Raw genomic sequence first — 57,671 nt, forward strand, 5'->3', positions numbered from 1 at the left:
CAATTGGAGTCTGTGGCTTTAATGTTAGTCCTGCTTTTTTTCCTTGTTCGTGGATATGCTTCGCAAGTGCTTTGATTTCTTCTTTATCGTAAATTGTTTCAACGTGGAAGGTAATCTGGTCTGCACCAGCATTCATAAATACATCGGCGAACATCTTAGGGTCAGTTACCATCAAATGAACATCTTTAAATAAAGGTGATAGTTTTACAAAACCTTTTAGGATGTCTGGTCCAAATGTTAAGTTCTTTACAAAGTGTCCATCCATGACATCAAAGTGCATCCACTCTGCCTTGGAGGAATTTAGTAATTCGCATTGTTCAGTCATATGACTGTAATCTAAAGATAATACGGATGGAGCAACAATCATAAGTATTTCTCCCTTCTCTCTTGAATGATCTGTAAAACGCCAAGATAGTTCTCATAGCGTTCTCTAGATATTTTACCTGCTTCTACCGCTTCTTTAATTTTACATCCTGGTTCATTTTGATGAACACAGTCATTGAAGCGGCAATCATGTAAATATGGCACGAAGTCTGGTACATATTCAGCTAGTTCATGTGCTTGAATATGCGAAAAGTCCAAAGAACTAAAGCCAGGTGTATCTGCCACAAGTCCCCCTGCAACCTCATGTAATTCATTATGTCTTGTGGTATGTTTACCTCTTCCAAGTGCCTTTGAAATCTCTTGAGTCGCAAGATGGAATGATGGCTCTAACTGGTTTAATAACGTACTCTTACCAGCACCACTTTGACCAGTTAATACAGAAATCTTATCTGTTAAAATACCAGCAATCGATGGATCTAAACTACCTTTTGCGGTACGGATGACCTTCATCGCACCTTTTTCATAGGCTTGAATCTGTTCTTCCACTTCTTGGCTAAAGCCTAAATCACATTTTGTTATAATCAAAACTGGTTCAACCCCTGCATGCATGATAAGCATACTTAAACGGTCAATTAACGCAGTTGAAAAATCAGGATCTTTTACGCTCATTACAATGAGTGCTTGGTCGACATTCGCTACCGCTGGACGTATTAAGCGATTTGTACGAGGCATGATTTTCTGAATGACAAAGCGACCATCAATTTCTTCACACTCCACCAAATCTCCAGCTACAGGCGCATCTTGACGACGCACTTTACCCATTACAATCGCATCAAAATACTTCTTATCAGAAGTTAAGATACGATAATTCTTTGATACGATTTTTGTAATTCGTGCAATCATAAGCACTCCTTAGTAAAAGTATAATGTGACATAACTATCCTTTTTTTGTGTATATTCACTACCTGCAGCTGGCATTGTCTCAATGACTGTACCAACTTTGATTTTATCAATTTCACTTTGAGGTAAAGAAGAAGTATCACGGTGTGCACGCACGACGTTAACACCCATCGCTTCTAATTGTGCTGTCGCTTCCTCAATCGGTTTTCCAATGATATCTGCTGGAATTGTAACCTTTACATATGGCACATAGTATAGCGTCACATCCGTTACACCAGCTATATCATAGAGTTCTCCAGGTGCTACACCTTCTTGACGGATGATAGTACCAGGCTTTTTATTTCCCTGCTCTTCTTTTTCGATTAAGTGAATCGTAGATGGTAGAGATGCCTTAACATCATCGATGTTTCTACCAACATAGTTTGGCATTTCTTCACCGACACCACTGGATACGATAAGCTTCACTTTTGAATGACGCTCTACTTCACTAGAACTAGCAGGTTCTGTACTAATTACAACACCTTCAATACTATCTTTCGATAGTTGATAGATAATATTCTCCTGATCCACTTCAAGTTCTTGTTCTTCTAGGACTGCAGTTGCTTGTGCCACATCCATATCAGAAACATTTGGTACAGTAACCGTCTTGGATTTAGGTGGTAAAATACCTGCTAAAAATAGTCCTACAATTAACGCAAACAATGCGAATAACACTACGATAGCAGTGATATAAATCTTGGTACGTTTATTTGCAACACGTGAAAGAGATGTACTTCTTGTCATTGCGACCTTAGCATCATCTTTTTCTTGTTTTGTTGGTGTTTTATCGATTGGATCTTTCAGACTTAATGGCTTGTCATTTTGATGTTCTGGCAACATGCACTTCTCTAAATCCTTTAACATCTCATCACAGCTTTGATAACGCAACTTTGGATTTTTTGCAGTTGCACGGATGATGATATTCTCTACAGATTGTGGAACATTTGGATTGGCTTTGCGTACACTTGGCATAGGCTCTCTCATGTGTTGTAATGCAATCTGTACAGCTTGGTCTGCCTTAAAAGGAACATCCCCTGTCAACATCTCATAGAACACAATACCCAAGGCATAAATGTCTGATTGTGGGGAAGCTGGCTCACCCTTTGCAAGTTCAGGTGCTAAGTAATGAACTGAACCCATAACATTATTTGCTTGTGTTAATTGCGCACTACCCTTGGCAGTTGCGATACCAAAGTCCAAAATCTTTAAAGAACCATCAGACTTAACAATCACGTTCTGTGGTTTGATATCTCGGTGAATAATGCCACGCTTATGTGCTTCCGCAACTGCAGAAGTTAGTTGTTTCATTGTATCAACCGCTTCTAGATTCAATAAAGGTGCACGGTCACGGATCACTTTCTTTAAAGTCTTACCAGCCACGTATTCCATTACAATATAGTGATGATTCTTATATTCACCTACATCATAGATTTCTACAATATTTGGATGCGCTAATGTTGTGGCAGCTTGTGCTTCACGCTCAAAACGCAAGATACTAATCGCATCTGTACTTTGATCAGAGCGTAGAATCTTGATAGCGACATGACGATTTAAAATTGTATCGATAGCCAAGAATACATCAGCCATGCCACCTTGACCAATATGCTGAACAACTTCATAACGGTTAGCGACTACATTCTTTTTGTTCATAGTGTGTAGCCCCCAGCAAAGTCTAATAAGATGACTGTTGTATTATCAAAACCACCAGCTTCTAAAGCTAGTTTAATTAACTTACGTGCACGTAATGAAGGATCTTTATGCGGATCAATTACAACGCGTAGTACTGTTTTTTCTGGCACATAGCCATGCAGACCATCACTACATAAAAGAATTCCATCCATCTTCTCAATATGATGTGTAATATCACACTTTACATCTTCCCAAACACCTAACGCATTGGTTAATACGTTACGACGTGGGAATGTTTTGGCTTCCTCAGGTGTAATCTCATGATGCATTAACATGTCATTCACTAAAGTATGATCGACAGTTAACTGCTTCATCTTACCTACATGCCACCAAGCATACGCACGGGAATCCCCAATGTTTACAATAAATATACCAATATGCGTAATCAGAGCAGCACATAACGTTGTGCCCATACCCTTGAGGTCTGCATGTTGCTTACCATAATCGAAGATTGCGGAATTACAGATTTTCACTTCACGATTGAGCCATAGTTTCACTTCATCCGCATCTCGAAACTGCTCTGTCTCAGAGAATACACGCGAAAAATGGGCTACCGCCATTCTACTGGCAATATCCCCACCTAAATTTCCGCCAATACCATCTGCGACAATCGCGAATACTTCACCTGCTACATTTGTCGCAATGACATAACTATCTTGGTTACTTTTACGTACCAATCCTTTGTCTGTTATTCCATAGTATTTCATGTTTAAAGTTTACCCTTTTCATGTTTTGCGCGAAGCTGACCACAAGCCGCATCAATATCATCGCCATGTTTAGAACGTAAGGTAGCTTTTACACCATGTTTCATAAGCACATCATAGAAATGTAATGCAACTTTCTCGTTTGTTGAAACATAGCCATTCTCATCGACTTGGTTATATGGAATCAGATTCACATACGCATTCATACCACGAATTAAATTCGCCAGTTCAATCGCATGTGCATCCGTATCATTGACACCATGTAATAAGATATATTCAAACGTTATACGACGATTATTACCTTCACTATATTCATGTAATGCGTCCATCAATACATCTAAAGGATACGCTTGATCGATAGGCATTAATTTTCTACGTAAGGCATCATTAGGCGCATGTAAAGAGATTGCTAGGTTATATTGATAATGACCCTTCGCAAAATCCTTAATACGCGGAACGATACCACAGGTACTAATTGTGATATGTCTTGCACCAATTGCTAGACCTAAGTCACTATTGATAATCTCGCAGAAACGCATCACGTTATCATAGTTATCAAATGGCTCACCTGTTCCCATGATAACGACATTATCAACACGCTTACCAATTTTATCTAATTCCTTTTGGACAAACATAACCTGTCCAACAATTTCACCAGCAGTTAAATCACGCTGCTTCTTTAATAAACCAGATGCGCAAAAAGTACAGCCCATATTACATCCAAGCTGACTTGTTACACATAAACTTTCCCCAAAATGGAAATGCATCAAAACTGTCTCAACTGAAGAACCATCTGCTAACTGGAAAAGATATTTGGTAGTTCCATCCCGAGCAACCTGACGTGTAATTTCCTTCACAGGTTCAATCGAATATTCCTGTGCAAGCTCTTCCAATAGACTCGCAGGCATATCAGTCATCTCTTGGAATGAACTTACACGCTTACGATAAAGCCATTGGAATAATTGCTTTGCACGATAAGATTTTTGTCCCTTTTCGGCGAGCATTTCTGTCGCCATCTTCATATTTAAATCATATATACTTTGCATAGTTAATATATTACCACAATCACACTAATTTCTCGATATGTTATCCAATGTTTCAAACACAAATAACCTATTGGTTACGCTTTAATTTTGCGTAATAGAAGCCATCTGAATCATCTACCATTGGAAATAAAGTCTCTTCTTCTAGCAAGACATAGTTCGTATGTTTCACCAAGAATTTTTTAATTTGTTGTTCGTTTTCCTTACGATTTAACGTACAGGTACTATACACAAGAATTCCTCCAACGCGTAAATACTCTGCGCTAGCATCTAGAATTGCTTCTTGTGTTTGTACAAGTTCATCGATTGATGATGGCTCAAGATGCCAACGAATCTCTGGCTTATGAGATAAATCACCTAGACCAGAACAAGGCGCATCAATCAATATACGATCAAAACTTTCTTTAGGAAATTTCCCCGTGATTGTTGCGTCATTCTGTTTTGCACAAACAATAGATACTCCTGTACGATTCATTAATTCGTCAATCAAATTACAACGTGCTTCATACAAATCCGTAGCGATAATCTTACCTTGATTCTTCATCAAGCAAGCAATCTGCTGCGTTTTAGTGCCTGGTGCTGCACAGGCATCTAACACCTGCATACCAGGTAAAACATCTAGCTTACACACAACTTTTTGTGAGTGGCGATCTTGTATCAATACCATTCCTTTAGAGAATAGTTCTGTTCTCTGCAAAACACCTGCATAGAAGAAACAATCATCCTCTAGCATACGTACATCCGGCATTTGAGCAACTTCAGTTTTTTTACACTTTAAGGTATTTACTCTACCGTATACAAGTGAAGGTTCCTGATTATGCAACGCAATCTCCTTCATTGTTTCAAAGCCATAGTGAGCTTTCCATAACTGCAAGATCCATAGTGGATGGGAAGTTAATACCGCAAGTTCTTCAATCGTATTCCCTTCAGGCTTTTTTAGACCCTGCGCTTGTACCTTACGAAGAACAGCATTTACAAACTCTTTCTCCGATTTACCGGCAAGCTCTACTGCCTCAAAGATGACGGCATAGGAAGGTATACTATCCAAAAAGAGTAACTGGTACACACTCATATTGAGAAGTGCAGCCACTCTTGGCTTTACGTGCTTGGTAAATGGACGCCATTGTTCTTCTAATAGTGTTTTATTCCGTATCGTACCATACACAATTTCACTTGCTAGGCCCATCTCTTCTTTCGAGATATTTGCCTTTCTTAATAGTAAAGACGCAAAACCATGTTGGCGAAATACACGCTCTAATATATTTAATACTTCCGCTCTTACACTCATAGAAACTCCTTAATTCACATAGACTTTATCAAACGACTTCTGATATAGCAATAGAAAAAGATGCTATAAAGCATCTTCATTTCCAACCTTATTTGGATTCTGTTGTTTCCTTAACGTAAGAACCTTCATGGTGTGGGCGAACGTATTCACCTGCAGCATTCTTTACGAGTGTAGGTACATTTAACTTGTAATGTGTTCTTCTCTTGTTCTTTCTCGTCTTGGAATTTCTTCTCTGTTGTACAGCCATTGTCTAGCACCTCCTACTATTCATTTTTGAATTGCTTCAGTCCTGCCAGACGCGGATCCAATTGATCTTTCCGGCTTTCCTGATACTCAGCTTCTGTAAATATCTGCCAGCCATCGCCATGCGGATATTCACCCTCTACTGCTTCAGTCACTTGAAGTGGTACCTCCAACAGGATAGCATCTATCACTGCAGGCATCAGATCAACGACTTCACTGGTAACGAGGCGTACGCCATCTTCATCAGTTTCTTCAAAGACATATGTTTCTTGACTTTCGACATCGAGAGGAACTTCAATCGGTTCATTTGTGATAGCATCAGGACAAATCATTGTTCCTGTAATATGCATATCTACATAGAAGCGATCATCCTCATCGTCGATATAACCGTGACCTTCTACATGAACATCTTCAACAGATAAGATACCGGTGTCATTTTTCAGTTCATCGTTCTCAATTACTACATCTTCGTCAAAATCTACATTCTGCAAATCACGCAGCAACTCTGTTTTTGTCCACTTCACGGCAGTCTCCTCGCTCGTTAACGCTTATAAATTATAACAAACCGCACTTCAAAGTCAATCAAATATCCCCCGAAAAACGCTTGTAAAAGCGAAAATTTGATGGAAGATACTCTCTTAACCTTTTCTTTCTGAAAATATTTGTTTCAAATTTTATTGATGCTGGTTAATAAATTTAATCATCTCTTTGATTACTAGATGATTCTCCTTTTCATTGAGAATCTCATGACGCATTTTCGGGAATGTGATATTTTCGATATTTGCATATCCATTCTTCTGTAATGTCGAAATACTATCCACTAATCCCAACGTTCCACCAGTACATGGATCATCTTCACCACTGATAAATAGAATTGGTAAAGATGGATTCTTCGCGGTAAATGGATGATGTAAGTGAGCAACCATTGAAAATAAGTCACGGTTACCCGCATCTGTAAATGGTACACCACATAATTCATCATTCAAGAATTGTTTTACGTTTTCTTCGTTATAGGACAACCAATCAACTGGTGTCTTTGCGTTCTTGACAGCCTTACTAAAGGATCCAACACTCAGTGCTGTTAACAGTTTTGTCTTTGCCTTAGGTCCCTTCATCTTGACTAGTAACTGGGCAAGTTTCTTACCAAATCCAGCTGCTGGTTGATAATTTGGTGCACCACAAAGAATCATACCAGCAAAGTTATCATTACTTTCTAAATACAAACGAACAATGATAGAGCCCATCGAATGTCCAAATAAGAAGTGTGGTACATCTGGGTATTCTGTATGTAGCTTCGTCACCATCGTATCTACGGATTGAATTAATACTTCATCACCATTTCGATCCGCAAAGTATCCTAGTTCATCTTTGAAAGCTTCCCCATGTCCTGGTAAGTCATAAATTAGTACTGCAATTCCCTGCTTTGATAACTCTCTTGCAAAGGAGATATAACGGGCGTGATGTTCTTGCATACCGTGTACACAGACTAGTGTTGCCCTCACTTCTGTTTCAGGTTTAATGATTTTATAAATTAACTCTGTCATAAAGAAATATCCTTTCTTGTTTGATTGATTTCATTGTATCATATCAACTGTAAAGGAATTTTAAGAAATGAAAGTATGTGGAATCATAGCGGAGTATAATCCATTCCATAATGGACATCGCTATCAAATCGAACAAGCAAGAAAGCTAAGTGGTTGTGATATGGTTATCGCTGTTATGTCTGGTAATTTTGTACAGCGTGGAGAGCCTGCAATTATCGACAAATGGAAACGTGCCAAGGCAGCCATTGAAAATGGCGTAGATCTAGTGATTGAACTGCCTTATTTTTACGCAACCCAAAGTGCTTCCAAGTTTGCGTATGGTGCGGTGGAACTTTTAAAGATTGCGAAAGTTGACTATATCTCCTTTGGTAGTGAGTGTGCGAATTTAGAAAACCTACAAGAAATTGCGGATACTTCTCTTAACCCCGATAACTTAAGAGAAAGCATGCAGACAGGGATGTCTTTCCCTCGTGCATATAGTCTTTTAACAGGTTCTATGGAACCAAATGATATCTTAGCTGTTTCTTATTTAAAACACTTAAAAGGATCTAATATTCAACCAGTGATTGTACAACGTACAAGTGGTTATCTTAGTCCAGAGATATCTGAAAATGCAAGTGCCATAGCAATTCGCAAAGCACTCAAAAATAACGATAGTCTAGCAAACTCTACACCAATGGAAGAAATACTCAAAGAAAGTACACTGGTATATCCTGGACAGTTCTATCCTTACTTGCGAACATACTTATTAACTTCTTCTCGCAAGCAATTAGAAGATATGTTCTTATTTAACGAAGGAATCGAAAATCATCTACGTAAATGTGCTGCAGATAACGATACATATGAAGGTTTCTTAAGGGATGCCACAACCTATCGTTACACCAGCAATCGTATTCGTCGTAGCATCTTACAAGCGATGGTACAGTTGACAAAATACGAAGCACAACGTCTACCAGCACTTGACCACTTACGTATTCTTGCCTTCAACGATACTGGCAAGAAATGGCTCCATGACATGCGTAAGGAAGATATGCGTATCTGTAGTAAATTTGCGGATGTTCCATTTCCATGGAGAACACTGGAATATCGTAGTACCCTACTCTATACCAGTGTATTACCAAGTAAAGAAAGAAAACGTCTATTAAAATTAGAAATCAGTGGTGCTCACTATATCTCCTCAGAACATTAGAAATGTCTAATGTTCTTTTGATTTAAAAAGAAGGTACCAAAGTACCTTCTAGATATTTCACTAAATATTTTCGATGCGTAATTCTTCAATTACATTATTTCTTCGTATCTTTCTTGTTGTATACAACATGGTGATAAACACAACCACAAATACCATAGCGATTGCTAGTAGCACACTGATATAAGGAATAAAGTAATCAACTTGTACCATCTGATTAATCACATGATAGATAAAGAATGAAAAGATAAACGATATTGGAAGACCAATGGCTAAGCTTCGACCTCCATAGATTAAACACTCATAATTTAGCATTTTTCGGAAGCCCTTTTCAGACATACCAACCGATCGTAACATCGCAAACTCTTTCCGACGAAGAATGATATTCGTTGAAATCGTATTAAATACATTCGCAATCGATATAACACCAATTAGAAGAATGAATCCATAGGAAAATACATTTATCACTAAGATAAACATGCGATTATTTTGACGTTCACGATCAAAGTCATAGATTCTATCTGCACTCCAACCATTGTCTTTTTGAATCTTTTCAAGTTGTTGGGCAACACTTGCATGGTTATCTGTCTGTATACCAATCTCTGGATTCGATAATCGTTGAATATAGCTCGTATCTGTATTTTCAAATAGTGTCGTCGCCATACTTCTTGGATAGATTAGCTGCATTGTATTACGACTTAATGTAAATAGATTCTCTTCAATTTGTGCTCCTGCCACAAGTGGAATATAAATATCAATTTCTTCAACTGGATAGAGTTTGGCTTTACGCATGTCTAAGTTTTCATAGCCTCCCATTTCTTCAATATACTCTATCGGATAGAAGAGATAATACTGCTTACCATCTTTAATATATGGCTCATGTAAACTTGCATACCCTTCTATTTGTTTGTATTCACGAACAAACATTGGTACATTATTTGCGTTAGTATCTATCACGGATACATCACGCGTAATAGCCTTACCTTCTCTTACCAATTGTTGGATAACGTGATTGTACAGTAAACCCTTTGGACTATTTTTATCAAAATAACTGGACGAATCTACCTTGTTTTGTTTACACAAATTCTTAAATGCATCATCATCCACAAAAACTAGTTCAACATTCACACCAACCGCATCCTTGATACGGCGAAGATACTGTTGGTTCTCTGCTGTCCAGTATTCAGACGCAATATAATTACGTTGAATATAGGATTCATCGAAAATTTTCTGCGTGATAGCGATATTTTGAATTTCTGGTATTGCCTTAATGACATTAAAGCGCTGGGTAACATCTTCTTGTTCATCAGTGTATGCATTGTACATGACATTCATCTTGTGATCATTACTACTCTGTATTAGCAACATCTTATTTACATATTGTGTTAAAGATGCGGCAGAAATAAATAGTATGACACTTAACGCTAGTGAAAGAATTGTAGAACGATACTTACGTTTATTACGTTTGAAATTCTTAGTAGCCATTACACCTGCAAATCCAAATAATTTCTGGGTAAGCTTTGTCGTTTTTACTTCATTAGGTTTAATGATAATTTCATCACTTTGACGAATAGCCTCAATCGCAGATTTATGAATTGCTTTATATGCTGGAATATATGCTGCAACAATCGTCGTCACTAGGCATATCATAACTGCAATAAGAATTGGTAACGGACTAATCACCAAACGTAAACCCAAACCAACTTTATTTGCAATATTCACAATAAAGTTATTTTGAACCCAAGCAAGTGTGACACCAATTCCAACGCATCCAACAATCACGCCCAAAATAATACCAATGATTGCAAGTAGAAATGCTTCAAATAGAACCATACGACGAATCTGTCGATTGGAAGCACCAATGGACCTCATAATTCCAAACTGACGAATACGTTCACTGATAGAAATCGAAAATGAATTATAAATCAGTGAAATAGAACCATAGGCAATGAGTAGTACGAGTATTGTTGTTAAACCAATCAACACTGAACGTTCCCCACTTGCTTTAAATGCACCATAAAAACGCAACAAATCTGAATGTGGAACATAGGAATCTGAAATTGTTTGACGCATTAAGAATTCCTGCATTTTACTTGGCGACTGAATTGTTAAGAATAGTTTCTGACTATCTGTATGAAAACCATTTGTAATGCATGTATAGCCAGGACAAGAAAACTCTTCAATCTCAAATGGTAGACGTTCCATAATACCAACAATCGTAAAAGTATGTTTGGTTGTATTCTTTAAACTCTCATTTTCCTGGTATGGTGTATTTTCAGAAAGTTGTTCTTTCTCTATAAAACGTTGTCCTGTTTCTAGAGTAATCGTATCTCCTACTTGGTATTTCTCTTTTGCATTTGCGATAAAGTTTTCTGGCAATAGAATTTCATCTTGCTTTTCAGGCATACGACCTGAAACTAAATTGATTGGGAATAATGCATGTTCCATATCCCCTAATGATTGTACGAGAAGATAGGGTTTTCCATCATTTTCATTAGCAACTTCTGCCCAACCAAGCGTATATACATTTTCGTATTGTTCTATCTGCTTGTTTGTCTTAGCTTCTTCTAAGCCTTCTTTATTTACATTATTCATGATGACTTGCCACTGACCCGTTACAGCAATCTCACGATTTTTCAAGAATTGATATCCACTATATGCACCTTCAATAACAGCAGTAAACAAAGCCATAGATACAATAATACCTATCAAAGTTACAATCGTTCTTGTCTTATTCTTGGAAAGATAACGCTGTGTAAGTTTTGTAAATATACTCATGATTACACCTCACGGATTCTTTCGTCTCTTGTTATCTTTCCATCTTCGATTGAGATAATACGGTCTGCCTGTAAGGCAATACTTTCATCGTGGGTAATGATGATCATTGTCTGTTGGTATTTTTTATTTGATAACTTTAATAGTTCTACAATTTCTTGGCTATTTTTACTATCAAGGTTTCCAGTCGGTTCATCCGCAAGTACAATTGCTGGAGCGTTCATAAGCGCTCTACCAATGGATACACGTTGTTGTTGACCACCAGAAAGTTGGTTTGGTAGATTTTTTCGTCTTTCTTGTAGACCTAACACATTCATTAACTCTTCAAGACGTTCTTTGTTAACTTCTTTTCCATCCATTAGCACAGGTAATGTGATATTCTCCTCTGCACTTAATACAGGAATCAAATTATAAAATTGGTAAATTAAACCGACTTTTCTACGACGGAATACAGCTAGTTGTTCTTCATTTTGTGCATAGACATCTTGTCCACCTACAAATACTTTCCCACGTGTTGGTTTATCAACTCCTCCTAACATATGTAATAGAGTTGATTTACCTGATCCTGATGGACCAATAATCGCCACAAACTCACCTTGTTCAATCGTAAACGAAACATTATCTAGGGCTTTTACTTCATTTTCCCCTTTTCCATAGATTTTTGTTAAGTGTTCAACGCGTAAGACTTCCATATCAAAGTCCTCCTTATACTTACAGTATAAAAAGTGAATGTGACACAATGATGACATTTTGTAAGAAAAATCCTGTTTTCACAGGATCAAATAATTTGTTTATAGAAACGTACAGTAAAGCAAGCGCCACCATCTGGATGATTCTTAACACTGATGGTTCCATTTTGTGCAGTAATAATCATGCGGGCAAATGCTAGACCAATCCCTACACTTTCCGGTTTTGCGTTTTTGCCCTTATAGAAACGCTCAAACATGTATGGAATATCTTCTTCCGGAATCCCTTCTCCATTATCTTGTACAATCACTTCTGTATATAATGGATTTTCACTGACATTCAGTTGAATTATGCCACCATCTGGAGTATGTTCCATCGCGTTCTTGATCAGATTACTAAACGCTTCCATCGTCCATTGCTCATCGACGAACATCTTCTCATTTGTGCAGTTGAGAATACACTTCTGTTCTTTTAGTTCCATCGGAATTGCGAACGGTTCTATTGCCTTCGTCAGGATGTCTTTTGCAGGTAATTCTTGTCGATGGAAAATAGCAGTCTTCGCATCGATTTTAGACATCTTCAACAACGTTTCAATTAGCCACTGTAATTTCTCTAGTTGTTTTTTGATATCTCGACGATAATAGAGTGCTTTATCATTCGAAAGATGCTCATCATTTAAAACAGTTAACGATAAGTTGATTGATGTCAGTGGTGTTCGCATTTGATGAAAGATATCCGCGATTGCATTGGTTAATCGGACTTTATCTTTCTGTAGTAGTTCGGTCTGTTCGTTCAGTTTAATGATCATCTTAGAAATTTCATCACTGAGGATGGATAATTCCCCTTCGTATTGATCATCAATCTGAATTGCATTACCATGTAACACTTTATCTAACGATAAGCTTAACTGAGCGATTTGTTGATAACGCTTGATTGAGAAATAATAATGTACAGCTACAAGTACAAGCGCCAATAATAGGAATAGGATTGCATATCCACCTATCAGTGGATATGTGACAAACGAGCATATAACTCCAATCACGAAAGATAAGAGTATCTCGCGAAGAACATCTTGATTACGTAAATACTTCATACTAGTCCATCCTATATCCCAATCCACGAACCGTTTTAATAATTTTAGGATTTGTAGGATCATCTTCAATCTTCTCTCGCAAGCGTTTGATATATACCGTTATCGTATTATCATTCACAAAATCTCCTGCGATATTCCAAATCTCATCGAGGAGTTGATCTCTTGTAAGTAGCTTGCCACGATGATCAATAAAGAGTGTGAGTAACTTGTACTCAAGTGCTGACAAATTGATGGCTATATCCTTCTTTTTTACGATAGCCTTTTCAGTATCCACCTGTATGTCATCCAAAAGAATGATGGTCTGATGTCCTGCATGACGTCGTATGACGTTTTTGATACGAGAGAGTAATTCTTTTGGTCGAAATGGCTTCGTAATATAGTCATCTGCACCGATATTTAATCCTCTTACAACTGTTTCTTCATCTGAAGACGCACTTAAAAAGATGACTGGTAATTGTATCTTTTGGGCGATATTACACACCACAAAGCCATCACCGTCTTTTAAAGAAACATCCAACAACAATAATTGGTATTGTTTTGTCTTTAATAGTTCTTCCGCTTCCTTTTGTCCACTTGCATGATCTGAAGTAAAACCTTCTAGATTCAGATATTCCTGTAAGGAATGAACAATTGCGAAATCATCTTCCACAAGTAGTATTCTCGTCATAACGCTTCCTCTTTATCCATAGTAGCACAAGCCTATCAAAAGAAAAACTCTTCCATACTAGGAAGAGTATTCATGCATGTTATTCGTTGATGATAGCGTTATGGTACACCTTATTTACATCATCTGCTTCATTGAGCATATCCATTAACTTATGGAACGCTTCAATTTCTTCAGGATCTGTTAGTGTCACATATTCATTTGGTAACATTGTTGTTTCACATGTTTCAAATTCAATGTTTGGTAATAGCTTTTCAATCGCATCCTGTGCCTTACCGAAATCAGTAAATGCTGTCTTAACAGTCATGATACCATCTTCGATTGTAAGATCAGTAACATCAACCTCAGCTTCTAATAATGCCTCAAGCATTGCGTCTTCATCCGCATAGTTAAATACGAATAGACCAACTGATTCATAGTTGTAAGAAACACCACCAGCGTTAACCATCTTAGCACCCTTTGACTTATTGAATGCTGTCTTAACTTCTGTCATAGAACGATTTGTATTATCTGTTAAGCAATCTACAATGACAGTAGAGTTACCAGGACCAAATCCTTCATAGCGTGCTTCTGTATAGTTTTCGTCTGTTCCACCCTTTGCTTTGTCGATTGCTCTCTTAATAACATCGGCAGGTACTTGGTTGGATTTTGCTTCAGCAATCTTTCTCTTTAAAGAAAGATTCATATCTGGATCAGGAACACCACTCTTAGCGGCGATATATAATTCCTTTCCAAAACGTGAATATAACTTTGATTTAATTGCAGCAGTCTTTGCCATTGAGGCTGCACGGACTTCATGCGCTCTTCCCATATTCAATACCTTCTTTCATAAAAATAGCCGTTAGTATTATATCAAAAATACACTCCATTGTGAAGAAAAAACCGCTGAGCTGTAACCATATCACTCATCCCTATACGCTGTTTGTGATATGATATTTACATTGGGAGTTAATATAGATGTCGATATATGTAATGAGTGATATACATGGTTGTTATGATGAATTTATGCAAATGCTAGATCTTGTATCTTTTAGTGACTACGATGAACTATGGATTATTGGTGATGTATGTGACCGTGGTCCTAAGAATATGAAGGTACTACAAAAGATTATCTCCAGCAAGAATATGCACATCATCATGGGTAATCATGATGCATGGTTATTAAAGTATTCTCAATACATGATAGATTGTAAACGCGACTTCCGCGCACAGCGTGCAGATGATGATTATCTACGATGGACATTGCGTAATGGAGGGCTCATCACTTCTGACCAATTTATGGACTTAGATTACCATGAATGTTATGACATTAAACTTTATCTCGAAAACTGTCCGTATTACAAAGAAATAACTGTTCATGGCAAAAAATTCCTATTAGTTCATGCTGGCCTTAGCGAAGAATATATGAAACCTACTACTGTCATTGCCTCTGTACCACATCACACCCTTATATGGGAAAAGATAGGTTTAGATGCAAATCCCTTCAACGATACGACAATGATTGTAGGCCATACACCTACCTTCCGTTATGGTGATGAATATCGTGGAAAGATTGCCATTGGTAAGAATAAACATATCTATCATATCGACTGTGGATGTGTATTTGGTAAGTCTTTAGGTTGTCTTCGTCTAGATGACTTACAAGAATTCTATGTACCTAGTTTACAACCGGATCGAACATAATACCTCTTCATAATAGAAAAAAATGCTGCATAGGTCATTTCACTTATACAGCATTTTCATTACATTACTTTGAAATTGTATTCTTAATTAACTCTACAACTTCTGCTTCTGTAGAGGAAGCGACTGCCTTTTCAGCTAGTTCCTTCATCTCTGCATAGCTTAAGGAGTTGATAATCTTACGTGCTGGTAAGATAGATGTTGCGCTCATTGAGAACTCATCTAATCCTAAACCAAGTAAGATTGGTGCAGCTAACTCATCACCAGCCATTTCACCACACATACCACACCACTTACCTTCTTTATGTGCACCATCGATTGCCATCTTAATTAAACGTAATACAGATGGGTTTAATGGCTGATAGAGGTAAGATACTGGTTGACTCATACGGTCAGCAGCCATGGAGTATTGAATTAGGTCATTTGTACCGATAGAGAAGAAGTCTGCTTCCTTCGCTAACTGATCTGCAAGTACTGCAGCTGCAGGAATTTCAATCATGATACCTACTTGTACATCACCAACAGTTACACCTTCAGCAATTAACTTCGCACGTTCTTCATCATAAACAGCTTTCGCTTCACGGAATTCTGCAACAGTCGCAATCATTGGGAACATGATGCACAACTTACCAAATGCAGAAGCACGTAATAATGCACGCAATTGAACACGGAAGATATCCTTACGTGATAAGCAGAAACGTACAGCACGTACACCTAGGAATGGGTTCATCTCTTCTTCAAATTGGTAGTAACTTAACTTTTTATCACCACCGATATCAAGTGTACGAATCACAACTTGCTTGCCATTCATACCTTCAAGAACTGATTTATATGCTGCAAACTGCATGTCTTCGTTAGGGAAATCATTTTCGCTCTTCATGTAGAGGAATTCTGTACGGAATAGACCTACACCTTCACCACCATTTGCGTTTACCGCATCAACGTCAGCTGGAGAACCAATGTTACCAACAAGTTCAACCTTATGACCATCAACAGATACGGATGGCTTATCCTTTAATGCCTTGAGAGCTTCCTTATTTGCAAGGAACTCTTCAGCACGCTTTGTATATTCCGCAATCTGTTCTTCTGTTGGTTCTGTAATAACTTCACCATTAATTGCATCTAAGATAACTAAGTCACCTGATTTTAATGTATTTAGAATTTCATTTACACCAACGATAGCTGGAATCTCTAAGGAACGGGCCATGATTGCACTGTGGCTTGTACGTCCACCAATTTCAGTCGCAAAACCCTTTGCGAATTCCTTATTTAAGGAACCTGTATCAGATGGTGTTAAGTCCTTAGCAACCACAACTACCGGTTCATTTAATGTACTTAGGTTAGGAATTTCATTTCCTGTAATATTGCAGAGTAAGCGGAATGATACGTCTTTGATATCTGCCGCTCTTGCACGCATGTATTCATCGTCCATGCTTTCAAACATAGAAATCATCATCTTAGATACACAATCTGCTGCGTATTCAGCGTTTACTGAATTTGATGTAATTTCGTTTTCAATGGAAGCACGGAACTCTGGGTCACCTATCATCATAAGATGTGCATCGAAAATAGCCAATTCTTCTTCTGCTAATGTCTTTGATGCGACGCCTTTAATCTGTTCAATATCAGAGATTGTCTTTGTAAATGCACTATCCAACTTCTTTAATTCTTCCTCTGGATTTGCACTTGTCTGTACAATCTTAAGAACTGGTTGTTCCAACTTATAAACTTTCGCAATTGCAATTCCCTGTGATGCTGCTATACCTTTCAACATGTCTTAGAACCTCCTGGTTGTATAGGATATATCTGTTTTCAACAATGGAAACGGTTACAATTTATCCTAAAATAATAAGTAAGAATTTCCGCATGAATACAGTCTTTTTAACATCTATATCTGTAGTTCATTTTAACATTTTTCAAATATCTAGGCAACGAACGAATTCTTCAACTGCTTCTTTTTTTAATCGATAATACGATGATTTTGCATAGTAGTTACAGTACCAATTTCTTGGTGATTGGTCTAGAAAATCATGCTTAATAATGCATACGGTATCTGAAGAACAATTCTCCATTACATGTTCAATCATGTGTCCTATCCCTTTTTGAACATAGACAGCTGTTCTTTCATGAACTTCATGACTATCACCAATTAACTCTCGCGTTTTTTCCCGGCGATAGATTCTTCCTAAACTCTCTAATAGTTTAACTTTCTCATCGTATGGTAAACGTTGTAATTTCATGTAACATAGATCCCCTTAAATCTATATACACAGTATGAATGACTTTCCTACTACAGTGTTTAAAATTCCAGTATTACTATCCTTTTTATATCTTTATTCCAGTTTCTCTGTACTTTGTTTTCCTATAAAAAAGATCGGGATTTCTCCCGACCAATCAATCATATTATTTACTTACCTCTAGCAAGCCATATCCACCGCTAGAACGACGATATACAACAGATATCGTTTCTGTTTCATCATCTGTATAGATGTAGAAGTTATGTCCACTTAATTCCATCTTCATGATAGCTGTATCAAGGTCCATTTCTTCAGCGTTTACCGTCTTTGTCTTTACTGGAATAGAATTTTCTTCTTCCACAAGTTGTGAGTCAATAAACGCATTTGCAAGATGCTCACGATGCTTCTTATTTAGTCTAGTCTTCTGACGACGAATTTGGTCTTCTAACTTATCAATTGCTAAATCTACTGCTGCGTAGAAGTCATCATTTACAACTTCTGCTCTTAAAATACCTACACGTGATGGGATTGTAACTTCTACCTTCTGTGAGTTTGGATAAACTCTGGCAAGGACACGAGCAATCGTGTTTTCATCGATGAGTAAGTACTTATCTAAAGCTGATAATTTCTCCTCAATCTTTGTGCGCATTGCTGGTGTAACTTCAATATTCTTACCTACAATTTCAAATCTCATACAATACCTCCTGTACGTGCTTGAGATACACTCAAAACAACTATAATTGTTTTCAATGATACTCTTCGCACTTCTTGTATTTATGTCTATATTATACAACATAAATCAGATTATTTTTGTATTCGATGTGAATATTCCGTGATAAAAACTTCACCTTTTACAGTGAAGTTTTTTGAACCAATTCAAATAGCCATTTCAGTACAACTGTCATTGCATAGGTATCCATACCACAATATGCCTTTAAGTCAGCAATACTCTTTTCAATATCTTCATTATCAACGTTCTTATCTAGATTACGCCATTCAAATACAGCGTCCATGCCTTGTTGGATATCTAGATTGTGATAGCCAGGATCATCCATCATTGCCATGATAGTCTTTAATGACCACTGTCCCTTCATACGTGTATCGTAGACAACACCTGTTGAAAATGGCAACTGTAGATCTTCCATGCGTGCATTGATGTGTAACAAGTCTTCTGCGTATTCAGGATACATGTCTGCTAACTCTTGAATACGAAGTTTTTCTGCCCCTTCTGCGTTATAGGCAAGTACAGTACCTTCTTTTGGAATTGCACGAATTAAATGCTCTGCCATATCTTTACGATTATCGTGAATATTGAGATACACTTCATGTTCGATTCTACCATCTTCATGCATGATATGTAGAGAGTATTCAAATGGTAATACATCATACGGATGCATTCCCTCATATGGTGGAATCGCAAAACGTTCCCATTCAAAGTCAATACAGGTAATTGGATAATGAATATAACCAAGCCAGTTTGATAGAGCGTTGTAATCAACGTATTGACCACCATTACGGTCTGCTTGGATTTGGGCAAACTGTTGTGCGGAGCCTTCAATCCTTTCAGGATCTGCATCTCTTAGATATATTCTGCCTTCTTCATACATCTCTCGCTTATATCGAGAAGCTATCAGTGTCAGAATAGAATTATCTGGTAACTCTTTTTCCTGTGGAAAACAATCATCATAGTATAAACACTTCTGCCGTGTCATACATTGTGGTTTTCTGACAGGTTCTCCAACTGTTTCTAGATTGCACTTCTCCATCTGTTCTAGAAGATAATGCAAGTCATGCATATTATCGTAGATGGCCTCTTTCACATCTACAGTAGGATTATTCTTATCGTTATAGAAGGAAGAACTAACCACAAATAATTCGTGTGGATCAAGTTCTTTTTCTCTTCGATAGTTCTTATTGAGATGGATCATATAAATATCTTTGATTTTGATATTCAACTCTTCTAAAACCCATACGGTATCACAATAGAACTGCATATCATCCGCGTGTGGGAATAATCCAATATATAAGAAATATAAATCCCATCCATCATCATTTCGATGTAAAAATGGTGCTTTAATACGTAATTGTTTGTATTCAAAGCGTGCTTTGACAAGCCAGTCATATTCCTGCAAAGCATTCATGGCTAGGCTTGCGTCATCACCCTGCTTACCAAGAAAATGGTTAGTTACACCTAGCTTAGTACAAGCTAGCTCACTAACCTCTTCATCCAATCTTACAAATGGCTGAAACTTTCTCTTTTCCGCTTGCATTTCATTCGCAAACAAACGGGGACAGCGCGTATATTTCTTACAATCGGAAATATGAAACATAAAACTCCTTTATTAAATACCCTCACTCATCGGTAACATCGCCGCACCGATAATGCCAGGTTCATCTAGCATCGCAATTACAAATGGTGTGTTGTGCAAGGCTGTATGAGACATTGCTTTATAGTTCTCAATTACTGCAGGTAAGAACTTATCCGCAGATTTTGTCATACCACCACCAATTACAAAGACATCTGGGTCACATACACATGCGATTGTCGCAAACATTTGACCTAAATCCTTTGTGGCTTCTTCAACAATCTTGATGGCTCTTTCATCTCCTGCATCAGCTAAATCAAATACATTACCTGCATGCAAGATTTCCTTATCTTGAATCACTTCTTTCGCCTTACGTGTAATATGTGTACCACTAGCTTCATTTTCAACGGCACCTGCATTTAAGTTATTAAACTTTTCACGGTCACGGTCAATGATAATGTTCGCAATTTCACCGCCAAAACCATGTTTACCAGATACTGTTTTGCCATCAACAATTAATGCACCACCAATACCAGTAGAAATTGTTACATAGTAAACAACGCTCTTACCTTTACCAGCACCTACCAAAGCCTCTGCAAGTCCTGCTACGTTTGCGTCATTATCCACAAATGCAGGCATACCAAATTCCTTGGATAATTCATCCGCTAATGGATACCCAGTAAACCCCTTTAAGTTTGTGCTTAATACCATACTTCCAGACTTCTTATCAACTGGTCCTGGTACACCTACACCAATTGCAGAACAATCTTTCCAACCTGGAATCTCTCTCACCATTTCCTTAAGGTTAGACATGACCTTTGTTGGTCCTTCCATACCAAATGATGGGCCCTTTACTTGGGATAGCACTTCACCAAATTCTGTCACCTTCGCAACACGTACATTTGTACCACCTAAGTCAATTCCAATATATGTTTTCATACATCCTCCAAATCAAATAGAATTCATTATTTTCATTATACACTATGATTCGTCCAGTTCGGCATCACAATGAAAAAACCAGAAGATTTTCTTCTGGTCTAAATCAATTTTTTAAAACTAGTCAGCTAATGTACCAAACGGATCCCATGGTAAGAGTTCCTTTGGTTCTTCTAGTAATGCCTTTTGAGAAGCTTCAGATAAGTACTTCTTATGTACTGCTACAACATAGGTATATTCATCAAACCATGAATCAGAAGCAATGAAGTAACCCTTATTAGCAATCTTATCACCCCATGAGTTTTCAATCTTCCAACGAGTAGGCTTTTCATCTACAAGGTTTACACCTGTTAATACCATCGCATGGTTCATTGCGGATTCCTTATAGTCTAGCATCTCAGCTTTTGTCATATCCAGCTGCATATCTAATGTATTGGCATAATCATACTGTGCATTATCCCAAAGACCAGTATCACGGTCAGCATCCTTACCACAATCGCAACCAAACCATACTGGATAACCATCCTTCATCTGTGCAATCGCTGCAGCTTTGAGCTCATCCATAGGTACATTGAGAAGTTTCACCTGTTCTCCATCAACGACATTACCTAAGTACTTAACCGTATATGTCTTATGGAATGGCTTATCCTCTGTAGGTCCATGAATCACACTGATATAATCAGATAAATCAATTCCTAGGTTTGCGTAGAAGTCTAGTGGTTTTACATTGTACTCCGCATGGTAGTTACCATCTTTATCGTTGTATTCAAATGTAAATTCCTGTGGTGGTAGACCAAAACAAGACGCAATCAAGCCATAGATTTCTTTCAGTGCGACTTCCTTTAATGCTGGAATTTCATCCTTCTTACCTGCTTGTGCTAATTTACGGCTATCTACCGCAAACTTACGTAGACGACGATTCAAAATCGCATTCATCTTAGCTGTATGGGAACCTTGGTAAGTATCAGGCATCGCACTCTTAGGAGCAATACCATACTTCTTTACAAGACTGACCAACATATTCCATTGGCCACCGTCTCCTACAGCCCACTCTAATAAGAAACGCATATTATCACTTCCTACAGGACTATCAATTTCCTGTAGTGTGCATTCCATAAACCAGTTTGCTTTTTCGAGTTTGTCATAGAATGCGATGTAGTTTTGTGATAATTCAAACTCAGCCATATTGTATTTCTTTGCGATGAGTTCACGTAATACATTCATCGATGAGAAGATCCAACAACGACCAGACTGATATTGGTTTGTGACTGGCATTGTCTTTAAGTCAATTGAGAAGATATTTGGGTTATTTCTTTCCGCATCAAAGTTACGGCTAATTGTACCGATATCATTCTTCACTAAGGCATTACGAACAACTCTTGCCTTTTCATCCTTTAAATAATTCTCACGTAGTGTATCAATTTTCTGTAATGTTACAGGATTCATATTTGACATATAAATTACCTTCTTTCTATGTAGTATGTTATAACTAACTCACCTATTTTTCAATTGATAAACACTGGTAAACTCTTAGCTTTTCGCAGAAAACTCTTGTTTACAGTGTGGACAATGAATGACAATTTCTCCCTTACCTCTAGGAACACGTACAAGTTGATAGCAACGTTTACATACAAAGTACTTATACTCTTTATTCGTAACATTATTTCGAATCGCTTTAAACTTTCTTGTGATATAGCGATTTATATCTTGATACTTACGATTTTCAATGCTGCGCTTGGTGATATTTCTTGATATAAAGCGATACACAAATATACCAAAAATCACAAATGCAAGTAATGCTGGAATACTATTTTTTACAAATAACCCCAACACTAAAATAACTATCATCAATACAAGCAAATGTGTATTGAGACGGTCCATGCCATAACTTCTTCTTAGACGATATTGTAATTGTTCAATCAAACGATTTCTTCTTTTCATACATACTTCCTGTTCTAATGACAGGATTATAACACTTCCTACATACAATCGATACGATGGCGAAATACTTCTTCTAATAAAGTACGATAGTTTTGAAAACGTCTTTGTAGTGTCCGTAAGGACATATGATATTGGTATGCAATATCTTTCTGTCGTATTCCATCAATGTAGTACGACACAAACATATCCATTGCCATCTTTCCATGCACTACTTTCATGTAATGCATCATTTTCTCTACTTGTTCTACTTGTTTTAAAACAGCTTGGTATTGTTTCTGAACTGTTTCATCTGCTGATGATCGTTTCATCTTCATTTCAAGTGCTTGTTGTAGTTGTTTTTGTAGTGGATATGCTTTACATAAATCCCTAAAATAATCTTTCCTTCTACACATAATACCCTCCACTTTTTCTATACACTTTTATTTAAATCTTCCCATAGAAAAAGCTGAGTATTCCTCAGCTAGAAAGTAAGTTCTTTCCCTGTTAATAGATGGTACGCTTCCAAGTACTTCGCAATTGTCTTATCAATAACTTCCTGTGGTAAGCAGTAATCACTATTAGGGTTTTGTTTTAACCAGTCTCTAACAAACTGTTTATCGAAGGATGGTTGTCCCTTGCCTGGTGTGTAACCTTCGACTGGCCAGAAACGGCTAGAATCTGGTGTTAACATTTCATCTGCTAGTACAACTTCGCCATGTTCATCAAGACCGAATTCAAACTTTGTATCAGCGATGATTATCCCCTTTGTACGTGCATATTCAGCACACTTCTTATAAAGCGCAATTGTATAATCTCTTAACTTCTGTGCATACTCTTCACCACGCTCTGGGTATGCTTTCTTTAAGATTTCTACAGACTTTTCATAACTGATATTTTCATCATGTTCGCCAATCTCAGCTTTTGTGGATGGAGTATAAATTGGCTCAGGAAGTTGATCACATTCTTTTAAACCATCTGGCAATTTGATATTACATACCGTTTGGTCCTTTTGATAACTTACCCAACCAGAACCTGTAATATATCCTCTTACAATACACTCAATCGGCAACATCTCTAACTTCTTACACAACATTGATCTACCTGCAAATTTCTCGTTACGGAAAAATTCTGGCATTTTTTGTACATCTGTTGTAATCATATGATTTTTCACAATATCATTTGTCAGATCGAACCAGAAACGTGACATTTGTGTTAACACAATTCCTTTGTTTACTACCTGATTCTTTAAAATAACATCGAATGCAGAAATACGGTCGGTCGCTACCATAATCAAGGCATCATCAACGTCATAGATTTCACGTACTTTGCCTTCTTTGATTGGTGCATATTGTTTCATGATGTTCTCCTCCTTAATGAAACATGTTCATAAATACTTTAAATAGAAAAACGGCATTCAAAGAATACCGTCTTACATTTCGATACAGCCATTCTCATCGGCTGGCTTAGAAAGCGCAATGATGAACTTATAGATTCCATAAATTGCAGGGATACCTGTCCAGCAGAAAATAAGTGAAAGCATACCTGCACGCGTGTTACCTGCATAGAATTCTTGGGCACCAAAAACACCTAAGAAGAATGCAAGAAGAGCGTAAGTAGTCTTATTTACTCCACGAGAATTAGAGCGGTTATCAAAAACACTCTCAGCCTTCGTGATGATAATACTATCGTCATTGCGATAGATATTAACATAATCACCAATTCTTGGTGGGAAGTTAAAATACGCAATATCAAATTCTTCTAAGCTTCCATCAGCCTTACCAACGGATACTATACGATTTTCAATACGAACAATTTTATCCATATGAATGTCCTCCAACGTTCCTATTATACATTATCATGACTTACTTGTCATAATTGTCATTGATTTTGGATGAATTTCGACAGTAACTGTACGATGTTTACCACCATCTTCTCCATCCAGTGTCCATGCTGTATTTTCTTCACAGATAAACTCAATCTTATCGGTCTTGAATGCATGTACATATTTAGGATCAATATTGCCTGTCGCTACGCCAGTTAATACGTTATGTAATACTTCAAGATTATCTAAAGCAGCGACTAACAATACTTCAAACTTTCCATCATCTAGTGTGGAATCTTCATGAAATGGTAACTTAAAACCACCAACAGATGGTGAGTTAGAGATTGCACCAAATACAAACGTACCTTCCTCTTCAACTCCATCATGAATAAACTTCATCTTTGTATGATTGGTTAAACTAGCTGGAAGATTACTAAGTGCATTGAGTACATAGGCTCCATATCCTAGTATCTTCTTTGACTCACGGGATGTTTCGTAGCTTGTGGCGGTAAATGCCCCAAAAGCAGCTACGTAATTAAAGAATGTGCCATTAAAACAACCTACATCATAAGCGAATGGATTACCAAAAGCTATCGTACGACAATAGGATTCAATCGTTCCATTTTCATCAATCGCTTTACTGAAGTCGTTGGTTGTGCCACCTGGAATATAACCAATTGGTAAGTGAATATCCTGATGCATCATAATATTCACAACACGGTTTAGGGTTCCATCTCCTCCATAAACTACAATCGTTTTAAATTCAGAGGCATGGTTGATTAATATCTCTTCTGAACCTAAACCCTTATCTGGCATGATTGGAAACACAGTCACTTCGCAATCAAAAATTGTTAGGTTCTTAATAATATCAAAGACAATCTTTTCGATTGCGTTATTGCCTGCTTCAGGATTAAACAAGAACATGACTTTTTTCTTCATAACACCACCTACTTCATCTTTATTCTATCACTTTCATACAATGAAAAAAGGAGATTTCTCTCCTTTGTATGTTTGATTAAGCTTCTACCTTCCAAAGGCCGTGTAGGTTGCAGTATTCATAAGCTGCTACAACTTCATCACCTTCAGCTAATACAAAGTCAGCGATTGGCTGCTCTGTTGGCAATAAAGCCTTACGCTGTACACCCTGCTTTGTTTCTAAAGCGATAAACTGAATTGAATGTTCTTCTGTCATTGGGTGGATTACAGATCCAACAACTACATGAACCTTGTTACCATCAACTGTGATAACTGGTACGTGCTTTTCACCTGCAGCATCTGTTGAATTAGCTTTTAATTCAACCATTTCTCCGCCTTCAGATGTGAATGTTGTATCGTTACCTAATACTACTTCGATAATTTCTTTTGTTGTTCTGTTAATAAAAAATTTCATGTTCACTCTTTCCTCCTAATATTTATTGGGCTGATGATTTATAGGAACGTGATGCGAATTCATGATCCAATAAGTATAGGGCTTTAGGATCACTTCCAAATAATTCCATCTTTTGAATTAAGTCAGCAGCGTTCTTTTCTTCTTCTGCCTGTTCTGAGATAAACCAATCTAAGAACTGTGTTGTACGGTAATCGTTTACCTTGCTTGCTTCAGCATAGATTGCATTGATAGATGCTGTAATGGACTTCTCATGAGCATAAGCAGCCTTTAACACATCAATATCTTCTTTTGTCTTTGACTCTGGCTTAGCGATTGCTTCATAAGTTACCTTTTCATCATTGTCATGTAAATAAGCGATGAACTTTAATGCATGGTCCATTTCTTCTTTAGCCTGGATGTTATACCAGTTGGCGAAACCATCTAATCCCTTCTCAGTGAAATGATTTGCAAAATCTAGATATAAGTAAGCACTGTACATTTCTTTGTTAATCTGGTCGTTGATTAGTTTTGAAACTTTCTTCTCCATTATGAGTTCCTCCTATGACCGTAGTCACCTATAAGATAGTAGAATTATATTTCATTTTCAAGGAATATGCCCATTTTCTTAAAAAAGAGACTTAGAATTTCTTCTAAATCTCATAATCGATACAAGAACGTGCTTGAATTTTATCTTTTAATAAAGCTTTTAGCTTTAAATGTTCTGGGTGAATTTGATACGCATTTAATGCCTCAAAGGATACAAAGTCAAACACTAAGGCAAAATCATAATTTGTTGGATCTGCATCTGAATGATTACATACCACTTCACCACTTGACACTTCCTTTAAACTAGTAAGACTTCTAGCAAGAGTCACTGCTTCTTTCAAACTCTCCTCATGGTTTAAAGCTTGAAGCTTAAACATCACAATATGTCTTATCATATTTCATTACTCCAGATTGAGATGATAGTGCAAGATATATACGGTGGCCGCAAATAGCGCTACATTCATAATCAATGTATACAGTAATGTAACTGTTTGATAATTCATGCCATAGTAGAATGCGTTCATAATCGATACAGCACCAAATGTATATACAAGGATAGATGGAAGATTTAGTAACGATGGAATCACAACACCTAGAATAATAAATGTAGCGATACCAACAAGTAAGCGGTGTTCTGGAAATAAGTTACCCATCGCATAACATAGATAAATGAGTAATAAGAAACGGGATGCACTGAATAGATATGTTAAGCAAACCTGTAAGAACCCTAGGTCAAATATTGCTCGTAGTACACGCTCAATCCAATAGAAATCAATACTACGAATCACATCAATAAATTGACCTGAACCAATCAATACACCAAATAAGCAGATAATCTGTGCAAGCACGAATAGTACAACATAAATCAAATACGCAATGACTTTGCTTAGTACAAGCTGCCAAGTCGTAACTGGTAATGTATGCATCAAATATCCCTGTCCAGATAAAAGATTCTTATGAAAACGCTGTACAGAAGATCCAAAGATTAGAATGAAAGTCGAAAAGAATACACCGACTACCATTAAGACCAAAATAAACGAGAATGTAGATGAACTATCTGTGTAATATGGATTGTACATCATTCTCTCTGAGATGATCTGAATGTTTGAATTAATTGTCATACCTAGTACTAGTGACAATAAAAATTCAGCACCAATCAAGATTAGAAATAATTTATATGTTGATTTAAACTCAAAATGAATTAATTTAGCTAGCATGCGAATACCTCTCTGAATAATGCGTCTACTGACTTACCTTCTTTTTCACGAATCTCATCGACACTGCGATGGAATATAATTTCTCCATCACGAATAAAGATAGCTTCATCTAATACAGGTTCTACATCAGCGATTAAGTGTGTTGAAATAACAACCAATGCATTCTCACTATAGTTACCAATAATCGTACGTAAGATGTAATCTCTCGCCGCTGGATCAACACCACCAATTGGTTCATCTAAGAAATAAACCTTCGCTTCACGACTCATCGCAAGTACAAGCTGTACTTTTTCTTTATTACCCTTTGATAAATTCTTCAGTTTATCATTTAGCTGAATATGTAATTCCTCTAACATCTTTAATGCACGATCATAGCGGAAATCATCATAGAAACTCTTAAACATATCTAAAAGTTCACCAACATTCATCCATTCCAACAGATAATCCGCATCTGGTAGATAAGATACAACAGCCTTTGTTTCTATTCCTGGCTTTTTACCATCGATAAAGATTCCACCATCTGTTGGTGTCAATAAACCGTTAGCAAGCTTTAACATTGTTGTCTTACCACTACCGTTTGGTCCAAGTAAACCTACGATACGTCCAGACTCTAATGAAAGATCAACGTGGTTTAACGCTACTTTATTACCGTATTTCTTTGTTAAACCTTTGCATTCAAACATTACACTCATCATTCTTCTCCTTGCGTATTAATAAAACCAATCATGTCTTCTTTGGAATATCCTAGCTTTTTTAGTTTAGCGTAGTATCCCGCGGTTAGGCTTCTCGCCTCTTCATGCTTAATATTGTCAAGCATTGATCTATCTTCACTGACAAAACGTCCTGCTGTACGTTGTGTATATACAAGACCTGCTTGTTCCAATTCTGTCAGTGCTCTTTGCATTGTATTTGGATTCACTCCAGATTCTTCTGCTAATTCACGAACAGATGGTAACTTGGAACCAGCCGGATATACACCCGTCACAATTCTTCGTTTGATAATACTGACTAGTTGTGGATAAATCGCTTGATCATTTCTAAATTCCCAACTCATCGTTTCTCCTTCTGTATTACTGTCTTAATACACTATTATATTAATACAGTAATATATGCATGTCAACTATAATTATTTATTGTTTTTCGATAAATAATTATTGAATTACAGAAATATCTGTATTATGATACTTTCACAAGGAGGACTTGATTATGGAATCTAGTTCAAAACATATACGCAATAGCTTATTACTTACACGCATTTTGATATTACTCGTTGCACTTGTTGCCATGTATATCATTATCAATAGCGTTTCAATCGCAACAGAGTTTATAGATAGTAGAAACATTACATCAATTTCCACGCAGAATCAGATTATACTAGCCTGTGGTATTGGTTATGTAGGCTTTGTTGTATTACTTCGCCTGCTATACATCATCAATCAACTTCTCGTAAATATTTCTAAAGAGAATGTATTTATTATGGCGAATGTAAATCTATTAAGACATGCAAGTCTTTGTTGTTTGGCAGGAAGTGCTCTAGCCTTTATTCTTGCGGCGATATGGTCAAAGCTATTCTACAGTATCGTATTTGCGGCGATCTTCTTCGCTTTGATTATTCGTATTATTCAAAATATTTTCCAACAGGCAATTCGTATGAAAGACGAATTAGACCTGACGATATGAGGTGACATATGCCTATTAACGTAGACTTAAATGTCATTATGGCAAAACGTCATATCAGTGCTGGTGAACTCGCTGAAAAAATCGACATCACACCCGCAAATCTATCAATTCTAAAAAATGGTAAAGCCAAGGCAATCCGCTTCTCTACGCTAGAAGCGTTATGTAAAATCTTAGATTGCCAACCAGGAGATATACTGACTTATGAACCAGAATAAACAAGCTATGATTGATCGTGATACCCTCTTATTTTGTATCGCAATCGCAACCTATATATTTGGACATTTTTATGCATCACTTCTTGTTATTTACTTTGCTTTCGCAAAGCTAGCTGCTTTCTACATCGTCATTGTAGAAGCCAGTGCATACTTCATACACAAAGAACGTACGAAAGAATCTATTCTATGGGCGACTTTCTTATTATTCCAAGGAATACTTCTAGGATTTGATCGTTCTTTCGAATTTGAAAAATTGGCGTTTTTACACGCAACTGTAATCTACTATACACTATGTCGTTTTCAAAGGTTATCACTTCCAAACACAAGTGAAACTATCCTATTGGATTTCTTCCAAGGATGGATTATTCAACCATTCTCACATATATTTGCACGCATGATTCATGTCATCAAATATATACTGACACATATCCGTTCCAAACAAATCAAAACAATCTTATTTAGTATCATTATTTTGATTCCACTGGTACTTTTCGCATTAGGACAATTATCCGCAATCGATCAAAACTTTTCAACTCTAACAAACAGTCTATTTAGATTCATTTTTCATGAATTAATTTCGATGAATTTCTACCGTATCATTTGGAGTATTCCAGTTGGTGCATATCTATTTGGTCTGATCAGTAGTTGCATCCTTAGCGAGAAACCATTTATATCCTACGATGGTTGTAGAGAGTTCTTCCTAAAGAAAAAAGTGATTCCACTGATCTCTATTCGCATTACAACTGTTGTATTACTTGCGCTATACCTTGCATTCTTTATCTTCCAACTATCAGACCTACCAACCGTATTAGCTGCACCTACTGCACAAAGTTCTTGCGAATATGCAGTAAGAGGATTCTGGAACTTCTTTAGAATCATGGGATTAAACATCGTACTGATCTTAGCTCTAAACTTCCTAATCAGAAAAGAAGATACAAACAGCACTAAGATTGATACATATATCTTGTTATTTACAACTATCTGTTTCAACTTGCTTGCATGTTTAAAACTTGGACTATATTTCTTTACCTACGGTTATACAGAGAGAAGAGTGATTGCCCTATGGTTACTTGTAGCTATCTTCATTTCTCTTATTTTAATGATTATTCGTATGCATAAAAAGTTTAATCTAATCCAGTTTATAACAGCAACATTTGTTACAAGTTATATCCTCTTCCTATACATACTTCCTCTCTTTTATCCAACATCATTGATGTAAAAAGTGGTCACTTCATTACGAAGTAACCACTTTTCTATTTAATCCAATCAATATGTAATACTGTGTATTCACCTAAATCATTGACTACTTTACGTAATACCGCTTCATCTAGTTTAGACTTCATATGAACGTGTGCCTTCTTTAAATCAGAGTCAACAACTGCATATACACCTTCTAGTGTATTTAATGCATTTTCAACTTTTGAAGCACAATGTCCACAAGTCATTCCATCCACAGTCAGAACTGCTTCAACTGGATAATGTGCAAGGTTCTTATCTGTAACTTCCACATCTGTGTGACAGCCGCATCCACCACCACAACCACAAGATCCTCCAGATGAACAACAACCAGATGTTCCTCTTTTAATTGCAGAGCGAATCGCAAATCCAATGATGATGGCAACAATACCACCTACTACTAATGTACCCATACTGCCTTCTTTCTAATTTTAGTTTATTGAAACTGGTTAATGTAGTTCTACTGCACTATACGTCTTCCCTATTTCTTTTCCCTTTTCGCAAAGGTATACAATACCATAGTGCTCTTTGTTGAGATATCCTTCATGTGCTAGCTTTGTTAACATCGCACAGACACTTGGTCTAGAAACATTTAATTCTTTTGCAAGTGCTACACTACGTACACCTCTACCACTTGGATCTAAGCGAAGTAATGTAACGAGGTACTTAATCTTCGCTGCTGTTAATTCGTGTATAGACATATTCATACACCTTTCTAAATAAGGTACAGGTCATCCCTGCACCTTATGATTTATTATTTATCGTCTTTTGCTGCTGGACGAACAAGTCCCCAGATAATAGCCGCCAGACATACAATCGCAACGACTAATCCGATAGGATTTACATTACCTGTAATTGCAGAACCTACCTGGTAGATAATCAGAGCAATCACATAAGCGAGACCACACTGGTAAGCAATTGCAAACCATGTCCACTTACCATTATTCATCTCACGACGGATAGCACCGATTGCCGCAAAGCAAGGAGCGCATAGTAAGTTAAATGCTAGGAATGAGTAACCTGCAACTGGATTATTGTTGAAGGCATTTGCCATAGATTTAAAGATCTGCCATCCATTTTCTGCAACTTCACCAGCACCATAGAGAACACCCATTGTACCTACAACGTTTTCCTTCGCAACTAAACCAGTAATAGAAGCTACAGCTGCACGCCAATCTCCCCAACCTAAAGGTATGAAGATAAACTTGATTGCATTACCAATGACTGCAAGCATAGATTCAGACTGTTCTACAGCACCAAATCCATTCTCTGTAAAGCCATAACTCTGCATGAACCATACAAATACAGTCGCAAGTAAGATGATTGTTCCTGCCTTCTTAACGAAGGAAGAACCACGCTCCCACATAGAATGTAAGATATTAGATGGAGTTGGCCAGTGATATGCAGGCAATTCCATTACGAATGGTGCAGGATCACCAGCAAACATCTTTGTCTTCTTTAATGTAATACCTGAAATAACGATAGCCGCAATACCTAAGAAGTAAGCACTTGTCGCTACTAATCCAGACTTCTGGAAGAAAGCACCAGCGATTAAAGCGATAACTGGTAACTTCGCAGAACATGGAATAAATGTTGTAGTCATAACTGTCATACGACGGTCACGCTCATTCTCGATTGTACGTGAAGCCATGACACCCGGAACTCCACAACCTGTACCAATTAACATTGGGATAAAACTCTTACCAGATAAGCCAAACTTACGGAATACACGGTCCATAACAAACGCAATACGTGCCATATAACCGCAACCTTCCAAGAATGCTAGGAAGAAGAATAATACTAACATCTGAGGTAAGAAACCAAGAACCGCACCTACACCAGCAACAATACCATTTAGTATAAGACTCTGTAACCAATCAGCAACTTCAATAGACTTCAAGAAGTTACCAATGACTGTTGGTAAGCCATCTTGCCATGGACCATATGTAGCTGCTTCAGGTTCTTCTTCTGCAGAATAGATTTCATAATCGGAGTAAGTAACTTCACGAGTTTCCTCTACATCACCTTCGTCATTATGAATATCAGCTGAAACAACCAAGTTCTCTAACTGTTCTTGCTTTAGAACTGTAATTTCTGTTTCACCTTCACTATTTTCACTAGAAGAGATATAACCCTTTTCAATCGCTTCATCGATGAATGATTGTTTTGCTTCTTGATCTGCTTTATATGTACCAGAATCTTCATCATATTCTGCACGTCCTAAGCCAAACCAGAACCAACCATCACCGAATAAACCATCATTTACCCAGTCAGTAGCACCTGTACCAAATGTTTGAATTGATACGAAGTATACGATAAACATAACTGCCGCAAAGATAGGTAAACCTAACCAACGGTTTGTAACGATGTTATCGATCTTATCAGAAACACTGAGCTTACCAGCATTCTGTTTTGTATAGATACCGTTTAGTGTTTCTGTAATAAATGAGTAACGAGCATTTGTGATGATAGATTCGGCATCATCATCCAACTCCTTCTCTACTGCAGAAACAATTTTCTCTACTTCAGCCATCTGGCTCTCACTGAGATTCAATCTTGCAAGTACTTTTTCGTCTCTTTCAAATACTTTGATTGCATACCAACGCTTTTGATCTGCAGATACATCCGTTAATACAGAATCTGTAATCTTAGAAAGAGCTGCTTCAATCTTATCTTCATACTTATGAATTGCTGTTGCTGACTTTGCTTCTGCAGCTGCAATTGCAGCTTCTGCTGCTTCCATAATACCTGTTTCTTTTAATGCAGAAATTTCAACAACCTTACAACCTAACTTCTCACTTAAGGCAGCGATATCAATCTTATCATCAGCCTTCTTTACAAGGTCCATCATATTTACAGCTACTACAACTGGAACTCCAATTTCAAGTAACTGTGTTGTTAGATATAAGTTACGCTCTAAGTTTGTACCATCTACGATATTTAAAATCGCATCAGGATGTTCACCAATCAAATAGTTACGAGATACAACTTCCTCTAATGTATATGGTGAAAGAGAATAAATACCAGGTAAGTCCTCAATAATCACATCAGGATGTTTCTTGAGTTTACCCTCTTTCTTTTCTACTGTTACGCCTGGCCAGTTACCTACATACTGATTAGAACCAGTCAAGGCATTAAATAAAGTTGTTTTACCACTATTTGGATTACCCGCTAAAGCAATCTTTAATCTTTCGTTTGCCATACTAATTTTCTCCCTTAATCTATGAATTACTCAACTTCAATCATTGCAGCATCATCCTTACGAATGGATAATTCATAGCCTCTTACAGTTACTTCAATTGGATCACCTAGTGGAGCTACCTTACGAACGTAAACTTCAACTCCTTTAGTGATGCCCATATCCATGATTCTACGCTTTACAGCACCTTCACCATGGAGCTTGACAACCTTTGCAGTACCGCCAATCGCAACTTCCTTTAATGTATTCATTCTATCCTCCCTATATCATGACTTTCATAGCCATTTCTTTCCCAATTGCAATACGTGTTTCTTTCACATTTACAATGAGATTTCCACCGACTTCTGAGACAACTGTAGCAGATCCACCAACAACAAAACCGAGATCTGCTAAGTGTTGTTTCACTTCTGCACTTCCCCCGATTTTAACAATTTTATACTCTTGACCGATTACTCCTAAAGCTAATGGTATCATCGTTTGCCTCCTTATATAAATGAACAAAAGTTAGAGGGCTCTAACTAATGTTAGTTTAGACTCACTAACTAACATTGTCAATATTTTCTGTAATCCAAACAATAAATTTTCATTATTTTATATTGTGAAAATTTCACGACATTTTCTTTATTTTGTCTTAAATCAATAGACAAATATCTTTAATTCTTTATAATACTTTTATGATACTTGGAGGTTTTATGAATAAATATGTAATCGCAACATCCTCTACTGCGGATTTGCCAGCAGAGTACCTAAAAGAACACAATATCCCCTTTATCTCATATACATATACGATTGATGATAAAGTTTATATCGATGATTGCACGGAAGAAAGTCGTAATTTCTTAATGACTTCCATGCGTGCAGGTAAACAACCAAATACATCTCAAATCACAGAATATGCATACTATGAATTCTTAAAAGAACTTCTTGAAGCAGGTAATGATGTTCTATTCGTTGATATGACACGCGCATTATCAGCCTCTATCAATAACGCTGAGCGCGCAATTCAGACTTTAAGCGAAGAATACCCTGATCGTAAGATTAATCTCTTAGATAGCTATTGCGTTACAGGTGGTCTAGCACTTTTCTTAAAACAATTAGTAAAACGTCATGAAGAAGGATGGGATTATGATCAAGTTATGGAATGGGGAAATGCACATAAACTTGAATACATTCACCGTTTCATGGTAGAAGACCTACAGTGGTTAAGACGTGGCGGAAGATTATCCAACGCATCTGCCCTGCTTGGAACAATTCTATCCATTAAGCCATTAATCTATATTCCAGATAGCGGAAAGCTTGTTTCCTTTAAACAAGTACGCGGTAGAAAGAAAGCACTACGTTCATTAATTGAATCCTGTGCAGAAGACATGGCAGACTATACAAAGGATGAAGAAATCGCAATTATCCATGCAGATGCATACGACGATGCAGTTGCATTCCGTAATGACTTGATTGAAACATACCCACAGTTTAAGGATACAAAGATTTCTATCATGCAGTTAGGACCTGTTATTGGAAGCCATGTAGGTCCAGTCTTCATGGCTATCACATACCACGGCAAACACAGACTAAATATCGAAAAGTAAAAAACTCGGTTAAAATTCCGAGTTTTATTGTTATGATTAGAAACAAAAAAAGTTGTAACAATATACCAACACTCGAAAAAAATAAAAGCAACCGTAGGTCTAAGCGGTAAACGCTTCGCAGACCATGACTGCTTTTCGTTTATTATATAGCATATAAACAAGCAAAATACAATCCATCAAGAGAAGTCTTTCTATAAAGTTTCAAAATTAGGAAAACAAGTCTGTTGTAGCCCAGCATAAATTTCGATACTCGCAGAATCACCGCCAATTAAGATTTATTCTTCATCTTCATCTTCCTCCTCCTCAAAAAAAACTTTTATATCATCAATTAACCAGATTCCTTCTGGTACTTCGCCATGTTTATTCACATAGTCTAATAAACACGTACTATCTTTGAACCTGTGCGCAATCATCTCTTGTTCTGTATTAAATTTTATTTCAATATCTTTGCGGTCATTGGTAATTGTTAAATTTTCAAAGTTATATGTATATATATTGCCTGCAACTTTACCAGCTTTTATATAACATTCTTGACAGTAGAATATATCAAAACTTTTTAATCTCTTTAATTGTGAATGGATGTGTTTCAATGTTTCATCATTTAAATTTTTTTTCATGATCTTCTATCCTTTCCATGACTTAATTATAAAAATAAAATACATATATATTTTCTCCATAATCATTCATTGTAGCCTAGCAAAAATTTGATGGTGCTAAAACATATGAGAAAAGCCCCCCACTTCGGCAAGAAATCTTTTCTATATAATTTCTATTTAATAATATAACCTGCTTTTTTGAGCATTTCCTTTTCTTCTTTTGTAGGACGATGTATTACAATAGGTAATGTCAGTCTATGAACATAACAATCCCATGCTCTTTTTCGCTCAGTTTTCGTGTGTTTTTTCTTGTTCATAATTCAACTCCCACAATACAATATACCTTTTTTGTTCAAACAGTAGTCGGACCTAAGTGTTTTTGTTAACAAGTAACTCAATTTGACTTTTAAACTTTGAATATTTAATAACTTCTTGGTAATAAAAAAGTTATCTCTCTTCATTCCAAAAAACACTCTCATCATTAGTTCATATTTTATCTATCATGCTATACAAAAAATACGCCAGGTTTCAAAACAGCAAAATAATTGAGGGTTTTATTAACCAATTATATTCATTTAAGAAGCTAAATTAGTAGTTTATTGTAAATACAATTATTAATACTATAATTACTATCATGAATGTAGAGACGGAAGAAATCGCTATGTGACCGTGAGTCTTGTAAATCAAGCAGATACCTGGATGTGGCGTACCAGTACATTCGAAGCATTTTATCTTAGGTGATAGCAATAGTACTATCATCTTTTATTAATTTGAATGATTTAATTATGAATAAAATTATGTAATTTGTAATATTTAAAAAATCAACATGATATATAAGTCGTAAGCATAAAAAGCGAAATACTAAGCGCAGACCCATTTAACGGTCCACACGTAGTATTTCACCACTACTATAATAACACTTCAAAAACGAAAACAACTAACTTTATTTTTGATTAAAGAATTGCTCAACCTCACGCCACCAGTCACCGTCCTGAGGGATACGATTATCTTTCGAAATTTTCACTTCATAGCGTCCATGATTATCTTCTACATCAATTGATTTTCCATATTTAAATTCATAATTATCTATACAAGTAATATTATAGGTACCTTCATTTTTAAATTCATCAGGAATTAATAAAGAAAAACTATCAGTACTTATATCTTCTACTTCAAGAATCTCAGTACCTTCCCCAATGGTCACAACCACTTTGGTAAGAATATTGCCTGTATCATTAATTACTGTTAGATACAATTCTTCTTCCTTCTTCTTTTCTGCCTCTTGATTTGTTGCAGTATCTTTTTTCTTACAACCTAAAACAGGAAGGATAAATACTACCAAAACAAATATGACAGTAGCTCTACGAAATAATTTATTCATGATCACTAACTCCGTCTGCAATCATCTCTATTTTATTTTTAGCAGAAGTTGCAACTTGTTTAACAGTATTACCACTAACCTTGATACTTTCTTTCAATACATAAGTTGTTCCTCGTCCGAAATTCTTAGTAAATTCTATAAATGGTGGTTCAGCCATCATATATATCAATAACCCTAAAAATGATGTAATTACATATACAAACCCCCACAATCCCATCGCGGTATTGAGAGTAGCAATTTTAATCATCGCAACAAGCATGATAACAACAAATGAAAGTGCACTTATCCTTTTCATACCACCATACATTAGAATAATTGAAATGATAAGCAGGTATTGTGTATTTATCTTAACTGAAATAAAAGGTACAGTTATTTCCGCCAAGAAAATTTGAACAAAAGAGGCAAATAACGCAATTAATAATACTGCAGAAATACCGTCTATTATTCCAAACTTAATTTTGATTCCACTTCCATAACTATGATTTAATTTAAAACGGAAAAAATATGCACCATATATAAATACTGCATATATTGCTGACAGTAGATCTGGACTAATTTTAACAGCCGTAATGCCATTTCTCCATCTAATCAATGATAAGAAAACCGGAAATGCCAAAAGAATAAATGAAACTATCAAATTCTTTGTTTTTCCATTCACTTGTTCGACTACAAATACCTCTGAATTATATTCATTTTTAAACTGCTTTCTTGCAATTTGTTCTGCTTCATTCTTATTTTTAGCAGATATCGAATATACTTTGGAAATCTGCTCTTCTACATTTCCCTTTGTCTCTACTAAGTATTCCATACTTTAGTCCCCTCACTTTTAATATCATACAATAGTTTACTTAAATTGAAATGTAACAAAAGTCACAATATGACAAATAAGTAAATATCAAAAGTAATAATGCTCAATCTCGCATACTATAAATCAAATAATAATCATTAAAATTAAAGAGGATTTTTCTAAATTACTAGATTAAAAATCCTCTTTATCTATTTTTATATGAATAATTACTTCCAGTTAATAATGATTTCGTATTCTGATTGTTGTGTATTGCTTAGCAACATCTTCACTTGACTCTTAACAACTTCTTCCATGCGTACTTTTGCCTTATCAAGTAATCCATTCTTGATTGCAAGTTCCTCAGCTTTAGTGGTTTCATTAGCTTGGAAATTCTTTACATCATTTACAGTAATTTGATTGATTGGATTAAAGCTTTGATCATAAACTTCAATACTGTTTACATCGATATATGTATCTAACACTTCAACATTTGGCAAATCTACGATTACCTTTTTCTCTGTTTGATTAACTTCAATATTAATTTCAGAGATATCCTTGATGCCTGCTTTACATACACCACTGTAAGTCATCAAGAATGACTTATCTGTAAACGGAATAGAGATCCCAAACGCAGACATGTTATCTTGGCTAAACTTTCCAACATTCGTAAAGTTATACTCCTCTACTGCTAATTGACCAATCTCTTTAAATGAATTTTTGATTTCTGTAGATGTTATTGTAATCTTTCCATCTCGTGGTGAAAGTACAATTTTGTATCCTAGTACAAGTACTAAGATCGTTAATACAGATACGATGATTTTTGTGATTAAACCCTTTGCCATAATTATTCCCCCTGTTTTATTTCCTGAAGTAATATCTCCAGGTTCTCTTTTTGTATCTTAATTTTATCGAGTTCTTTTGTCAATCTGACATTTGCTTTCTGTAATTGTTTGTATGCATGCTCTTTTGAATCACTAAGAATTTCGCGAATTTCTCTTAATAATAGCCCAGCATTTTTATACATTTGAATCTGCTGCAATTTATGGATTGCATTCTTATCATACATTTTTGTATGTTGCGAACCAATTCTTCTCTTTGGTAATAGCAGACCAATCTTATCGTAATAAAACAATGTTTTACGGCTGATATTCGCAATTTTACATACTTCATTTACAGATAACACTTTTTCTTGGCTTTCTACAATTTCAACTGTAGTACTGTTCCCTAAGGGAACAGTCAATACCATTTCATCTATTTTGTTGTGCACAATTTAATCCTCCTGCACACAACACCCTGTTTTTCTCGCGAGGGTAAATTACGATAATTTAGGTATATATTCTACTTATGAAAGTTAGAAATCCTATAAGACTTCAGAAACTTTTAATTACTGCAATTAATGCATTCAAACCGAAACACATAAGATTGTTAATTACTTAATTCTTCTCAACATATCTTTGATGTTTCTCCTTGTTAATATCAAATAAAGTTCTCCTTTCTACATTTCATATTGTATGAATATTGCTATACAAAAAATACGCCAGTAACCATAAATAAAAACCGATCATACGATCGGCTACTTTGATACGAACTGTACTTATTTTATGTAAATGTACTGTTATAACTAACTAATGAACAATGCGATAATATGCTCTTGATGTAAGACGGAATATCACAAAATAAACAATGGAGAAGATTCCGATTACCGCAAATAACATCTGTGCATACTCCATATAGGAATTTACCGCAAATAAACCGAGTAATTGAGAAACTATCTTTGAAGCTACTAGGCTATGTAAGGCAGCGATTGCTAGTGGTGCTAAAAACAGCCATAAAACTTGTGAATTACTTGTTTGGTGAATTAATTGATCTGGTAATCCAACTTTCTTCATAATCTGGAATTTATCACGATCTTCATATCCTTCATTGATTTGCTTGTAATAGGTAATCAACACAGTACCAACAATGAAGATTATACCAATTAATACACCCAAGAATAGGAATCCACCGTTTAACTCATACGCTTTTTTGATAGTTTCCTCTCTCGTTTCAAAATCGAATGAGTTTTCTTTTGCGTATGTTGACTGTGTTGCAAAATACTTTACTTTATCAACTACATTCGCTTTAAGATTCCAATTTAAACTCGCTGTTATATTTGGTGCGTAATATTCACCATTATCAAAATTCTTTATTTGGAGAACTTCCCCAATTTTTTTCATAACCGCAAAATCTTTTGCGATGATTCCATAACTTTCTACTGCATATGTTGAAGGAATAAAATTTGGAACTTTATGAATCGTATATGTAATATCCCCAATTTTAATCTCATCTAAATCAAGGATATTTTTTTGATTTGCACACATTAATATTTCATTATCTTTTAAAACAATTTGTTGATGTGTACGTTTGTTATAACTTGCAAGGTCACGAACAATCATAAAATATGGTCTTTGTGCTTGTCCTGATTTTACAACAGTTAATTCATTCCCTACACGATTTGCTGCTGTTTCGTATCCATAAGAAATATAATCATCCTCAATGCCATTAGAAACTTCTAGACCTTGATTAGCTGCAGTATATAAAATATGCTCAATTTCATCTTTGTTTTCTGTAGTAACGATTTCATCTGAGGATAATGAATAGTCGCGTGGCATTACATAATCTACCGTTTTTTGGATTGTCGAGTAAATTGCGGCAGTTACAGATAATGTAATTAATACACCAGTGCTAAGAATAGATACACTTGCTAATGATACTGCGTTTGCCTTCATACGATAGAGCAGTCCACTAACACTTAGAAAATGTGTTGGCTTATAGTAATATTTTTCATTCCCTCTTTGTAGTTTTAAGATAAAAATTGAGAATGATATGTATAAAAGATATGTTCCTAATAGAACTAATAATGCGGCAGAGAAAAAATAGACTAATGAGCTTAATATTCCTTGAACCGTTAAGGCAATTACATATCCTGCTCCAAGTAAAATAAAGCCTAATAATAAGAATAGATATCTATTTTTTGGTTCACCCTCACCTTTATGTTGATTTCCTAGAAGTTCTACAGGAGTCGCAAGATAGATCTTAATATTATTTCTGATAAGAGTAATCACAAATAATATGAAAGCTAATACCGCTGTCGATAAACTGGCCGTCTTACTAAACGGAAAATCCATTAAGCTACCTGCTGTATCTTTCAGCAGATAATTCAATGCAATAAAAGTAACTTTACCAAAAATATATCCACCGATAATGCCAATAATAAGTGTACAAATGAACAATGCAAAATATTCAATGAATAGAATTTTACGAATATGTTTCTTTTCTAGACCAAGAATTCCATATAATGCAAATTCCTTGTTTCTACGTTTCATTAAGAAACCATTTGCATACATGACAAAGATAAACGTAAAGATAGCAACTATCACGACACCAAATTGAATAACAGATGGCAAATCCGCATGTCGCGTCAAAACATATTGATTTGATAAGAGTGATACCATGATATTAAACAACAGAAACATAATTCCAATTGATAATACAAATGGTATTTCAAGCAATCTATTTGCATGCAGGTTACGTTTTGCAAACCCAAATGCCATTCCCCACTTCATTAGTCTTCACCTCTTTTTGAAAGAACTAACTGCGCTTGATGAATACGTTCCATGAAGTTTGCTTGGTTCTCATTTGTACCTCGATACAATTCATGATAAACAATACCATCTTTAATAAATAAGACTCTTTTCGCATAAGAAGCTGCACGAAGTGAATGTGTAACCATCAAAATGGTTTGACCATTTCGATTAATACTATCAAATAGATTTAGAATCATTTCGGATGAAGCAGAATCTAAAGCACCTGTTGGTTCATCCGCCAACAACAATGATGGTTTTGTAATCACTGCTCTTGCGATAGCTACTCTTTGTTTTTGACCACCAGAAATTTCATAAGGATATTTATTTAACAATTCTTTGATTCCAAGACGATCCTGCATATTGGATAGTCTATCCTTCATCTCTTTTACCGGAACCTCAGAAAGGACAAGTGGAAGAAAGATATTATCCTGATTGGTAAATTGATCTAGTAAATTAAAATCTTGAAATACGAATCCAAGTTCAGTTCTTCTAAAGCTTGCAATTTCTGAATCTTTTAAATTACTGATATTTTTCCCATTCAATAAGATATTTCCTGACGTTGGTTTATCTAGTGTCGCAATCAAGTTTAAAAGTGTTGTTTTTCCTGCGCCAGATTCTCCCATAATCGATATAAATTCTCCCTGCTGTACAGAGAAGTGAATACCACTTAAGGCTTCTGTTTTAATATTTTTTGTTTGATATATTTTCTTAATATCTGTAAGTTCCAATACTGTTGTCATATTTGAAATCTCCTTTTGTATAGTCTTATTTTATAGTCGCAAAAGACTACTAGCATTTATCAAACATGACAAATCATGCCTGTATTCTTACATTTTTGTAAGGTTAGTAGGAAATACCAATCGAAAGACACTACCTTTCGATAGTTTTGATTCTACCTCGATTTGAATATTTAATCTTTCTGAAATCTTTCTAGCAAGATATAATCCTAACCCACTGGACTTCTCATTCATTCGACCATTAAAACCTGAATATCCACGATCAAATATCTTTGGAATATCTTCACTGCGTATGCCGATTCCGGTATCTCTGATTTCTAATGCATGTTTATCTTCAAGATATTGAATCGTTATCTTTCCATTTTCTGTATACTTCAATGCATTCGATAAAATTTGTTCGATAAGAATCGTAAGCCACTGACTATCACTAACTACATATGTTAAATTACTTTGATATTCTAGAGAAATATGATTATGAATAAACAACAATGAATATTTCTTCAATAGATTCTTGATAATATCATCTAGATTCACCTGTGTAATATCCATATCAGTAGAATAATCAATCATCTTTAGATAATTCATTGCCATATTGATATATTGTTCTATATACATTAACTGCATTTTTAATTTCGTATTTGTAGTTTCATCAGGTTTTTCTAACAGAAGTTTACTAACAGTCATAGGAGTTTTAATTTGATGTAGCCACATTAAAAAATATGCATTCAAATCATCCTTCTGGTTTAACATTTCACTTTTCAAATTTTTATTTTCATTTAATAGTCTTTCATTATCATCCTTAACATCACTTAATTTTTGATACTGAAACCAATGTACAATTAAATAATTGAATAATATAAATCCCAATATCTCTATTCCTAGAAATACATATTCTATCTCTAGTGTCGCTAGTACAGAAATAGTGATAAATACGATACAGACAAGAAGATATCCAAATAGGATGACACTTTGGCTTTTCATATAATCCAAGATTAATTTCATCGTATTATTTACCTTCTTTCAGATAGTATCCAATTCCTTTTTTGGTCTGAATCAAATCATCAAACCCAATTTCTGATAATTTTTTTCTTAGACGAGTCATATTCACTGCCAAAGTATTATCATCGATAAAATTATCACTCTGCCAACAATGATCCATGATACTATCACGCTTTGCGATATCCCCTTTTGCTTTAAATAAAGTCTCTAGAATCAACAGTTCTGTATGTGTTAGATCAATAGATTTCTCACTACTTTCTAATTTGGCAGCCGATAAATTCAACTTCAAATTACCAAAGATTAAATTATCTGTAGATAATGCATAATCATATGTTCTACGAAGTAATGCTTGGATCTTCACACGTACTAAGTGAATATTAATGGGTTTAGTTATATAATCATCTGCCCCACACTGCATTGCCATAACCATATCCATGTCATCACTATGTGATGATATAAAAATAATTGGTACGCTAGACTCTTCACGAATCTTTTGAGTCCAATAATATCCATTAAAATATGGCAGTGTAATATCCATTAAAATCAACTGAGGTGTTTGTTCTCTAAACTCTTCTAATACTGTATTAAAGTCATGGATAGAATATGTTTCATATCCCCATTGTTTTAATTCTTCACTGATGACCGCAACTATATCTTTATCATCTTCTACTATTAATATCTTCATCATCATTACCCTACCTAATTCATGTATAAAATACATAGAACTATCATAACACACAATAAAACAGTGAGCTTCCAGCTTATCATGCTAGATATTTATATAGTGTTATAATAATATCCATGAAAACGGAGATTATATGATTGAAAGTACCGCTACCAAAGAACTAGAAATGAAACTCAGAAAATTATGGGATAATGACAACTATGTCAAAGGCATTATTGCATTTGCAAAAACAGAAAAAAATATTATCACGATATCTCAATTCATTGATATGTCCTATCGTTTGAACAAAGAAATAACTGCAGATGATATTTCATACTTACTTGAAGTACTAGAGAACAAGTCATAATATGGAATCATTTTTCTTTCTACACTGGTATTTTTATGATTCCTATTGTATAGTCTGATTGCAAGCATTCTGTGGCAACCTTTTATCGCTTAAGTGCGTGTCAGCCAGAGTCTGCTTGCATTTTATATGATTTAGTATTAGTTTTCTTTTAATATATTTATAAAACTGTTCTGTATATACGTTAATATCTATTAACCTGTAAAAAAAGTGAACGATGAGGTTCACTTTTTAAATATACGTTATTTTATAGGCACATCTGGTAAATATTCTTTACATCTTCCACTGTTAATGGAACATATGCATGCTTTAATCGATCATGCGAACATGCGGACTCTGCCATTGCTTGGAAGTGTTCTTCATTAATGTTAACTTCTGTTAGTGTCATTGGAATTCCGTTGGACTTGAAGAAATCATATAATGCTTGAATACCTTGTTTTGCTAGAAGTGTTTCATCATCACCTTCTAGTCCCCATACATTTCTAGCAAACTTTGCTAGACGTGGTGTAATCGTTGGGTCTTTTGAAAGGATAAACTCTAACCATCTTGGAGTAAGAATCGCTAGACCTACTCCGTGCGTGATGTCATAGTATGCACTTAATTCATGTTCCATCGCATGACATGGCCAGTATGTATCTAGCTTGCCATATTCTGGAATACCAGAACATGCAATCGATGAATCCCACATCAGATTTGCACGTGCAGAATAGTTTGTAGGTTCCTTTAATGCGATTGGAAGATTCTTAATCACTGATTTTAATACACCCTCTTGGATAGCTTCAGAAAGGTCTGAATCATCTGTTCTTGAGAAATATCCTTCCATGATATGACTCATAATATCTGCAGAACCTGCAGCTGTCTGGTATGCAGATACAGAGTATGTATATGTTGGATCACAGATGGATACCTGTGGGAATGTAAAGGATCTACCAATCTTTTTATTCAATGCCATGTTGGAGATAACACCTCCACCATCAAATTCAGAACCTGTTGCGGCGAGTGTCAAAATATCAACGAGTGGTAATGCTTTGGAAGTACCGCGTGAATCAAGTACCATCTGCCAATAATCATCGCCTTCGTAATATGCGCCTACTGCAATTGCCTTTGAACAATCTAGTGTACTACCACCACCAACAGATAAAATGACATCGATGTTGTGTTCTTTACATAATTTAGAACCGCGTTCTACTGTTTCAATACGTGGATTTGGTTCAACACCTGCACATTCTACAACCGTAAATCCACCTTCGTTTAAAATCTTCATGACTTCATCATATAATCCGATTTTCTTAATCGAGCCTCCACCATAGGTAAGAAGTACGCGTTTGCCGTATTCGTTTAAGCTTTCTGCTAGGTATGAAATTGATCCTTTGCCAAAATAGAGTTTGGTCGGAATGTGATGTTCATAGTTTTCCATTGTATGTTCTCCTTGTTTATAGCAATATAAAACAATTATTCAAAGTTTACTTTGTTGTTGTCGAAACTTTTAATTTTTGCAAGGCTTTCGACACGATAGCCTTGTTTACGTAGCTTCTCGCCACCACCTTGGAAAAGTTTTTCTACACAGATACCAAGTCCTACAATTTTTGCGCCGCTTTGATTTGTAATATCGATCAGTCCATCTGCTGCTAAACCATTTGCTAAAAAGTCATCGACGATTAAGATACAATCATCTTCATTTAGATAATCTTTGGATACCGTTACTGTAAAGTCCTTGTTGTAAGTATAGGAATGAACGTGAGAAGTATATACACCATCCCCGATATTTTTAGATTTTGCTTTCTTCGCGAAAACAACAGGCACGTGGAAACGTTGCGCAATTGGTACTGCTACCGCAATACCAGAAGCTTCAATCGTTAGGATGCGTGTAATCTTTTCATCCTTGTATAGACGATAAAATTCATCTGCCATCTTATCGAGTATCTCGACATCAATTTGATGATTCAGGAAACTATCTACTTTTAAAATGTTTCCTGGAAAAACCTTACCATCTTGTAATATCTTTTCTTCTAGCTCTCTCATAGGTTATATAGTTTTGTGTACTTCTCCTCAAGATAATCTAGGTAGTAATTCACATTGAATTCTTCCCCTGTTACCATCTTCATTAACTCTGGTGCTTCATATCTAAAGCCATACTTATGGATATGTTCCTTGAGCCAGTTCATGATGACATCATATTGGTTATTGCTTAGTAATGTTTCTACATCTAAGTCCTTATGCATTGCATGCATGTATTGTGCCGCAAATGCAGTTCCTAATGCGTATGTTGGGAAGTAACCAAAGCTTCCATCAGACCAGTGTACGTCTTGTAAGATACCCACTTTATCATTTGGTACATCAACGCCTAAGTATTCCTTATACATCTTATTCCAAGTTTCATTTAGGCCTTCTGTGGAGATTGTTCCATTGAAGAGTCCCTTTTCAATTTCATAGCGAACTAAGACGTGTAATGGATATGTTAATTCATCTGCCTCTGTACGAACGAAGGATGGTTTTGCGACGTTAATAGCTTCATAGAATTCCTCAAAGGATACATTACCTAACTGGGTTGGGAATGTTTCCTGTAGTTTTGGATAATGATATTTCCAGAAAGCTGTTGTACGTGCTAAGTAGTTTTCGCACAATCTGGATTGTGATTCATGCATACCAGAGGAAATTCCTTCGGATAGAATCATGCCATCATACTTAGGATCTACATTATGTTCATAGTATGCATGTCCTACTTCATGAACTGTAGATAGTACTGCTGAGATAACATCATTCTTAACGTACTTTGTAGTTGTACGGCAATCATTTTCGCATGTCCATGATGTAAATGGATGTTCAGATTCATTCTGATATCCCCATGATGAATCAAAGTGTAGATATTCAAGTAATTGTGTCATGAATTTCTTTTGGTCTTCAATTGGGAATTCTTGATGTAAGAATGCTTCATTCTTTTGTTTAGCCTTTGTAACCTTTTGAATCAGTGGTACAAGTCTTTCCTTTAGTGCCGCAAAGAATGCGTCATACTTTTCTTGTGTCATGCCTGGTTCATAGTCATCAAGCATCTGATCGTATAGATTCTTATCGCTATTGCGATAGCGATACATCTTCTTACTCACTTCGATAATCTTCTTTAAGTATGGTTCAAAGATAGAATAGTCTGATTGTGACTTTGCCTGTATCCATGCATCAAAGGATTCATCACGTAGTTTTTGATATGCGACAAACTCATCCTTTGGAATGCACATTGTATCCATTGCTTGTTTGTAGTAGAGCTCTACTGCACGTTTGTTATCACCATCAATCTGTGGGTCATCCTTTAATTCCTTTAAAAGTTGAACCATTGCTGGATCTGTTTCAATCGAGAATAGTTCTCCTGCAAGATATGCGGAACGTTCATCACGATAAGCAGCTCCTGCGGATGGTGCAACTGTCTGTTTGTCTATGCCAATGATTGCTAATGCCATCTGATATGCAGAACGGCGAAATATCCAATCTTTATATTGTTGTAGTTTCTCTTCGTATGTCATGATATTTCCTCCTATTTCATTGCGTTTATCATACACCCAGCAACTATCTGATGGCACTTATAACGCAATGTTTGTTACTTACAGTATAGACTATTCCTGTGATAAGTCTGTATTATTTTTTCTTTCCTAACAGAAAAGAAAAACAGGAGTTATCAAACTCCTGCTTAGATTACTTTTGGAAGTATTGTTTTAGCTTAGCAATGATTTCGTCTAGTGCTACACCCGTACGCTCAGACATCTTTTCCACGGTAGCCTTTGGCAACATAATTCTCGCTAGTGGAGTATCAAGTGCTCTAAACTTATCACTGATTGTAAAGAGATACTGCTTTAGATTTGGGTCAGCATCCAATAAATCCTTTAGCTTAGTCTCTGGTGTAATGCTTTCAGGATCAATCTTAGAAGAACTTGTAGCTACTGGCTTTTCTTCGACTGGTGCAGGTTGTTCTTCTTCTACGATACCATGTTCTTGGTTAGACCATGTCAATAGTGTTTGGGAACCTGTTAATGCACGGATGTGTGTGCAATCCTGCATCATTTCTAGGATACCTCTAAACTTACCGTCTTCATCTCTTACCGCAACGTACTTGATGTAGATGAAGATTTCTGGTTTGTTAATCCAGAATTCAGCTTCATTTTGTTCACCACTTCTAAACTTTTCGATGATTTCTTCAACGATATGAACACTCTTCTTTGGATGACAGTTCTTTACATCACGACCGATAACGTTCTTAGAACGTGGGAATACACGGTGCTTTGTGTCTGTGTAGAAACGTACAATTTCATTTTCATCAACGTATGATAAGTCAACTGGCATATGTTGATATACCAAGTTGATTTGTTCAAGTGTCATCTTACCTGTCTTTACATCAAACTCTTGGTCATTACCGATGTGGTATCCATATTTGCCAAGAAGGCTTGCAAGTTCATTTGTAAATCCTTCTGTTGGTTTTGAAGATGCTGGTGTTTCTGTCTTTGTTGGTTCAACTGTGATATTCGCAAAACCAATTTCTTGGTCACCTGACTTCATATGCTCAAATTCCTCATCAGAGATTAAAGCTAAGGATGTTGGATAGAGTACTGTTTCTTCCTTCTGCATTAAGTCTCTAACGTCTGCTACAACTGTACTTTGTAGTTCGATGAATTCATCTTCCTTGCCTTCTTTGATTAAGTTATAAGCTTGTGTGATTTCATCACGGATAAAGTCATCTAATGTCCACATCGTTGTTGTAGGACGTGTGAAGCCTTTCTTCTCAAGCACTGGATACAACTGATTCTGCTTGCGAGAAAGATGCTTACGCCACTGAATCATCTGGTCATATAATTCAAACCATTGATTCTTGATAACTGGGTATTGCATAAGGTCCTCTACGGATAGTAAGAGTTCCTTCATCTTCTCATTTTCACGATAGTAACATGCGATAGGATGTGTCTCAGGCAAATTTGGTTTACTTGTATTTAAGATGCCATCAAATAAGTCTAACATCGCTTGGATGTCTTCCTTACGGCATTGATCATCGATTTCTTCTTTCAACTCTTGTTCAATTAGGGCTACTTCATATGGTTCTAAAGACTGCACCTTCTCTTTGAGAATTGCACGTGCTTCATCCATTGTAAGCTTTCCTGCATCATATGCATTGCGTACTTCAAAAACTGTTTTTAGTTTTTCATCATTTACATTATTCAAATATTCTTTCATGTCAGACACCTCCTGTTAGTATCAACAAACTAACTGTATCAAGTATCTTTTATTTTGTCATTTGAGATTATCATATTTTTTTAAAGTGTAAAAAAAGACCATAACTTTCGTTATGATCTAATAGGAATCATTTTGTTTATTCAGCACCTGTAACTGTCATGCCTTCTAAGCGTGTTACGGATGGTACGACTAGGTTATTGTACTGTACTGTCTCCTTGGACATGTATAGTTCTTTTACATAGTCATTCATACTTCCAGATAAAGATCCTCCAGAAACAACCGTTACCTTATCTCCATCATGTAAGTATCCTAGGCGGATTTCACCAAAGACATTTCCTGTGACTGGATCAACTTGGAAATCAGAGAATTCGACAACTTCTAAATACTTACCTGTACGAAGTGTCGCTTCATCCTTTTGACCTCCTGAGACAACCACGTTAGAGATCTTGAAGCTATCCTTGAGGTTCATATAGCTAGCAAACATACAGCCACCCCAGTATTGTGCAGGAACGTTTGCGTCTAAGAGTGTTACTTCACGGATTGGTGCACCTTCATCATCGTAGTTGAAGTTTTCAGAGGAGTTTGGTAGTTCCTTCACTGTCTTCAGTGTTACCTTGTCGCCCTTTACATCTTGTGCGATGGCTTCGCCAATCTTCCAATCACTAAGCTTACGATATACACTAGCTGCAGCTAACTTCTGAATGAAGTATTGATAGATACTTGTAGAATCGCTTGTACTAAAGATAACAGCCATCTTTGGTAATTTAGGTGTAGGTACTGCACTCAGACGGTCCTTACCATACTGTAATGTCTTCGTGACATCACGTGTTAAACCTTCTTTATCGCAACCTCCAGAGTTGTACATACGATAAAGTTCAATTTCATGGCCATCTTTGCGGGCATTGACAACTGCTTCTACCATGGAGTTTGGATAGGTCTCACATAGGTCTACGCCTTCAGAGTTTACATAACGACGTTCTACTTCATTAACGAAGATTTCATAGCTGTTGATATCTTCTGTTTCTGTTTCATGAATCGAACGCATTGTTGTAATAAAGTCTTCCGCAACCTTTGCAATATCAACTGTCTTTTGATTAGATACTACTTCCTTGCTTGGCTTTACACGGGTATATGCCTTATTTTTGACAAAGCCTGCAGTGTAGATAAGTTGATCTACTTTACGCTTGATGTCTTCAATGGAATCTGTTGGATTGATTTCATCACTTGCACTACCAAGTGCTTCACCGTTATCTAAAGAACGGTGTACTGTCAGTCTAATGTGCTCTACATCTTTTGCACGGTTTTGGTCTAAGTCATGACGAATGAAGTAGAATTCCCAGCCACGTGTTTTTGTGTCTGTGATTTCCCAAGCATCAGCTTTAGATTCTTTTAGAATTTCAATAATCTTCTCTAACATTAGCCTAATCTTCCTTTCGTCTTTAAATATGGTCCGCCATCACTGACTTTAACCCATTCCTTGTGGCCCTTACCACAAGCACCACAACCATAGACACCACGGTCTCCAGATACCATTGAAACATTACCTAATACTTCTGTAACGTAACCTGTCATGATAACTGGTCCTACAATCTTACCTGTTAACTTGCCGTCCTTGATTTCACGGCCAAGTTTGAGGATACATTGAATACCCCAGTGCTTTGGATCTTCCATACCAGAGGACATACCTTCAAGTAAGTATCCATGTTTCACAGACGCAATCATATCTTCAACCTTATCTGTACCTGAATCAAAGAGAGTATTTGTCATACGTGTATAAACTTTATGTTCATAGTTTTGACGCTTACCGTTACCAGTTGGCTTTACGCCTAAGCGTAGTGCACTTAAGGCATCACAGATACCACTGCGTAAGATACCGTTTTCGATTTCCACAACATCTCCCGCAAGTGTTCCTTCATCGTCAAACGCAAAGGAAGTTACGTTCTCTGCACAGAGTGCACCTTCATGCATGGTTACCAGTTCACTACCTACTCGCTTATCGATAAAGTCTTTACCAAGTGCACGGTTTTTAACGAACATGTCCATCTCTACACCATGGCCAAACGCTTCATGTGCGATAAGTCCTGATACTTCTGGTGTCGTGATAATTTCATATTCACCTGGTTCGATTGGGTCAGCAGTTAATACTTCTTTTGCGAATGTAACTGCATAATCAATCTTATCCTTTAAGTGTGTAAATACTTCAGGTCCACCTAAAGCTGATAATCCTTGATAGCCAATTTCGTTTTTGCCATCCATCACGATGATAGGTGCGACTACACCTTCGCAATACACATAGCTCTGTCGTAAATCACGATTAGCTGTTAAAAATAACTTTGACACGTGCGTGGATTGTGCGATCACCATACAGTCAACAACATGTTCATCCTTACTGATTGCCTCAAGGGAATAAGAGTTTAAGTCATTTACTAACTTTTCAATATCTGTATTTTCAGGTAATTGTTCGCATTCCTTTTCCACAAAGAGTGTGAGTGGTTCATCCTCTAACTTCTTTGTGTTGAATACAGCAGTGTTAGTAAGTTTTAATACTGCTAGTTGTGCATCGAGTTCTTTTTTAATCTTGTGGTAAGTTTCCTCGATAGATTCCGCATCAAAATGATTAAATGCGTATTCGCTATATAAACCATCTTTATAGACACGTACAACACTACCGCGTTCTGTCGTTAGATTGGAAGAACTAATAACTTTCACCTGTTGAGAGATGCGAATCGCAAAGCCCTTAGAATCTGTCGAAAGAACACTGACATAATCATAATCTTTGCCTAGTTTAGATACTAATTGTTTTAAACTTGGCGCAAGTGTATTTAAATATTCTGAAAATGGTGCTTTCATAATTTTTTCATCCTTTCATTTTGCTTTATTGTACATCAATTTATCTTGCTTGGATATTTCATTTTTGTAACATCTCATTGCATTTTCATTGTTTTTTTAGCTAGAAATTATTAAAATTGATGACAAATGACAATTATAAGGCGTGGACATACACGGCTTTTTGCATTTTTAGACTTAGAGGAGGATCTACTATGCGTATTGGTATGGATATCGGATCAACAACCATCAAGTGCGTTGTACTGGATGAGAATGATCAAATCATCTATTCCGCTTATGAAAGACATTACAGTCACATTCTTGAAAAAACACGTGAACTGTTAACGTCTTTAAATGATACATATTTAAAAGGTAAGAAAGCATACTTTGCGATTTCCGGTTCTGCCGGAATGGGATTAGCCGATAGTTGTGGTGTTAGTTTCGTACAGGAAGTATTTGCGGACCGCGTTGCGGCGAACCGTTTAAACCCTGGTACTGACTGTATCATCGAGCTTGGTGGCGAAGATGCCAAAATCTTATTCTTAACAAATGGTACCGAAGTTCGTATGAATGGTTCTTGTGCTGGTGGTACAGGTGCCTTCATCGACCAGATGGCTACCCTATTAAAGATGAGTGCCGATGAGATGGATAAGGCTGCCCAACAAGCAACACGTAAGTATACAATTGCGGCTCGTTGTGGAGTATTCGCAAAGAGTGACGTACAGCCTTTAATTAACCAAGGTGCTTTAGCTAGTGATATTGCGGCTTCTATTTACCAAGCAGTTGTTAACCAGACCATTGCCGGCCTTGCCCAAGGACGTCCTATCTCTGGTAACATTTTATACTTAGGTGGACCACTTACATTCTCCAAGTGTTTACGTGATAGTTTTAACGAAACACTCAAGATTGAAGGTATCTGTCCTGAAAACAGTCTTTTATATGTTGCCCTAGGTGCTGCTTATTACGCAGATAAGGAAGTTGTCTTTGATGATGTTGTCAAAGGCTTAGCCAACTATGGTAAAACTGCAACATACGCAAGTTTACCTGCCCTATTTAATAACGTAGAAGAATATAACGAATTTAAGAAACGTCATGCTAAGGCTAGTGTTCCACGCGTAGACTTTGATGAAAATACTGGCCCTGTTCATATTGGTATCGACTCTGGTTCGACAACTATCAAAGTAGCAGTCATCGATGATAACGCAAACCTACTTTATACAGACTACCAATCTAACAGTGGTAACCCACTACCTATCGTAATTGAAGTCTTAAAGGGTTTATATGAAGCACATCCAAATCTAAAGATTCAATCTGTAACGACAACTGGTTATGGTGAAGCTTTAATGACACATGCATTACATACTGACTTTGGTCTTGTAGAAACTGTTGCACACTTTACAGCTGCCAAACACTTTATGCCAGATGTAGACTTCATCATCGATATCGGTGGTCAGGATATGAAGTGCTTTAAGATTGAAAATGGCGCAATCTCTGACATCTTCTTAAATGAAGCTTGTTCATCTGGTTGTGGATCATTCTTACAGACATTCTCTGAAGCACTTGGCTATAGCGTTAAGAACTTTGCACAAGAAGCACTCTTTGCAAAGCAGCCAGTTGACCTTGGTAGCCGTTGTACAGTATTTATGAACTCCAGCGTTAAGCAGGCACAGAAAGATGGTGCAGGCTTTGACTGTATCTCTGCTGGTCTTTCCATTTCTGTCGTTAAGAATGCGTTATATAAAGTTATTCGTACTTCAAGCCCTGAACAACTTGGTAAGAAGATTGTTGTACAAGGTGGTACATTCTATAACGAAGCTGTATTACGTGCCTTCGAAAAAGAGATGGGTGTAGACGTTGTACGTCCTGATATAGCTGGTTTAATGGGTGCCTATGGTGCTGCTTTACATGGTAAAGAGCACAGTAAGCCTGGCACAATTTCTTCCATCCTTACACTAGAAGAACTCAACAACTTCACACAGAAGGTTCAAAACGTTCAGTGTGGTCTTTGTGGTAACCACTGCCAGATGACTGTCAGTGTCTTCCAGGATGGCAAACGCTTTATCACAGGTAACCGTTGTGATCGTCCTGTTACTGGTAAATCCAACGATGATAACCTCAACTTATATGCATACAAGCAACAACAACTCAATCAATTGATGAAAAATCCTGGTACTGGTACACGTGGTAAGATTGGTATTCCTATGGTTCTTAACATGTATGAACTTTTACCATTCTGGCATGCCTTCTTTACAAACTTAGGTTTCCAGGTCGTTGTCAGTCCATTTAGTAACCGTAAGTTATACCAAGCAGGTCAAGGCTCTATCCCTAGTGATACAGTATGTTTCCCAGCAAAGTTAACACATGGTCATATCATGGCTTTACTCAAGAAAGATGTAGATGCCATCTTCTATCCATGTATGAGTTACAACATCGATGAAGGCTTAGGTGATAATCACTATAACTGCCCTGTCGTTGCCTACTACCCTGAAGTTCTAGCTGGTAATATTCGTGAACTTGAAAATACAAAGTTCATCTATGAATATCTCAACCTAGAACAACGCAAAGACTTTGTTCGATTGATGCCTAAGATTATGCAGAAGTACTATCCAGATTTAAAGACTGCGGATATCCAAAACGCAATTGAATCTGCATATACTGCATATCGCAAACATATGGAAGATACACGTAAAGAAGCAGAGCGTATGATTACAGAAGCTCGCAATGAAGGTAAGCGTATTATCGTTCTTGCAGGTCGTCCATATCACATTGACCCAGAAGTAAACCATGGTATTGATAAGTTAATTATTCAACATGGTGCTTGCGTCATTACAGAAGACAGTATCTCTAACTTAGTTCAAAAGTTTGATACTTCTGTCTTAAACCAATGGTCCTATCACAGCCGTCTTTACGCTGCTGCCAAATACTGTATTAACCATGCAGATATGGACTTAATCCAACTTGTGTCCTTCGGATGCGGTCTTGACGCCGTTACTTCCGATGAAACAAAGGAAATCTTACAAGAAGGAAATAAACTGTATACACAGTTAAAGATTGATGAAATCACCAACCTCGGTGCCGTCAATATCCGTATACGTTCATTATTCGCCGCTCTAGACGAAAGAAAGGAACAAGCCTAATGGAATACATGACACCCAACTTTACAAAAGACATGTTAAAAACACATACGATTCTTGCGCCTAACATGGCCCCAATGCAGTTTGCGGCAATAAAGGCTGCCATGGAAAGTGAAGGCTATCGTATTGTCATGCTAGAAAACTCTGGTGCAGAAGTTGCCCAGCTTGGTTTAAAGTATGTACACAATGATACATGTTATCCAGCATTATTAATTATCGGTCAGTTCTTAGATGCCCTAAACAGTGGTAAATATGACCTACAGCACACTGCCCTATTGATTTCTCAATCAGGTGGTGGATGTCGTGCCTCTAACTACATTAAGTTATTACGTAAGGCACTTGTAAAAGCAGGATATGATTATATCCCTGTCGCATCACTAAATGCGTCAGGTCTTGAAAAAGGATCCTCTATGCCACTGAGTTTCCGTCTTCTGCTCAAAGTTTTAGCTGCAGCAGAATACGGTGACTTAATTGCAGCATTACACAATCAAGTAAAGCCGTATGAAATCAACAAGGGTGATGCGGCTGCTTGTGTTGCCAAATGGACAGCACAAGTACAGGATTGGCTAAACCACAATAAGAACTACACCATCTTCTCTATGAAGCGTCGCTTCAAAGATATCGCAAATGACTTTGCGAAAATTCCAGTCAATCGTACACCAAAAGTAAAAGTTGGTGTTGTAGGAGAAATCTATGTTAAGTTCTCCCCAATGGGAAACAATGACTTAGTCGCCTTCCTAGAATCACAGGATTGTGAAGTGAATATGCCTGGACTTATGGGATATATCGAATACTGCGTCGCTAACGCTACATTAGACGTACAGATTTATGGTGGTCCTTTTGTAAAACGTAAAGTCGCTGATCTTATCTTAGCTTTCTTAGATAACATCGGTATCGCCATGGCGAAAGCCATGGAAAGCGCAGGCTTCCATGGTCCTATGTCCTTTAAGGAATTAATGAAGAAACCTGATGGTATCCTATCCCTTGGTGTTAAGATGGGTGAAGGATGGCTACTAACTTCTGAGATGATTGAACTAATCGAAACAGGATATGAAAATATTGTCTGTGCACAGCCATTCGGTTGTTTACCGAACCACATTGCTGGTAAAGGTGTCGTCAATCGTATCCGTGCGAAATATCCAAACGCAAATATCACTGCTGTTGACTATGACCCTAGTGCTACAAAGGTTAACCAAGAAAACCGTATTAAGTTAATGT

Annotated in this window: 61 protein-coding genes (2 of these 61 running past the window's edge); 9 read left to right on the top strand and 52 right to left on the bottom strand. The window is 36.5% G+C overall.

The window, feature by feature from the left end:
- The 9 genes from rpe to RYK16_RS02450 form a co-directional block, all read right to left on the bottom strand.
- On the bottom strand, window positions 1-367 hold the 5' portion of the coding sequence (gene rpe, locus RYK16_RS02410) for a ribulose-phosphate 3-epimerase (RefSeq protein WP_314110456.1). It extends 287 nt beyond the left edge of the window; only the first 367 of its 654 coding nucleotides appear in the window; its start codon is at window positions 365-367; the stop codon falls past the left edge of the window.
- On the bottom strand, window positions 364-1,227 hold the full coding sequence (rsgA, locus tag RYK16_RS02415; protein ID WP_294206982.1) for a ribosome small subunit-dependent GTPase A: 864 nt from the start codon (window positions 1,225-1,227) through the stop codon (window positions 364-366). The genes rpe and rsgA overlap by 4 nt, the downstream gene beginning before the upstream one ends.
- A gap of 9 nt (window positions 1,228-1,236) precedes the next feature.
- Window positions 1,237-2,913, bottom strand: a complete 1,677-nt coding sequence (gene pknB, locus RYK16_RS02420; protein WP_314850524.1) for a Stk1 family PASTA domain-containing Ser/Thr kinase — start codon at window positions 2,911-2,913, stop codon at window positions 1,237-1,239.
- A complete protein-coding gene (locus tag RYK16_RS02425) occupies window positions 2,910-3,659 on the bottom strand; it encodes a Stp1/IreP family PP2C-type Ser/Thr phosphatase (protein WP_294206978.1) in 750 nt (249 codons plus the stop codon). Before RYK16_RS02425 ends, pknB begins: the two co-directional genes overlap by 4 nt.
- A gap of 2 nt (window positions 3,660-3,661) precedes the next feature.
- A complete protein-coding gene (rlmN, locus tag RYK16_RS02430) occupies window positions 3,662-4,702 on the bottom strand; it encodes a 23S rRNA (adenine(2503)-C(2))-methyltransferase RlmN (RefSeq protein ID WP_314850525.1) in 1,041 nt (346 codons plus the stop codon).
- A 67-nt stretch (window positions 4,703-4,769) separates the two neighbouring features.
- Window positions 4,770-5,987: a 16S rRNA (cytosine(967)-C(5))-methyltransferase RsmB gene (rsmB, locus tag RYK16_RS02435; protein WP_314850526.1), complete on the bottom strand. Its 1,218-nt coding sequence runs from the start codon at window positions 5,985-5,987 to the stop codon at window positions 4,770-4,772.
- Window positions 5,988-6,075: 88 nt separating this feature from the next.
- Window positions 6,076-6,234, bottom strand: coding sequence for a 50S ribosomal protein L32 (gene rpmF / locus RYK16_RS02440; protein ID WP_006525411.1), 159 nt, complete (start codon window positions 6,232-6,234; stop codon window positions 6,076-6,078).
- Window positions 6,235-6,250: 16 nt separating this feature from the next.
- Window positions 6,251-6,754, bottom strand: a complete 504-nt coding sequence (locus tag RYK16_RS02445; RefSeq protein ID WP_294020880.1) for a DUF177 domain-containing protein — start codon at window positions 6,752-6,754, stop codon at window positions 6,251-6,253.
- 150 nt (window positions 6,755-6,904) lie between these two features.
- Window positions 6,905-7,774: an alpha/beta hydrolase gene (locus RYK16_RS02450; protein ID WP_314850527.1), complete on the bottom strand. Its 870-nt coding sequence runs from the start codon at window positions 7,772-7,774 to the stop codon at window positions 6,905-6,907.
- A gap of 67 nt (window positions 7,775-7,841) precedes the next feature.
- Here RYK16_RS02450 and RYK16_RS02455 point away from each other — a divergent pair, with 67 nt between their 5' ends.
- Complete coding sequence (locus RYK16_RS02455; RefSeq protein ID WP_314850528.1) at window positions 7,842-8,963, top strand: nucleotidyltransferase family protein; 1,122 nt, start codon at window positions 7,842-7,844, stop codon at window positions 8,961-8,963.
- A gap of 60 nt (window positions 8,964-9,023) precedes the next feature.
- On the opposite strand, the gene RYK16_RS02460 is transcribed toward RYK16_RS02455, so the two are convergent.
- The 5 genes from RYK16_RS02460 to RYK16_RS02480 form a co-directional block, all read right to left on the bottom strand.
- Complete coding sequence (locus tag RYK16_RS02460) at window positions 9,024-11,738, bottom strand: ABC transporter permease (RefSeq protein ID WP_314850529.1); 2,715 nt, start codon at window positions 11,736-11,738, stop codon at window positions 9,024-9,026.
- A 2-nt stretch (window positions 11,739-11,740) separates the two neighbouring features.
- Window positions 11,741-12,427, bottom strand: coding sequence for an ABC transporter ATP-binding protein (locus RYK16_RS02465; protein WP_314850530.1), 687 nt, complete (start codon window positions 12,425-12,427; stop codon window positions 11,741-11,743).
- An 86-nt stretch (window positions 12,428-12,513) separates the two neighbouring features.
- Window positions 12,514-13,515 (bottom strand): HAMP domain-containing sensor histidine kinase, encoded by a 1,002-nt coding sequence (locus tag RYK16_RS02470; RefSeq protein ID WP_314850531.1) that lies wholly within the window; start codon window positions 13,513-13,515, stop codon window positions 12,514-12,516.
- A 1-nt stretch (window position 13,516) separates the two neighbouring features.
- Window positions 13,517-14,182, bottom strand: coding sequence for a response regulator transcription factor (locus RYK16_RS02475; RefSeq protein WP_314850532.1), 666 nt, complete (start codon window positions 14,180-14,182; stop codon window positions 13,517-13,519).
- A 79-nt stretch (window positions 14,183-14,261) separates the two neighbouring features.
- Window positions 14,262-14,990 (bottom strand): YebC/PmpR family DNA-binding transcriptional regulator, encoded by a 729-nt coding sequence (locus RYK16_RS02480; RefSeq protein WP_314850533.1) that lies wholly within the window; start codon window positions 14,988-14,990, stop codon window positions 14,262-14,264.
- A gap of 146 nt (window positions 14,991-15,136) precedes the next feature.
- Here RYK16_RS02480 and RYK16_RS02485 point away from each other — a divergent pair, with 146 nt between their 5' ends.
- Window positions 15,137-15,862, top strand: a complete 726-nt coding sequence (locus tag RYK16_RS02485; protein WP_314850534.1) for a fructose-bisphosphatase class III — start codon at window positions 15,137-15,139, stop codon at window positions 15,860-15,862.
- A 64-nt stretch (window positions 15,863-15,926) separates the two neighbouring features.
- On the opposite strand, the gene ptsP is transcribed toward RYK16_RS02485, so the two are convergent.
- The 17 genes from ptsP to RYK16_RS02570 form a co-directional block, all read right to left on the bottom strand.
- Window positions 15,927-17,633 carry a phosphoenolpyruvate--protein phosphotransferase gene (gene ptsP, locus RYK16_RS02490; RefSeq protein WP_314850536.1) on the bottom strand — a complete coding sequence of 569 codons (1,707 nt, stop codon included), beginning with the start codon at window positions 17,631-17,633 and terminating at the stop codon, window positions 15,927-15,929.
- A gap of 142 nt (window positions 17,634-17,775) precedes the next feature.
- On the bottom strand, window positions 17,776-18,099 hold the full coding sequence (locus RYK16_RS02495; RefSeq protein ID WP_314850538.1) for an MG284/MPN403 family protein: 324 nt from the start codon (window positions 18,097-18,099) through the stop codon (window positions 17,776-17,778).
- Between the two features lie 163 nt (window positions 18,100-18,262).
- Window positions 18,263-18,790 (bottom strand): ribosome hibernation-promoting factor, HPF/YfiA family, encoded by a 528-nt coding sequence (hpf, locus tag RYK16_RS02500; RefSeq protein WP_314850540.1) that lies wholly within the window; start codon window positions 18,788-18,790, stop codon window positions 18,263-18,265.
- Between the two features lie 157 nt (window positions 18,791-18,947).
- A complete protein-coding gene (locus RYK16_RS02505; RefSeq protein ID WP_314850542.1) occupies window positions 18,948-20,426 on the bottom strand; it encodes a DUF2779 domain-containing protein in 1,479 nt (492 codons plus the stop codon).
- A 12-nt stretch (window positions 20,427-20,438) separates the two neighbouring features.
- Window positions 20,439-21,341 (bottom strand): ROK family protein, encoded by a 903-nt coding sequence (locus RYK16_RS02510; RefSeq protein ID WP_314850543.1) that lies wholly within the window; start codon window positions 21,339-21,341, stop codon window positions 20,439-20,441.
- Between the two features lie 117 nt (window positions 21,342-21,458).
- The gene (locus tag RYK16_RS02515) at window positions 21,459-22,793 is read right to left on the bottom strand and encodes a C1 family peptidase (RefSeq protein ID WP_314850544.1); all 1,335 of its coding nucleotides are present in this window, start codon (window positions 22,791-22,793) and stop codon (window positions 21,459-21,461) included.
- A gap of 75 nt (window positions 22,794-22,868) precedes the next feature.
- Window positions 22,869-23,279: a hypothetical protein gene (locus RYK16_RS02520; RefSeq protein WP_314850545.1), complete on the bottom strand. Its 411-nt coding sequence runs from the start codon at window positions 23,277-23,279 to the stop codon at window positions 22,869-22,871.
- Between the two features lie 38 nt (window positions 23,280-23,317).
- On the bottom strand, window positions 23,318-23,671 hold the full coding sequence (locus RYK16_RS02525; protein WP_314850546.1) for a hypothetical protein: 354 nt from the start codon (window positions 23,669-23,671) through the stop codon (window positions 23,318-23,320).
- Between the two features lie 68 nt (window positions 23,672-23,739).
- Window positions 23,740-24,615 (bottom strand): phosphoribosylaminoimidazolesuccinocarboxamide synthase, encoded by an 876-nt coding sequence (locus RYK16_RS02530; protein WP_294206934.1) that lies wholly within the window; start codon window positions 24,613-24,615, stop codon window positions 23,740-23,742.
- A 72-nt stretch (window positions 24,616-24,687) separates the two neighbouring features.
- The gene (locus RYK16_RS02535) at window positions 24,688-25,080 is read right to left on the bottom strand and encodes a TM2 domain-containing protein (protein WP_298664311.1); all 393 of its coding nucleotides are present in this window, start codon (window positions 25,078-25,080) and stop codon (window positions 24,688-24,690) included.
- A gap of 33 nt (window positions 25,081-25,113) precedes the next feature.
- Complete coding sequence (locus tag RYK16_RS02540) at window positions 25,114-26,019, bottom strand: YegS/Rv2252/BmrU family lipid kinase (protein ID WP_314850548.1); 906 nt, start codon at window positions 26,017-26,019, stop codon at window positions 25,114-25,116.
- A gap of 76 nt (window positions 26,020-26,095) precedes the next feature.
- Window positions 26,096-26,470 carry a desulfoferrodoxin family protein gene (locus RYK16_RS02545; RefSeq protein ID WP_314850549.1) on the bottom strand — a complete coding sequence of 125 codons (375 nt, stop codon included), beginning with the start codon at window positions 26,468-26,470 and terminating at the stop codon, window positions 26,096-26,098.
- Between the two features lie 22 nt (window positions 26,471-26,492).
- Complete coding sequence (locus RYK16_RS02550; RefSeq protein ID WP_314110669.1) at window positions 26,493-26,999, bottom strand: ferritin; 507 nt, start codon at window positions 26,997-26,999, stop codon at window positions 26,493-26,495.
- Window positions 27,000-27,099: 100 nt separating this feature from the next.
- Window positions 27,100-27,390 (bottom strand): Dabb family protein, encoded by a 291-nt coding sequence (locus tag RYK16_RS02555; RefSeq protein ID WP_314850550.1) that lies wholly within the window; start codon window positions 27,388-27,390, stop codon window positions 27,100-27,102.
- A gap of 6 nt (window positions 27,391-27,396) precedes the next feature.
- The gene (locus RYK16_RS02560; RefSeq protein ID WP_314850551.1) at window positions 27,397-28,212 is read right to left on the bottom strand and encodes a hypothetical protein; all 816 of its coding nucleotides are present in this window, start codon (window positions 28,210-28,212) and stop codon (window positions 27,397-27,399) included.
- Entirely contained in the window at window positions 28,206-28,904 is a 699-nt protein-coding gene (locus RYK16_RS02565) for an ABC transporter ATP-binding protein (protein ID WP_314850552.1), read from the bottom strand. The genes RYK16_RS02560 and RYK16_RS02565 overlap by 7 nt, the downstream gene beginning before the upstream one ends.
- Window positions 28,904-29,266 (bottom strand): GntR family transcriptional regulator, encoded by a 363-nt coding sequence (locus RYK16_RS02570; protein ID WP_314850553.1) that lies wholly within the window; start codon window positions 29,264-29,266, stop codon window positions 28,904-28,906. Before RYK16_RS02570 ends, RYK16_RS02565 begins: the two co-directional genes overlap by 1 nt.
- Before the next feature lie 152 nt (window positions 29,267-29,418).
- On the opposite strand from RYK16_RS02570, the gene RYK16_RS02575 reads away from it, so the two are divergent.
- From RYK16_RS02575 to RYK16_RS02585, 3 genes are read left to right on the top strand one after another with little or no spacing between them, the layout of a single operon-like run.
- A complete protein-coding gene (locus tag RYK16_RS02575; RefSeq protein ID WP_314850554.1) occupies window positions 29,419-29,892 on the top strand; it encodes a DUF2975 domain-containing protein in 474 nt (157 codons plus the stop codon).
- Window positions 29,893-29,900: 8 nt separating this feature from the next.
- Window positions 29,901-30,107, top strand: a complete 207-nt coding sequence (locus RYK16_RS02580; RefSeq protein ID WP_298664303.1) for a helix-turn-helix transcriptional regulator — start codon at window positions 29,901-29,903, stop codon at window positions 30,105-30,107.
- The gene (locus tag RYK16_RS02585) at window positions 30,094-31,326 is read left to right on the top strand and encodes a DUF4153 domain-containing protein (RefSeq protein WP_314850557.1); all 1,233 of its coding nucleotides are present in this window, start codon (window positions 30,094-30,096) and stop codon (window positions 31,324-31,326) included. The genes RYK16_RS02580 and RYK16_RS02585 overlap by 14 nt, the downstream gene beginning before the upstream one ends.
- Before the next feature lie 34 nt (window positions 31,327-31,360).
- Here the strand turns inward: RYK16_RS02585 and RYK16_RS02590 are convergent, their stop codons facing one another.
- From RYK16_RS02590 to RYK16_RS02610, 5 genes are read right to left on the bottom strand one after another with little or no spacing between them, the layout of a single operon-like run.
- A complete protein-coding gene (locus RYK16_RS02590; protein ID WP_314850559.1) occupies window positions 31,361-31,756 on the bottom strand; it encodes a heavy metal-associated domain-containing protein in 396 nt (131 codons plus the stop codon).
- 36 nt (window positions 31,757-31,792) lie between these two features.
- Complete coding sequence (locus RYK16_RS02595; protein ID WP_314850561.1) at window positions 31,793-32,044, bottom strand: hypothetical protein; 252 nt, start codon at window positions 32,042-32,044, stop codon at window positions 31,793-31,795.
- A gap of 53 nt (window positions 32,045-32,097) precedes the next feature.
- Window positions 32,098-34,545: a ferrous iron transport protein B gene (gene feoB, locus RYK16_RS02600; protein ID WP_314850563.1), complete on the bottom strand. Its 2,448-nt coding sequence runs from the start codon at window positions 34,543-34,545 to the stop codon at window positions 32,098-32,100.
- A 26-nt stretch (window positions 34,546-34,571) separates the two neighbouring features.
- Window positions 34,572-34,793, bottom strand: coding sequence for a ferrous iron transport protein A (locus RYK16_RS02605; protein ID WP_294208433.1), 222 nt, complete (start codon window positions 34,791-34,793; stop codon window positions 34,572-34,574).
- A gap of 10 nt (window positions 34,794-34,803) precedes the next feature.
- Entirely contained in the window at window positions 34,804-35,016 is a 213-nt protein-coding gene (locus tag RYK16_RS02610; RefSeq protein ID WP_294020929.1) for a FeoA family protein, read from the bottom strand.
- A gap of 218 nt (window positions 35,017-35,234) precedes the next feature.
- On the opposite strand from RYK16_RS02610, the gene RYK16_RS02615 reads away from it, so the two are divergent.
- Window positions 35,235-36,128 (top strand): DegV family protein, encoded by an 894-nt coding sequence (locus RYK16_RS02615; RefSeq protein ID WP_314850565.1) that lies wholly within the window; start codon window positions 35,235-35,237, stop codon window positions 36,126-36,128.
- A gap of 275 nt (window positions 36,129-36,403) precedes the next feature.
- Here the strand turns inward: RYK16_RS02615 and RYK16_RS02620 are convergent, their stop codons facing one another.
- The 10 genes from RYK16_RS02620 to RYK16_RS02665 form a co-directional block, all read right to left on the bottom strand.
- Entirely contained in the window at window positions 36,404-36,745 is a 342-nt protein-coding gene (locus tag RYK16_RS02620) for a hypothetical protein (RefSeq protein ID WP_314850566.1), read from the bottom strand.
- A gap of 152 nt (window positions 36,746-36,897) precedes the next feature.
- Window positions 36,898-37,041: a hypothetical protein gene (locus RYK16_RS02625; RefSeq protein WP_314850568.1), complete on the bottom strand. Its 144-nt coding sequence runs from the start codon at window positions 37,039-37,041 to the stop codon at window positions 36,898-36,900.
- Between the two features lie 626 nt (window positions 37,042-37,667).
- Window positions 37,668-38,105 (bottom strand): hypothetical protein, encoded by a 438-nt coding sequence (locus RYK16_RS02630; protein WP_314850570.1) that lies wholly within the window; start codon window positions 38,103-38,105, stop codon window positions 37,668-37,670.
- On the bottom strand, window positions 38,098-38,913 hold the full coding sequence (locus tag RYK16_RS02635; RefSeq protein ID WP_314850572.1) for a hypothetical protein: 816 nt from the start codon (window positions 38,911-38,913) through the stop codon (window positions 38,098-38,100). Before RYK16_RS02635 ends, RYK16_RS02630 begins: the two co-directional genes overlap by 8 nt.
- 206 nt (window positions 38,914-39,119) lie before the next feature.
- Window positions 39,120-39,734, bottom strand: a complete 615-nt coding sequence (locus RYK16_RS02640; RefSeq protein ID WP_314850573.1) for a DUF4230 domain-containing protein — start codon at window positions 39,732-39,734, stop codon at window positions 39,120-39,122.
- 2 nt (window positions 39,735-39,736) lie between these two features.
- Window positions 39,737-40,159, bottom strand: coding sequence for a MerR family transcriptional regulator (locus tag RYK16_RS02645; protein ID WP_314850576.1), 423 nt, complete (start codon window positions 40,157-40,159; stop codon window positions 39,737-39,739).
- A 358-nt stretch (window positions 40,160-40,517) separates the two neighbouring features.
- Window positions 40,518-42,497: an FtsX-like permease family protein gene (locus RYK16_RS02650; protein WP_314850577.1), complete on the bottom strand. Its 1,980-nt coding sequence runs from the start codon at window positions 42,495-42,497 to the stop codon at window positions 40,518-40,520.
- Window positions 42,497-43,258 carry an ABC transporter ATP-binding protein gene (locus tag RYK16_RS02655; RefSeq protein WP_313983976.1) on the bottom strand — a complete coding sequence of 254 codons (762 nt, stop codon included), beginning with the start codon at window positions 43,256-43,258 and terminating at the stop codon, window positions 42,497-42,499. The genes RYK16_RS02650 and RYK16_RS02655 overlap by 1 nt, the downstream gene beginning before the upstream one ends.
- Before the next feature lie 87 nt (window positions 43,259-43,345).
- Window positions 43,346-44,257, bottom strand: coding sequence for a sensor histidine kinase (locus RYK16_RS02660; RefSeq protein ID WP_314850579.1), 912 nt, complete (start codon window positions 44,255-44,257; stop codon window positions 43,346-43,348).
- A gap of 4 nt (window positions 44,258-44,261) precedes the next feature.
- Window positions 44,262-44,942 carry a response regulator transcription factor gene (locus RYK16_RS02665; protein ID WP_314850581.1) on the bottom strand — a complete coding sequence of 227 codons (681 nt, stop codon included), beginning with the start codon at window positions 44,940-44,942 and terminating at the stop codon, window positions 44,262-44,264.
- A gap of 130 nt (window positions 44,943-45,072) precedes the next feature.
- Here RYK16_RS02665 and RYK16_RS02670 point away from each other — a divergent pair, with 130 nt between their 5' ends.
- Complete coding sequence (locus tag RYK16_RS02670; protein ID WP_314850582.1) at window positions 45,073-45,285, top strand: hypothetical protein; 213 nt, start codon at window positions 45,073-45,075, stop codon at window positions 45,283-45,285.
- A 244-nt stretch (window positions 45,286-45,529) separates the two neighbouring features.
- Here RYK16_RS02670 and RYK16_RS02675 read toward each other — a convergent pair whose 3' ends face one another.
- From RYK16_RS02675 to RYK16_RS02700, 6 genes are all read right to left on the bottom strand, one after another.
- Window positions 45,530-46,699, bottom strand: coding sequence for an iron-containing alcohol dehydrogenase (locus RYK16_RS02675; protein WP_314850583.1), 1,170 nt, complete (start codon window positions 46,697-46,699; stop codon window positions 45,530-45,532).
- A gap of 35 nt (window positions 46,700-46,734) precedes the next feature.
- On the bottom strand, window positions 46,735-47,304 hold the full coding sequence (locus RYK16_RS02680) for a xanthine phosphoribosyltransferase (RefSeq protein WP_314850585.1): 570 nt from the start codon (window positions 47,302-47,304) through the stop codon (window positions 46,735-46,737).
- Window positions 47,301-48,797 carry a carboxypeptidase M32 gene (locus RYK16_RS02685; protein ID WP_314850587.1) on the bottom strand — a complete coding sequence of 499 codons (1,497 nt, stop codon included), beginning with the start codon at window positions 48,795-48,797 and terminating at the stop codon, window positions 47,301-47,303. Before RYK16_RS02685 ends, RYK16_RS02680 begins: the two co-directional genes overlap by 4 nt.
- 169 nt (window positions 48,798-48,966) lie before the next feature.
- Complete coding sequence (locus RYK16_RS02690; protein WP_314850589.1) at window positions 48,967-50,493, bottom strand: PAS domain-containing protein; 1,527 nt, start codon at window positions 50,491-50,493, stop codon at window positions 48,967-48,969.
- Between the two features lie 136 nt (window positions 50,494-50,629).
- The gene (locus RYK16_RS02695) at window positions 50,630-51,910 is read right to left on the bottom strand and encodes a metallopeptidase TldD-related protein (protein WP_314850590.1); all 1,281 of its coding nucleotides are present in this window, start codon (window positions 51,908-51,910) and stop codon (window positions 50,630-50,632) included.
- Window positions 51,910-53,343 (bottom strand): TldD/PmbA family protein, encoded by a 1,434-nt coding sequence (locus RYK16_RS02700; RefSeq protein ID WP_314850591.1) that lies wholly within the window; start codon window positions 53,341-53,343, stop codon window positions 51,910-51,912. The genes RYK16_RS02695 and RYK16_RS02700 overlap by 1 nt, the downstream gene beginning before the upstream one ends.
- 191 nt (window positions 53,344-53,534) lie before the next feature.
- Between RYK16_RS02700 and RYK16_RS02705 the strand changes: the two genes are divergently transcribed.
- Together RYK16_RS02705 and RYK16_RS02710 are read left to right on the top strand one after the other, a co-directional pair.
- Window positions 53,535-56,456 (top strand): acyl-CoA dehydratase activase-related protein, encoded by a 2,922-nt coding sequence (locus RYK16_RS02705; RefSeq protein WP_314850592.1) that lies wholly within the window; start codon window positions 53,535-53,537, stop codon window positions 56,454-56,456.
- On the top strand, window positions 56,456-57,671 hold the 5' portion of the coding sequence (locus RYK16_RS02710; protein WP_314110380.1) for a 2-hydroxyacyl-CoA dehydratase. The gene runs 53 nt beyond the window's last position; the window shows 1,216 of its 1,269 coding nt (coding positions 1-1,216); it begins with the start codon at window positions 56,456-56,458; its stop codon lies beyond the right edge, outside the window. The genes RYK16_RS02705 and RYK16_RS02710 overlap by 1 nt, the downstream gene beginning before the upstream one ends.

The organism is uncultured Solobacterium sp., assembly GCF_963550625.1.
Taxonomy (GTDB): Bacteria; Bacillota_I; Bacilli_A; order Erysipelotrichales; family Erysipelotrichaceae; genus Bulleidia.

Coding starts and splice junctions, on each gene's coding strand:
- RYK16_RS02525 (WP_314850546.1), bottom strand. CDS start 23,671: ATGTGTAGAAGGAAAGATTATTTTAGGGATTTATGTAAAGCATATCCA.
- RYK16_RS02555 (WP_314850550.1), bottom strand. CDS start 27,390: ATGATAAGACATATTGTGATGTTTAAGCTTCAAGCTTTAAACCATGAG.
- rlmN (WP_314850525.1), bottom strand. CDS start 4,702: ATGCAAAGTATATATGATTTAAATATGAAGATGGCGACAGAAATGCTC.
- RYK16_RS02540 (WP_314850548.1), bottom strand. CDS start 26,019: ATGAAGAAAAAAGTCATGTTCTTGTTTAATCCTGAAGCAGGCAATAAC.
- RYK16_RS02605 (WP_294208433.1), bottom strand. CDS start 34,793: ATGAATACATTAAAGGAAGTTGCGATTGGCGGTACTGCAAAGGTTGTC.
- RYK16_RS02425 (WP_294206978.1), bottom strand. CDS start 3,659: ATGAAATACTATGGAATAACAGACAAAGGATTGGTACGTAAAAGTAAC.
- RYK16_RS02450 (WP_314850527.1), bottom strand. CDS start 7,774: ATGACAGAGTTAATTTATAAAATCATTAAACCTGAAACAGAAGTGAGG.
- RYK16_RS02700 (WP_314850591.1), bottom strand. CDS start 53,343: ATGAAAGCACCATTTTCAGAATATTTAAATACACTTGCGCCAAGTTTA.
- RYK16_RS02685 (WP_314850587.1), bottom strand. CDS start 48,797: ATGACATACGAAGAGAAACTACAACAATATAAAGATTGGATATTTCGC.
- RYK16_RS02650 (WP_314850577.1), bottom strand. CDS start 42,497: ATGAAGTGGGGAATGGCATTTGGGTTTGCAAAACGTAACCTGCATGCA.
- RYK16_RS02495 (WP_314850538.1), bottom strand. CDS start 18,099: ATGAAATTACAACGTTTACCATACGATGAGAAAGTTAAACTATTAGAG.
- RYK16_RS02470 (WP_314850531.1), bottom strand. CDS start 13,515: ATGAAGTATTTACGTAATCAAGATGTTCTTCGCGAGATACTCTTATCT.
- rsgA (WP_294206982.1), bottom strand. CDS start 1,227: ATGATTGCACGAATTACAAAAATCGTATCAAAGAATTATCGTATCTTA.
- RYK16_RS02530 (WP_294206934.1), bottom strand. CDS start 24,615: ATGAAACAATATGCACCAATCAAAGAAGGCAAAGTACGTGAAATCTAT.
- feoB (WP_314850563.1), bottom strand. CDS start 34,545: ATGGCAAACGAAAGATTAAAGATTGCTTTAGCGGGTAATCCAAATAGT.
- RYK16_RS02515 (WP_314850544.1), bottom strand. CDS start 22,793: ATGTCAAATATGAATCCTGTAACATTACAGAAAATTGATACACTACGT.
- RYK16_RS02705 (WP_314850592.1), top strand. CDS start 53,535: ATGCGTATTGGTATGGATATCGGATCAACAACCATCAAGTGCGTTGTA.
- RYK16_RS02630 (WP_314850570.1), bottom strand. CDS start 38,105: ATGAATAAATTATTTCGTAGAGCTACTGTCATATTTGTTTTGGTAGTA.
- RYK16_RS02545 (WP_314850549.1), bottom strand. CDS start 26,470: ATGAAATTTTTTATTAACAGAACAACAAAAGAAATTATCGAAGTAGTA.
- RYK16_RS02640 (WP_314850573.1), bottom strand. CDS start 39,734: ATGGCAAAGGGTTTAATCACAAAAATCATCGTATCTGTATTAACGATC.
- RYK16_RS02675 (WP_314850583.1), bottom strand. CDS start 46,699: ATGGAAAACTATGAACATCACATTCCGACCAAACTCTATTTTGGCAAA.
- rsmB (WP_314850526.1), bottom strand. CDS start 5,987: ATGAGTGTAAGAGCGGAAGTATTAAATATATTAGAGCGTGTATTTCGC.
- pknB (WP_314850524.1), bottom strand. CDS start 2,913: ATGAACAAAAAGAATGTAGTCGCTAACCGTTATGAAGTTGTTCAGCAT.
- RYK16_RS02510 (WP_314850543.1), bottom strand. CDS start 21,341: ATGAAAACATATATTGGAATTGACTTAGGTGGTACAAATGTACGTGTT.
- RYK16_RS02680 (WP_314850585.1), bottom strand. CDS start 47,304: ATGAGAGAGCTAGAAGAAAAGATATTACAAGATGGTAAGGTTTTTCCA.
- RYK16_RS02610 (WP_294020929.1), bottom strand. CDS start 35,016: ATGATACCATTAGCTTTAGGAGTAATCGGTCAAGAGTATAAAATTGTT.
- RYK16_RS02580 (WP_298664303.1), top strand. CDS start 29,901: ATGCCTATTAACGTAGACTTAAATGTCATTATGGCAAAACGTCATATC.
- hpf (WP_314850540.1), bottom strand. CDS start 18,790: ATGAGATTTGAAATTGTAGGTAAGAATATTGAAGTTACACCAGCAATG.
- RYK16_RS02485 (WP_314850534.1), top strand. CDS start 15,137: ATGTCGATATATGTAATGAGTGATATACATGGTTGTTATGATGAATTT.
- RYK16_RS02590 (WP_314850559.1), bottom strand. CDS start 31,756: ATGGGTACATTAGTAGTAGGTGGTATTGTTGCCATCATCATTGGATTT.
- RYK16_RS02655 (WP_313983976.1), bottom strand. CDS start 43,258: ATGACAACAGTATTGGAACTTACAGATATTAAGAAAATATATCAAACA.
- RYK16_RS02465 (WP_314850530.1), bottom strand. CDS start 12,427: ATGGAAGTCTTACGCGTTGAACACTTAACAAAAATCTATGGAAAAGGG.
- RYK16_RS02635 (WP_314850572.1), bottom strand. CDS start 38,913: ATGGAATACTTAGTAGAGACAAAGGGAAATGTAGAAGAGCAGATTTCC.
- RYK16_RS02535 (WP_298664311.1), bottom strand. CDS start 25,080: ATGGATAAAATTGTTCGTATTGAAAATCGTATAGTATCCGTTGGTAAG.
- RYK16_RS02570 (WP_314850553.1), bottom strand. CDS start 29,266: ATGAGTTGGGAATTTAGAAATGATCAAGCGATTTATCCACAACTAGTC.
- RYK16_RS02460 (WP_314850529.1), bottom strand. CDS start 11,738: ATGAGTATATTTACAAAACTTACACAGCGTTATCTTTCCAAGAATAAG.
- RYK16_RS02660 (WP_314850579.1), bottom strand. CDS start 44,257: ATGAAATTAATCTTGGATTATATGAAAAGCCAAAGTGTCATCCTATTT.
- RYK16_RS02665 (WP_314850581.1), bottom strand. CDS start 44,942: ATGATGAAGATATTAATAGTAGAAGATGATAAAGATATAGTTGCGGTC.
- RYK16_RS02585 (WP_314850557.1), top strand. CDS start 30,094: ATGAACCAGAATAAACAAGCTATGATTGATCGTGATACCCTCTTATTT.
- RYK16_RS02625 (WP_314850568.1), bottom strand. CDS start 37,041: ATGAACAAGAAAAAACACACGAAAACTGAGCGAAAAAGAGCATGGGAT.
- RYK16_RS02620 (WP_314850566.1), bottom strand. CDS start 36,745: ATGAAAAAAAATTTAAATGATGAAACATTGAAACACATCCATTCACAA.
- RYK16_RS02455 (WP_314850528.1), top strand. CDS start 7,842: ATGAAAGTATGTGGAATCATAGCGGAGTATAATCCATTCCATAATGGA.
- rpmF (WP_006525411.1), bottom strand. CDS start 6,234: ATGGCTGTACAACAGAGAAGAAATTCCAAGACGAGAAAGAACAAGAGA.
- RYK16_RS02670 (WP_314850582.1), top strand. CDS start 45,073: ATGATTGAAAGTACCGCTACCAAAGAACTAGAAATGAAACTCAGAAAA.
- RYK16_RS02690 (WP_314850589.1), bottom strand. CDS start 50,493: ATGAAAGAATATTTGAATAATGTAAATGATGAAAAACTAAAAACAGTT.
- RYK16_RS02595 (WP_314850561.1), bottom strand. CDS start 32,044: ATGTCTATACACGAATTAACAGCAGCGAAGATTAAGTACCTCGTTACA.
- RYK16_RS02560 (WP_314850551.1), bottom strand. CDS start 28,212: ATGCTAGCTAAATTAATTCATTTTGAGTTTAAATCAACATATAAATTA.
- RYK16_RS02475 (WP_314850532.1), bottom strand. CDS start 14,182: ATGACGAGAATACTACTTGTGGAAGATGATTTCGCAATTGTTCATTCC.
- RYK16_RS02480 (WP_314850533.1), bottom strand. CDS start 14,990: ATGGGAAGAGCGCATGAAGTCCGTGCAGCCTCAATGGCAAAGACTGCT.
- RYK16_RS02575 (WP_314850554.1), top strand. CDS start 29,419: ATGGAATCTAGTTCAAAACATATACGCAATAGCTTATTACTTACACGC.
- RYK16_RS02695 (WP_314850590.1), bottom strand. CDS start 51,910: ATGTTAGAGAAGATTATTGAAATTCTAAAAGAATCTAAAGCTGATGCT.
- ptsP (WP_314850536.1), bottom strand. CDS start 17,633: ATGTTGAAAGGTATAGCAGCATCACAGGGAATTGCAATTGCGAAAGTT.
- RYK16_RS02505 (WP_314850542.1), bottom strand. CDS start 20,426: ATGTTTCATATTTCCGATTGTAAGAAATATACGCGCTGTCCCCGTTTG.
- RYK16_RS02520 (WP_314850545.1), bottom strand. CDS start 23,279: ATGAAAAGAAGAAATCGTTTGATTGAACAATTACAATATCGTCTAAGA.
- RYK16_RS02565 (WP_314850552.1), bottom strand. CDS start 28,904: ATGAGTGTAATGTTTGAATGCAAAGGTTTAACAAAGAAATACGGTAAT.
- RYK16_RS02615 (WP_314850565.1), top strand. CDS start 35,235: ATGAATAAATATGTAATCGCAACATCCTCTACTGCGGATTTGCCAGCA.